Origin of the sequence: Ensifer sp. NM-2 (assembly GCF_003024455.1) — a bacterium.
Lineage (GTDB): Bacteria > Pseudomonadota > Alphaproteobacteria > Rhizobiales > Rhizobiaceae > Ensifer > Ensifer canadensis.
Window position 1 is genome coordinate 563,559 of sequence record NZ_PVZR01000001.1, and the last position, 55,918, is coordinate 619,476.

At 61.0% G+C, this 55,918-nt stretch carries 59 protein-coding genes (1 of these 59 running past the window's edge); 48 read left to right on the forward strand and 11 right to left on the reverse strand.

Going from position 1 to position 55,918, the window contains the following annotated elements; genetic code table 11:
* The first annotated feature begins 637 nt into the window (after positions 1-637).
* Together visN and visR are read left to right on the forward strand one after the other, a co-directional pair.
* Positions 638-1,378 (forward strand): transcriptional regulator VisN, encoded by a 741-nt coding sequence (visN, locus tag C6558_RS02790; RefSeq protein ID WP_025425906.1) that lies wholly within the window; start codon positions 638-640, stop codon positions 1,376-1,378.
* A gap of 12 nt (positions 1,379-1,390) precedes the next feature.
* On the forward strand, positions 1,391-2,134 hold the full coding sequence (gene visR, locus C6558_RS02795; RefSeq protein WP_025425907.1) for a transcriptional regulator VisR: 744 nt from the start codon (positions 1,391-1,393) through the stop codon (positions 2,132-2,134).
* Positions 2,135-2,248: 114 nt separating this feature from the next.
* Here the strand turns inward: visR and C6558_RS02800 are convergent, their stop codons facing one another.
* From C6558_RS02800 to motA, 6 genes are all read right to left on the reverse strand, one after another.
* Positions 2,249-2,689, reverse strand: coding sequence for a hypothetical protein (locus tag C6558_RS02800; protein ID WP_025425908.1), 441 nt, complete (start codon positions 2,687-2,689; stop codon positions 2,249-2,251).
* A 5-nt stretch (positions 2,690-2,694) separates the two neighbouring features.
* A complete protein-coding gene (flhB, locus tag C6558_RS02805) occupies positions 2,695-3,774 on the reverse strand; it encodes a flagellar biosynthesis protein FlhB (protein WP_025425909.1) in 1,080 nt (359 codons plus the stop codon).
* A gap of 235 nt (positions 3,775-4,009) precedes the next feature.
* Positions 4,010-5,041 (reverse strand): flagellar motor switch protein FliG, encoded by a 1,032-nt coding sequence (gene fliG, locus C6558_RS02810; RefSeq protein ID WP_025425910.1) that lies wholly within the window; start codon positions 5,039-5,041, stop codon positions 4,010-4,012.
* A gap of 29 nt (positions 5,042-5,070) precedes the next feature.
* The gene (fliN, locus tag C6558_RS02815; protein ID WP_025425911.1) at positions 5,071-5,697 is read right to left on the reverse strand and encodes a flagellar motor switch protein FliN; all 627 of its coding nucleotides are present in this window, start codon (positions 5,695-5,697) and stop codon (positions 5,071-5,073) included.
* 60 nt (positions 5,698-5,757) lie between these two features.
* Positions 5,758-6,705: a FliM/FliN family flagellar motor switch protein gene (locus C6558_RS02820; protein ID WP_025425912.1), complete on the reverse strand. Its 948-nt coding sequence runs from the start codon at positions 6,703-6,705 to the stop codon at positions 5,758-5,760.
* Between the two features lie 4 nt (positions 6,706-6,709).
* Positions 6,710-7,588, reverse strand: coding sequence for a flagellar motor stator protein MotA (gene motA, locus C6558_RS02825; protein ID WP_025425913.1), 879 nt, complete (start codon positions 7,586-7,588; stop codon positions 6,710-6,712).
* 184 nt (positions 7,589-7,772) lie between these two features.
* On the opposite strand from motA, the gene C6558_RS02830 reads away from it, so the two are divergent.
* From C6558_RS02830 to fliP, 14 genes are all read left to right on the forward strand, one after another.
* The gene (locus C6558_RS02830; RefSeq protein WP_107026824.1) at positions 7,773-8,552 is read left to right on the forward strand and encodes a DUF1217 domain-containing protein; all 780 of its coding nucleotides are present in this window, start codon (positions 7,773-7,775) and stop codon (positions 8,550-8,552) included.
* A 2-nt stretch (positions 8,553-8,554) separates the two neighbouring features.
* A complete protein-coding gene (gene flgF, locus C6558_RS02835; protein ID WP_025425915.1) occupies positions 8,555-9,280 on the forward strand; it encodes a flagellar basal-body rod protein FlgF in 726 nt (241 codons plus the stop codon).
* Positions 9,281-9,298: 18 nt separating this feature from the next.
* Positions 9,299-10,699, forward strand: coding sequence for a flagellar protein export ATPase FliI (gene fliI / locus C6558_RS02840; RefSeq protein WP_025425916.1), 1,401 nt, complete (start codon positions 9,299-9,301; stop codon positions 10,697-10,699).
* On the forward strand, positions 10,699-11,256 hold the full coding sequence (locus C6558_RS02845; RefSeq protein WP_025425917.1) for a hypothetical protein: 558 nt from the start codon (positions 10,699-10,701) through the stop codon (positions 11,254-11,256). The genes fliI and C6558_RS02845 overlap by 1 nt, the downstream gene beginning before the upstream one ends.
* A 173-nt stretch (positions 11,257-11,429) precedes the next feature.
* Positions 11,430-11,810, forward strand: coding sequence for a flagellar basal body rod protein FlgB (gene flgB, locus C6558_RS02850; protein WP_025425918.1), 381 nt, complete (start codon positions 11,430-11,432; stop codon positions 11,808-11,810).
* Between the two features lie 5 nt (positions 11,811-11,815).
* Positions 11,816-12,235 (forward strand): flagellar basal body rod protein FlgC, encoded by a 420-nt coding sequence (gene flgC, locus C6558_RS02855; protein ID WP_025425919.1) that lies wholly within the window; start codon positions 11,816-11,818, stop codon positions 12,233-12,235.
* Positions 12,235-12,576 carry a flagellar hook-basal body complex protein FliE gene (locus C6558_RS02860; protein ID WP_025425920.1) on the forward strand — a complete coding sequence of 114 codons (342 nt, stop codon included), beginning with the start codon at positions 12,235-12,237 and terminating at the stop codon, positions 12,574-12,576. The genes flgC and C6558_RS02860 overlap by 1 nt, the downstream gene beginning before the upstream one ends.
* A gap of 11 nt (positions 12,577-12,587) precedes the next feature.
* Positions 12,588-13,376: a flagellar basal-body rod protein FlgG gene (flgG, locus tag C6558_RS02865; RefSeq protein ID WP_025425921.1), complete on the forward strand. Its 789-nt coding sequence runs from the start codon at positions 12,588-12,590 to the stop codon at positions 13,374-13,376.
* Between the two features lie 17 nt (positions 13,377-13,393).
* On the forward strand, positions 13,394-13,906 hold the full coding sequence (gene flgA, locus C6558_RS02870; protein WP_025425922.1) for a flagellar basal body P-ring formation chaperone FlgA: 513 nt from the start codon (positions 13,394-13,396) through the stop codon (positions 13,904-13,906).
* The gene (locus tag C6558_RS02875; RefSeq protein ID WP_025425923.1) at positions 13,903-15,018 is read left to right on the forward strand and encodes a flagellar basal body P-ring protein FlgI; all 1,116 of its coding nucleotides are present in this window, start codon (positions 13,903-13,905) and stop codon (positions 15,016-15,018) included. The genes flgA and C6558_RS02875 overlap by 4 nt, the downstream gene beginning before the upstream one ends.
* On the forward strand, positions 15,015-15,551 hold the full coding sequence (locus tag C6558_RS02880; protein WP_025425924.1) for a MotE family protein: 537 nt from the start codon (positions 15,015-15,017) through the stop codon (positions 15,549-15,551). Before C6558_RS02875 ends, C6558_RS02880 begins: the two co-directional genes overlap by 4 nt.
* Positions 15,548-16,258, forward strand: coding sequence for a flagellar basal body L-ring protein FlgH (flgH, locus tag C6558_RS02885; RefSeq protein WP_025425925.1), 711 nt, complete (start codon positions 15,548-15,550; stop codon positions 16,256-16,258). The genes C6558_RS02880 and flgH overlap by 4 nt, the downstream gene beginning before the upstream one ends.
* 18 nt (positions 16,259-16,276) lie before the next feature.
* Positions 16,277-16,774: a flagellar basal body-associated protein FliL gene (gene fliL, locus C6558_RS02890; protein ID WP_107026825.1), complete on the forward strand. Its 498-nt coding sequence runs from the start codon at positions 16,277-16,279 to the stop codon at positions 16,772-16,774.
* Between the two features lie 8 nt (positions 16,775-16,782).
* Positions 16,783-17,520 (forward strand): flagellar type III secretion system pore protein FliP, encoded by a 738-nt coding sequence (gene fliP / locus C6558_RS02895; RefSeq protein ID WP_025425927.1) that lies wholly within the window; start codon positions 16,783-16,785, stop codon positions 17,518-17,520.
* A 285-nt stretch (positions 17,521-17,805) separates the two neighbouring features.
* Here fliP and C6558_RS02900 read toward each other — a convergent pair whose 3' ends face one another.
* Both C6558_RS02900 and C6558_RS02905 read right to left on the reverse strand, forming a co-directional pair.
* Complete coding sequence (locus C6558_RS02900) at positions 17,806-19,731, reverse strand: glycosyl transferase (protein ID WP_051509153.1); 1,926 nt, start codon at positions 19,729-19,731, stop codon at positions 17,806-17,808.
* A 42-nt stretch (positions 19,732-19,773) separates the two neighbouring features.
* Entirely contained in the window at positions 19,774-20,040 is a 267-nt protein-coding gene (locus C6558_RS02905; protein WP_128090457.1) for a hypothetical protein, read from the reverse strand.
* Positions 20,041-20,124: 84 nt separating this feature from the next.
* On the opposite strand from C6558_RS02905, the gene C6558_RS02910 reads away from it, so the two are divergent.
* The 22 genes from C6558_RS02910 to C6558_RS03015 all read left to right on the forward strand — a co-directional run bounded on the left by C6558_RS02910 (position 20,125) and on the right by C6558_RS03015 (position 40,474).
* Positions 20,125-21,045: a flagellin gene (locus C6558_RS02910; protein WP_107026826.1), complete on the forward strand. Its 921-nt coding sequence runs from the start codon at positions 20,125-20,127 to the stop codon at positions 21,043-21,045.
* Between the two features lie 262 nt (positions 21,046-21,307).
* Positions 21,308-22,228, forward strand: coding sequence for a flagellin (locus C6558_RS02915; protein WP_107026827.1), 921 nt, complete (start codon positions 21,308-21,310; stop codon positions 22,226-22,228).
* 332 nt (positions 22,229-22,560) lie between these two features.
* Positions 22,561-23,529 carry a flagellin gene (locus tag C6558_RS02920; protein ID WP_025425932.1) on the forward strand — a complete coding sequence of 323 codons (969 nt, stop codon included), beginning with the start codon at positions 22,561-22,563 and terminating at the stop codon, positions 23,527-23,529.
* A 454-nt stretch (positions 23,530-23,983) separates the two neighbouring features.
* The gene (locus C6558_RS02925) at positions 23,984-24,637 is read left to right on the forward strand and encodes a hypothetical protein (RefSeq protein ID WP_025425933.1); all 654 of its coding nucleotides are present in this window, start codon (positions 23,984-23,986) and stop codon (positions 24,635-24,637) included.
* Complete coding sequence (locus C6558_RS02930; RefSeq protein ID WP_025425934.1) at positions 24,634-25,842, forward strand: MotB family protein; 1,209 nt, start codon at positions 24,634-24,636, stop codon at positions 25,840-25,842. Before C6558_RS02925 ends, C6558_RS02930 begins: the two co-directional genes overlap by 4 nt.
* Before the next feature lie 5 nt (positions 25,843-25,847).
* Positions 25,848-27,158, forward strand: coding sequence for a chemotaxis protein MotC (motC, locus tag C6558_RS02935; RefSeq protein ID WP_025425935.1), 1,311 nt, complete (start codon positions 25,848-25,850; stop codon positions 27,156-27,158).
* A complete protein-coding gene (locus C6558_RS02940; RefSeq protein WP_025425936.1) occupies positions 27,155-28,612 on the forward strand; it encodes a flagellar hook-length control protein FliK in 1,458 nt (485 codons plus the stop codon). Before motC ends, C6558_RS02940 begins: the two co-directional genes overlap by 4 nt.
* Positions 28,563-29,120 (forward strand): transglycosylase SLT domain-containing protein, encoded by a 558-nt coding sequence (locus C6558_RS02945; protein ID WP_025425937.1) that lies wholly within the window; start codon positions 28,563-28,565, stop codon positions 29,118-29,120. The genes C6558_RS02940 and C6558_RS02945 overlap by 50 nt, the downstream gene beginning before the upstream one ends.
* A 270-nt stretch (positions 29,121-29,390) precedes the next feature.
* On the forward strand, positions 29,391-30,062 hold the full coding sequence (rem, locus tag C6558_RS02950) for a transcriptional activator Rem (protein ID WP_025425938.1): 672 nt from the start codon (positions 29,391-29,393) through the stop codon (positions 30,060-30,062).
* A 91-nt stretch (positions 30,063-30,153) separates the two neighbouring features.
* Complete coding sequence (locus tag C6558_RS02955; RefSeq protein WP_025425939.1) at positions 30,154-31,386, forward strand: flagellar hook protein FlgE; 1,233 nt, start codon at positions 30,154-30,156, stop codon at positions 31,384-31,386.
* Positions 31,387-31,409: 23 nt separating this feature from the next.
* Entirely contained in the window at positions 31,410-32,825 is a 1,416-nt protein-coding gene (flgK, locus tag C6558_RS02960; RefSeq protein ID WP_057212492.1) for a flagellar hook-associated protein FlgK, read from the forward strand.
* A 2-nt stretch (positions 32,826-32,827) separates the two neighbouring features.
* Complete coding sequence (locus tag C6558_RS02965; RefSeq protein WP_025425941.1) at positions 32,828-33,880, forward strand: flagellar hook-associated family protein; 1,053 nt, start codon at positions 32,828-32,830, stop codon at positions 33,878-33,880.
* A 35-nt stretch (positions 33,881-33,915) separates the two neighbouring features.
* Complete coding sequence (gene flaF / locus C6558_RS02970; protein WP_025425942.1) at positions 33,916-34,263, forward strand: flagellar biosynthesis regulator FlaF; 348 nt, start codon at positions 33,916-33,918, stop codon at positions 34,261-34,263.
* A complete protein-coding gene (gene flbT / locus C6558_RS02975; protein WP_025425943.1) occupies positions 34,260-34,709 on the forward strand; it encodes a flagellar biosynthesis repressor FlbT in 450 nt (149 codons plus the stop codon). The genes flaF and flbT overlap by 4 nt, the downstream gene beginning before the upstream one ends.
* A complete protein-coding gene (gene flgD / locus C6558_RS02980) occupies positions 34,700-35,110 on the forward strand; it encodes a flagellar hook assembly protein FlgD (protein WP_025425944.1) in 411 nt (136 codons plus the stop codon). Before flbT ends, flgD begins: the two co-directional genes overlap by 10 nt.
* Positions 35,111-35,117: 7 nt before the next feature.
* A complete protein-coding gene (gene fliQ, locus C6558_RS02985; RefSeq protein WP_025425945.1) occupies positions 35,118-35,384 on the forward strand; it encodes a flagellar biosynthesis protein FliQ in 267 nt (88 codons plus the stop codon).
* A gap of 220 nt (positions 35,385-35,604) precedes the next feature.
* The gene (gene flhA, locus C6558_RS02990) at positions 35,605-37,692 is read left to right on the forward strand and encodes a flagellar biosynthesis protein FlhA (protein WP_025425946.1); all 2,088 of its coding nucleotides are present in this window, start codon (positions 35,605-35,607) and stop codon (positions 37,690-37,692) included.
* On the forward strand, positions 37,689-38,441 hold the full coding sequence (gene fliR, locus C6558_RS02995) for a flagellar biosynthetic protein FliR (protein WP_025425947.1): 753 nt from the start codon (positions 37,689-37,691) through the stop codon (positions 38,439-38,441). The genes flhA and fliR overlap by 4 nt, the downstream gene beginning before the upstream one ends.
* A 4-nt stretch (positions 38,442-38,445) precedes the next feature.
* Positions 38,446-38,859 carry a hypothetical protein gene (locus C6558_RS03000; protein WP_025425948.1) on the forward strand — a complete coding sequence of 138 codons (414 nt, stop codon included), beginning with the start codon at positions 38,446-38,448 and terminating at the stop codon, positions 38,857-38,859.
* Between the two features lie 116 nt (positions 38,860-38,975).
* A complete protein-coding gene (locus tag C6558_RS03005; RefSeq protein ID WP_025425949.1) occupies positions 38,976-39,527 on the forward strand; it encodes a rod-binding protein in 552 nt (183 codons plus the stop codon).
* Positions 39,528-39,541: 14 nt separating this feature from the next.
* Positions 39,542-39,910, forward strand: a complete 369-nt coding sequence (locus C6558_RS03010) for a hypothetical protein (RefSeq protein ID WP_025425950.1) — start codon at positions 39,542-39,544, stop codon at positions 39,908-39,910.
* Positions 39,911-40,474, forward strand: coding sequence for a hypothetical protein (locus C6558_RS03015; RefSeq protein ID WP_025425951.1), 564 nt, complete (start codon positions 39,911-39,913; stop codon positions 40,472-40,474).
* Positions 40,475-40,491: 17 nt separating this feature from the next.
* Here C6558_RS03015 and C6558_RS03020 read toward each other — a convergent pair whose 3' ends face one another.
* Positions 40,492-41,481: a glycosyltransferase family 2 protein gene (locus C6558_RS03020; protein WP_025425952.1), complete on the reverse strand. Its 990-nt coding sequence runs from the start codon at positions 41,479-41,481 to the stop codon at positions 40,492-40,494.
* A 159-nt stretch (positions 41,482-41,640) separates the two neighbouring features.
* Here C6558_RS03020 and C6558_RS03025 point away from each other — a divergent pair, with 159 nt between their 5' ends.
* From C6558_RS03025 to C6558_RS03035, 3 genes are read left to right on the forward strand one after another with little or no spacing between them, the layout of a single operon-like run.
* Positions 41,641-42,861 (forward strand): glycosyltransferase family 4 protein, encoded by a 1,221-nt coding sequence (locus C6558_RS03025; protein WP_025425953.1) that lies wholly within the window; start codon positions 41,641-41,643, stop codon positions 42,859-42,861.
* On the forward strand, positions 42,858-43,673 hold the full coding sequence (locus C6558_RS03030) for a WecB/TagA/CpsF family glycosyltransferase (RefSeq protein ID WP_239637564.1): 816 nt from the start codon (positions 42,858-42,860) through the stop codon (positions 43,671-43,673). Before C6558_RS03025 ends, C6558_RS03030 begins: the two co-directional genes overlap by 4 nt.
* On the forward strand, positions 43,667-44,614 hold the full coding sequence (locus C6558_RS03035) for a DUF6492 family protein (RefSeq protein WP_025425955.1): 948 nt from the start codon (positions 43,667-43,669) through the stop codon (positions 44,612-44,614). Before C6558_RS03030 ends, C6558_RS03035 begins: the two co-directional genes overlap by 7 nt.
* Here C6558_RS03035 and C6558_RS03040 read toward each other — a convergent pair.
* Entirely contained in the window at positions 44,558-45,760 is a 1,203-nt protein-coding gene (locus C6558_RS03040; RefSeq protein ID WP_225906256.1) for a lipopolysaccharide biosynthesis protein, read from the reverse strand. The two genes, C6558_RS03035 and C6558_RS03040, sit on opposite strands and share 57 nt — an antisense overlap.
* Before the next feature lie 234 nt (positions 45,761-45,994).
* Here C6558_RS03040 and C6558_RS03045 point away from each other — a divergent pair, with 234 nt between their 5' ends.
* Complete coding sequence (locus tag C6558_RS03045; protein ID WP_025425957.1) at positions 45,995-48,016, forward strand: GumC family protein; 2,022 nt, start codon at positions 45,995-45,997, stop codon at positions 48,014-48,016.
* Positions 48,017-48,213: 197 nt separating this feature from the next.
* Positions 48,214-49,113 carry a bifunctional methylenetetrahydrofolate dehydrogenase/methenyltetrahydrofolate cyclohydrolase FolD gene (folD, locus tag C6558_RS03050; protein ID WP_025425958.1) on the forward strand — a complete coding sequence of 300 codons (900 nt, stop codon included), beginning with the start codon at positions 48,214-48,216 and terminating at the stop codon, positions 49,111-49,113.
* A 54-nt stretch (positions 49,114-49,167) separates the two neighbouring features.
* On the opposite strand, the gene C6558_RS03055 is transcribed toward folD, so the two are convergent.
* Complete coding sequence (locus C6558_RS03055; RefSeq protein WP_025425959.1) at positions 49,168-50,199, reverse strand: substrate-binding domain-containing protein; 1,032 nt, start codon at positions 50,197-50,199, stop codon at positions 49,168-49,170.
* Between the two features lie 290 nt (positions 50,200-50,489).
* On the opposite strand from C6558_RS03055, the gene C6558_RS03060 reads away from it, so the two are divergent.
* The 5 genes from C6558_RS03060 to C6558_RS03080 form a co-directional block, all read left to right on the forward strand.
* The gene (locus tag C6558_RS03060; RefSeq protein ID WP_025425960.1) at positions 50,490-51,848 is read left to right on the forward strand and encodes an ABC transporter substrate-binding protein; all 1,359 of its coding nucleotides are present in this window, start codon (positions 50,490-50,492) and stop codon (positions 51,846-51,848) included.
* A 139-nt stretch (positions 51,849-51,987) separates the two neighbouring features.
* On the forward strand, positions 51,988-52,998 hold the full coding sequence (locus tag C6558_RS03065; protein WP_025425961.1) for a carbohydrate ABC transporter permease: 1,011 nt from the start codon (positions 51,988-51,990) through the stop codon (positions 52,996-52,998).
* A gap of 1 nt (position 52,999) precedes the next feature.
* Positions 53,000-54,148: a carbohydrate ABC transporter permease gene (locus C6558_RS03070; protein WP_025425962.1), complete on the forward strand. Its 1,149-nt coding sequence runs from the start codon at positions 53,000-53,002 to the stop codon at positions 54,146-54,148.
* A gap of 29 nt (positions 54,149-54,177) precedes the next feature.
* On the forward strand, positions 54,178-55,830 hold the full coding sequence (locus C6558_RS03075; protein WP_025425963.1) for an alpha-glucosidase family protein: 1,653 nt from the start codon (positions 54,178-54,180) through the stop codon (positions 55,828-55,830).
* Between the two features lie 37 nt (positions 55,831-55,867).
* Positions 55,868-55,918: the 5' end (the start) of an ABC transporter ATP-binding protein gene (locus C6558_RS03080; RefSeq protein ID WP_025425964.1), read on the forward strand. 1,038 nt of this gene lie beyond the right edge of the window; 51 of the gene's 1,089 nt are visible here — the first part of the coding sequence; it begins with the start codon at positions 55,868-55,870; the stop codon falls past the right edge of the window.

Below are 55,918 nucleotides of genomic sequence, written 5' to 3' on the forward strand. Positions count from 1 at the left end.
GTAATACTTTAACGAGATCTTAATTTTTAGATTCCGCCGTTGCTGCCCGGGTGCGGAAGGTGGGCCGGTTTACTGCGTCTGCCATCGTCAATACACAGATAAATTGGAATATAAATTGGGTTATTCGATAATAATTCTCGACGTATTCGAGTTTTATATATTGATAGACTGCGGTTGTTCGAGTGAATAATTGATGCATTTTCGCAACAGGCGTCAGTCGAAAGTAAAATTCGCCCCTGTTCGAAGCTTCTTCTGACTCTGGTGAATGACGAGATTTGGGCTGAATTTGTGCTCAGCGAGCCGCCCAGCGCTGCGCGAAATCGGTGCGTCAGCGGAGCAGGGGCAATTCGAACGGCAAAACTCTTTTAAATATCAACGCTATGTCAAAACATGTGCTGCGTGGTGCCCGGGATCGGACAATGCTGAAGCAGCATCTCGGCGAATCGTTTCATGAAAGGGTGGTGAAGTAAATAGCGAGAAGATGACGATGGTTTTTTTTGAGGACGGATGTACATTTTTAACATTGATTCGCGTCCTGAATTGCGACTGGTGGTGATATTCGGCTTGGGCCGGCTGTTGGCGGCGACAGTGCAAGCGCAGGTTCCAGGGCGGTGAATCCGGCACGGGGGCTGACATCATGGACATTTCGCAAGCAGACATAACTGTCTGGCCTTTGCCGACAGCGTCGACACGCCTACGCGGTGGTGGGCTTACGCGTGATCAGTTGTTTCGGCGGCTGGGCGACATGGCGGGGCGCGCCAACCTGGGAAGCGGGCTTGCGGCGCTGACCGAATATGTTGGCGCGAGCCATTATCTCCTGGCGCGATACGATCTCTCGCAGGATAACGGGCTCGACTTCGTCGTCTGCTCGGATTGGCCGTTCGACATCGTCAGACGGCTTTCGGGCATCATCATCGGACTTCATGCCAAGACGACCGAGCTTGAAAAATGCCTCTCGGTGCTGCAGCCAGTGTTCTATTCGCTGCCCGACGACATCGACCTGCCACGGGGCATCAGCCGCGAATATTGCGCGGTCACCTTCAATGTCGGACGGCTGCGCTTCTCGTTGATGCTGCTCGTTCCCGAGGATGTGATCCTGTCGCAGGAGAGCCTGCGCGATGTGACCCTGCTTGCTGGATACCTCGCAAGCTTCACCACACGCGCCGAAGTGCGGCACGATCGCGACTTCGACTTGACCGACCGTGAACTGGAGTGCCTGTCCTGGATCGCCGAGGGCAAGACGAGCGAAGAGATCGCCGTCATTCTCGGGATCTCCCGCAACACAATCAACAACTACATCACCAGCGTCATGCGAAAGACAGCCACGCGAACCCGCTCCGAGGCGATCGCCTATGCCGTCCGCAACAACCTGGTCTGAGGGGCGAGACTGATGACCCATTTCCTCGCCAGTGGACGCAACGACGACGACCAGCGGCACAGCCGTAGCGGCAGGGCGGCGCGCGCGGCCACTCTGATCACACGATTGCAGGCGATGCAGCGTCAGATCAACGCCAAGCATTTCGCCGTCCTGCGGCTCAACGGCAAGGGTATGGGCGCGGTGCGCAAGCTGACCTGCGTGCTCGACAACTGGGGAGTTTCCTCGGAAGCGAACGCGCATGATCTCATAACTCTTTACGGCGACGAGTTGACGGCCCATCTCGACACATCGCTGCTGCCGGTGCTTTGGAATGGCTCGGGCGAACATCAGGCGGCGGAGATGTTCGAGTTCGGGCACTTCGGCCACCGTCTGAAAGCGCGCAAGCTACCCTATTCCGGCATTGCCTTTCCCGTGCGGCTCGGTGCGCAGGGCAATGGATATGTGGTCTTCGCCGGCAGCTATGTCGAAGCGACGACCGAGCAGGTGGTTGATCTGCATGGCCGTAGCTGCACGATCATGACAGACCTTCTGGCGGCTGACGAGAAGCGCATGGTGCGGCCGGAGACGCTGAGTGATCGTGAGATCGCCTGCCTGCAGATGGCCGGCGACGGCCATATCAGCGAAGAGATCGCCGAACGGATGGGGCTCTCCGTCCACACGGTGAACGCCTATCTCGGCGCCGCCACGACCAAGCTCGATTCGGTCAACCGTATTCAGGCGATCGCCAAGGCTATTCGCCTCGGCTACATCAGCTGAAGATCGGGCGACCCGGAGCATTTCCAGGAAAAGTGCGTAGCGGTTTTCCGTCAGGAAATGCGTAAAAACAATAATATAGATCGTTTCTACGGCTCCGTTTAAACCGGAAGCGCTCTAACACGCCAGAGGCAGTTCATAGGATTTGATGAACTTCGCTTCGGTCAGGCTCTTTGCAAGGAAGGCCGTGTTCTCGTCTGGATCCGCCGACGGGTTCTGGAAGGTGATGTGGCTGATCTCGATGCCGGCGGTGTCGTTGCCGAGCGAGAGGCGTACGTAGATGGTGACGCCGCGCGGCTTGAGCTCGAGATCGAGCACGATTTCTGGCTCGCTGTCCCAATCCAGATTGTAATTTCCGCCGAGACCGAAATTGACCGTTCCGGGCAGGAAATAGAGCTCGGCGGCCGATTCAACGAGGTCAGCGAGGCTGGCATAGGATTCGAACCGCAGGAGAGCGATGAAATCCGCGGCGTCGATGAGACGCAACTCGGTCGCCACTGGGCGGATCGCTTCGGCTACTATCTGTTCCCGTCTCTCGGAGAATTCGCACTTTTTCATCGGCGTTACGTCATCCGTTTTGGTTGCGATTGCGCATGCACCCTGTGAATGAGTTCGGCAACTGCCTTGTAAAACACGGGTGGAATCACACTATCGACCGAGACTTGTGCAAACATGGAGCGTGCAAGCGGTGGATCCTCGAAGACGGGAATGCCGTTCTTCTCTGCGATCTCGCGGATTTTGAGGGCAACGAGGTCCTGACCAAGGGCAACGACCACCGGTGCGTCGCTTTCTTCGCGGACATAACGCAGGGCAACGGCATAGTGGGTAGGGTTGGCGATCACCAGGGTTGCCCGTGGCACCGATGAAATCATGCGCTTGCGCGCCCGATCGCGCTGCATTGAGCGCAGGCGCGACTTGACGATCGGGTCGCCCTGCGCCTGCTTCATCTCCTCTTTTACTTCCTGCTTGGTCATCATCAGTTCGGTGTACCAATGGTGACGGGACCAGAAGAGATCGGCGATCGCCAAAACGGCGGTGGCCAGCATGATGACGATCATCACCTGGTTGAGATCGGACGTCATCGTCGAGAAGATCATAACCGGATCGGAGAACATCAGATCGAGCGTCGCGAAGTAGTCGTTCCAGAGAACCAGCACGACGAAGATCGACACGACGATGATCTTGAACAGCGACTTTCCGAACTCCACCAACCCTTGAACGCCGAAGATGCGCTTCAGGCCCGCCATCGGCGAAATCCGGTTCATCTTCGGCTGGATGCGATCGAGCACCGGACGCGGCAGGTTCTGAAAGATCGACGAGCCGACGCCGAAGACGATGAGCAGCACGAAGACGGGAACGAGCAGTGCTGTCGACTTCCACGCGAGGTGCGTCATCAACGCGACGACATCCGTGGCGTTGTTCAGTCGCCAGGCTTCCGGCTGCTCGAAAATGTCCTTGAGCGCCGCGGCAACCGTGCTGGCGCCGTCGGTCAGGAAGAACACGAAGAAGATGTAGATCGCCACAGTCGAGGCAAAGGTGGTCGCTTCGCGGGAGAAGGGCACGTTGCCCTTGTCGGCGGCGTCGGAGATCTTCTTCTCCGACGGGGATTCTGTTTTGCTGTCCTTATCCTGATCGTCCGACATGCGACAGGAAATCTCCCGACCGGTTTCCACAAGACAGCGCTGATCTTGCGCTGTTTGTAGTGAACCCGGAAACTAGGGCAGACAAGGGCTTCGCGGGGGCAATCATGCCGGGTCAACAGGAAATGCGGGGGCCGTCGATCTCTCCAAAACAGGAACGCGGGCCAAGGGCCCGCGTTGTGGTTCTACGATCAGGCTTAGCGCCGGTCCTTGAAAGGATACCCGGCGACCGGATGGATCAGGCGGCCTGCGCTTCCTTTTCCTTCAGCTCCAGCTGGCCGCTTGCGGCAAGGCGGATCGCCTCCTGGGTGATCGAGCGGCGGGCGATGGCGATGTCGCGCGGGTTGATGCCGGCATCGCCCATGGCAAGATCGGATTCGATCATGCGGCGCTGGCGTGCGCCGATGGAGGCGAGCACCGATTCGCGCAGGTCCGAGGTCGAACCGCGCAGCGCCATGGTGATGATGTCGGTCGAGACATCGTTGAACAGCTGAACGCGGCTGCGCTGCGGCATGTAAAGAACGTCGTCGAAGAGGAAGATCTTCGGGCGAACCTTCTTGGCCGATTCGGTGCTGAGAGATTCGAGCGAAGCGAGCAGCGTGTCGACCTGCGGCTTGTCGAGCTCGTTCATCACCTCGGCGATCTTGGTCGGACCGGCGGAATTGCGCTCGGCTTCCATCTCGCCGATCATTTCCATGACGCGGTTCTCGATGATCGACGCAGCCTTCGGGCTGACGTCCTTCATGTTGACGGCGCGCTTCAGGATATCCGGCCTCTGCTCTTCGGAGAGCTGCAGCAGGACCTTCGCGCCGAAGCTCGACGGCATCATCGACAAGACATAGGCAATGGTCTGCGGATGTTCCTTGGCCAGCTGCAGCGCAACCGCGACCGGGTCGCATTCCTGCAGTCGGTCCCAGATGTTGGCTTCGTAGGACTGGAAGGTGGCGCGGCGCCCGAGCAGGCCGTCGACTTCGTCCGGGGTCAGGCCTTCCTCGAGAATGCTCTCGATCGCCTTGGCATTGTCCATGAGGCCGGCGCCCTCGGTGAACAGGTCTTCGAATTCGTTGACCAGCGCTTCCAGTTCGTGGGGAGGGATGGCCCGCAGCGACTGCGCCGAAGCGATGATCGCCTGCAGCTCGCTCTGGGTGAAGAACTTCAGCAGCTTTCCGGCGACGGTCTTGCCCATCGCGAGCAGAACGGCTGCTGCCTTGTCGGTCTGGTTGAGAGGTCTGGAGAGTGCCTGAGCCTCAAAACTTTCGAAATCCATCATGGATTCATCCCTCGCCCAATGATTGGGTTCTATGACTTCTTGCTGCCCTTGATCTCGATGAGCTTGACGCCGAACCGGGTGTCGTCGCCTTCGAGAACGGTAATTTCACCACGGCCGATGATCCGGCCGTTGACCATGATTTCGACCGGTTCGCCGATCCGCCGGTCGAGCGAGATCGTCGCGCCTTCGGTCAGGTTCATGAGACCCGATACCTGCATTCGGCTGGTGCCGAGAACGATCTGAACATCGATCGGAATATCCATGATCAGGTCGAGATTGGCGGTCATGCCGCTGCCGGGCGGCGTGTCGGTGACGGTTTCACCGGCATCGAAGTCCGATGCGCCGAAATCGCTGGCGCCGAAGCTGCCGCCGCCGAAATCCGTGGTGGCCGGGGTCTCCGACAGATCGTTGCCAAAGGTGTCCGAACCGAAGTCGCCGCCAAAGGCGCCAAGACCATCGGCCGGAGCGGCGAATTCGCCGCCGAATTCGCCTGCGCCACTGAGCGTGTCTACGCTGCCGAACTCGGCGCCGAAGCCAGCCGGCGCGTCCGTGTCTTTCTTGAGAACACCGCGCAGATCGTCGATCGCCTGGTCGAGTTCCATGTCTCCGACAGCGAGTGCGGCCTGTTCGTTGATTGGTGCTTTCTTGGGTGCCATGTGCGAACTATTCCAGTTGAAGCTTGCCTCAGGCCTACTGCCTGGCGACGGCGAGCCGAATTAACTCATGATGTGGCGAAGGATGTCCTGTTCGGAGCCGTGGGTATCCTTGACCCGCACGGTGTATTTCGCACCCGATCGGCCGAACTCGCAGACGTAGAGATCGCGGCCGTTGGCGTTCACGTCGACGCGAACGTCCTGGGCATCGTGGAAGGGAATGACGTCGCCGGCCCGGAGGCGGCTGATCGTCTCGAGTGTCAGGCTTTCAAGCCGGATGCGTGCCTCGATGGTGACGGCGGAGCGGCGAACCTGCTCCTCCATCTGTTCGGTCCATTCGGACTTCTGCTTGCGGTTCTGGCCGGCACCCTTCGGAAAGACGATCTGCGTCTTCAACAGCACGCTTTGCGGCACGATGATCGAGAAGGTCGACAAAACAGGGCCGAAACCGATCGTCATGTCGATCGCTGCCGCATGAACGTCCTCGACCGCAGGGTCGGGCTTGCCGCGGGAAGCACTGTTGTGGGCGCGGGCAACGATCGGCTCGAAGCCGCCCGACGCGTTGACGGCGGTGCGAAGCACGTCGGCGATCTTCTCGAAGATCGGTTGGGCGACGTCGATTTCGATCGGGGAAAGTGTGCGCGGTTGCGGCTCTTCGATATCGGTCGGCTCCGCGCCCAACAGCGCCTCGACCATGGTGATGATGATCGGGCTGTCGCAGCTGATCAGAAAGTCGGGGCACCAGTTGCGCAAGCAGATGTCGCTGATCAGCACGCCGTTGCCGAGCTCGGCGATCAGGCTGTTGCGCAGGCCCGTGCGGAAGCCCGCATAGCCGATGGCGATGTCGAGGCCGGTTTCCGCCTTGCAGATGTCGGGAAGGAATTCGCCGAACACCTGGCCGAGATCGAGCGCCACCCGGCCGATCGCGCGGTCGTCGCCGAGCGCGCCGGTCATGCGCGCCAGCAGTTTCCTGTCGAAGGGATGAACGTTTGTCGGTGTTCCTGATGTCATGGGATCAAGCCGCCTTGCTTTCGCTGCCGCCGCCGGGGTTCATCATCTCCTGCTCGACGGCGTCGATCGAAGGACGCTCATAGGCCGAAATCGTCTTGCGGCCGTATTCAAGCGCGACCTGCGGAACCGAGCCGTTCATGTAGGCAAGCAGCGTCTGCTTGACGATGATGTAGAGCCGGTTCTGTTTTTCGCGGACGGATTTGATGTTCGCGACCAGCGGAGCGACGATCGAGTAGGAGAGGAACACGCCGAGCAGGGTGCCGACGAGTGCGGCGGCGATCTTGGCGCCGAGAACCTCAGGCGCTTCGCTGATCGCGCCCATCGCCTTGATGACGCCGAGAACCGCCGCGACGATGCCGATCGCCGGGAAGGCGTCGCCCATGATCGTCAGCGCGTGGTAGGACTTCATCTTGTCGTGGGTGATCGTCTGGATTTCTTCATCCATCAGCGCCTCGATCTCATGCGAGCGGGCGTTGCCGATGATGATCAGGCGGACGTAGTCGCAGATGAAGGCCGTCAGTTCCTTGTTTTTCAGCACGGTCGGCGCCGACAGGAAGATCGAGGATTCTTCGGGGTTGTCGATGTGGCTTTCGATCTCGTTGCGCGACTTGGTTCTCAGATCGCGCATCAGCGAGTAGAGAACGCCGAGCGTGTCGAGATACTCCCGCTCCTTGGGAACCTTATGGCGAAACGCTTCGCCGAGAGCCTTTCCGGTATCCTTCACCACCTTCATGGAGTTGGCCATGATGAAGCCGCCGATACCGGCGCCGCCGATGATCAGCAGTTCGAAAGGCTGGTTGAGGACTTCCATGTGGCCGCCCATGGCCACGTAGCCGCCGAGAATACAGCCGAAAGTCACAAGAAGCCCGATGATGATGTTCATTTTCGATACCTGACACGATCCCATTTTCGTCTAACGGGATAAGGTTTCTTCCTTGCGTGAGGCTGGCCGTCGAAGCGGCGGAAATCATTGCGGTGGAACAGGTTCGCGCAAGCCAATCCGGTCAGGATTTGCTATGGCCGGCTCTCCAGTCGCGCCCGTCTCACTCCGCTAAGGGCGACCGATCGTGACCACGACCTATACGAGCTACAAGCTGATTACGGCCGACTTGGGCAAGTCGCTGGAGCGCGTCGCCGAGGAACCGGACGTCGCCCGCGAGACCGAATATTATCTTTCGAAGATCGGCGACATAAAAACGATCGACCAGTTTTTCGCTGACACGCGCCTCTACAACTATGCGATCAAGGCGCACGGTCTCGAAGACATGGGCTACGCCAAGGCCTTCATGCGCAAGGTCTTGACCGAGGGCGTCGACAACGAGGATGCCTTCGCCAACAAGTTGACCGACAGCCGCTACAAGCAGCTGGCCGAATCGCTGAATTTCGCCCTTCACGGCGAGGCGGCCACCTCCTTCGATCGCGCCCAGAAGGGCGTCGTCGACAAATACGCCCGCCAGACGCTCGAGCAGAGTGCCGGCGAGGAGAACGCCGGCGTGCGGCTCGCGCTCTATTTCGCCCGCATGGCGCCGTCGATATCAAGCGGTTACGCCATCATTGCCGACGAGGCGCTGGCGCAGGTGGTGCGCACCACGCTGCAGCTGCCCGACGAATTCGCCGGCACCGAGGTCGACTGTCAGGCGGCCGCCTATGAGGACGCAATCGACCTCAAGGACTTCCAGGATCCGGCCAAGCTGACGGACTTTCTCGATCGCTTTACGGCGCTTTGGGAAATCAACAATTCAACGGACGGTTACGACCCGCTTGCGGTTTTCGGCGCGTCGAGCGGCTACGGCATCTCTTCCGACCTGCTCCTGTCCATCAACAGCCTGAAACTCGGGGGACGCTGAACGTGCAGACCGGTCTTTACGTTGCGATTTCGTCGCAGATGGCGCTTGAAAAGCGTCTCAATACACTTGCCGACAATATCGCAAACTCGGGCACCGTCGGTTTCCGCGGCACGGAAGTGAAGTTCAACCAGATGCTCGGCGATACCAAGCCGACCAAGGTTTCCTACGTCAGCAAGGGCGAAGAGTTCCTCAATAGCAGCAACGGTTCGCTGACGCGCACCGGAGGCATGTTCGATTTTGCCGTCAAAGGCGATGCCTGGTTTCAGATCGACACGCCCTCGGGTCCGGCGCTGACGCGCGACGGTCGCTTCACGCTGACCGAAACCGGCGAACTGGTCACCATTCGCGGCTATCCGGTTCTCGACGCCGGCGGCGCGCCGATCCAGATCAATGGCTCGGGCGGCGACGTGACCGTCGGCGCCGACGGTGCCCTGCACCAGAACGGTGTCGCGGTCGCCTCGCTCGGCCTCTACCAGGCCGACTTCAGCAAGGGCTTCATGCGCCTCGACAACAGTGCGGTGCTTCCGGCGGTACAGCCGGAACCGGTCGTCGATCGCTTCGATGTCGGCGTCATGCAGGGGTTCCTCGAAGAATCCAACGTCAACGCCATCGCGGAAATGTCGCAGCTGATCATGGTCACCCGCGCGTTCGACAACATCACCGCGCTGATGCGTGACAGCGAAGGGTCGCTCGACGAAGCGATCAAGACGCTCGGTGGCAGCCGCTAAGGCGTGACGGGAAACGGTATGGAACGCGAAGGCCTGAAGACGAGCGCCGCATCGACATCGCTGGCTGCCCTTGCCGGCCTGGTCGAACGCTACGCCAAACCTGAACATTCGATTGCGCCGGGCGGCCACGTCCAGACGATCTCTCCGGGCCACTATACGGTGACCGGCCTGTCGCGACATGTCCGGCTCGGCGATTTCGTCGCGCACAAGAGTTCGACTGGAACGCATCTCGGCGAAGTGGTGCGCGTCGAGCCTGAACGCGTGGTCGTCTGCCCGATCGAGCCGGGCGATCCGATCGGCATCCACGATACAGTCATCCGCAAGGGCGCCTTCCGCATCGCGCCGACCGACCAATGGTGCGGCCGGGCGATCAACGCGCTTGCGGAGCCGATCGACGGCCTCGGTCCGCTGCTGCAGGGCGACGTCCGCCGCTCGATTTCCAACACGGCACCGCCGTCGATGACCCGCAAGCGTGTGGAGCAGGGGTTCCGCACCGGTGTGCGGGCGATCGATATCTTTTCGCCGCTCTGCCTCGGACAGCGCCTCGGCATTTTTGCCGGTTCCGGTGTCGGCAAATCGACGCTGCTGTCGATGCTTGCGCGCGCCGATGCCTTCGACAAGGTGGTCATCGCGCTGGTCGGCGAACGCGGCCGCGAAGTGCGCGAATTCATCGAGGACACGCTCGGCGACAATCTTTCCAAATCGGTTGCCGTTGTCGCGACCAGCGACGAAAGCCCGATGCTGCGCAAGATGGCGCCGCTGACCGCCGTCACCATTGCCGAGCACTATCGTGACAACGGCGACAACGTGCTGTTGATCGTCGACAGTGTCACCCGTTTCGCCCATGCGATCCGCGAAGTGGCGACCGCATCAGGCGAGCCGCCGATCGCCCGCGGCTATCCGGCCTCGGTCTTTACCGAATTGCCGCGCCTGCTTGAGCGTGCTGGTCCCGGCGCTGAGGGCGCCGGCACCATCACTGCGATCATCTCGATCCTGGTGGACGGCGACAACCACAACGATCCCATCGCCGACTCGACGCGCGGCATTCTCGATGGGCACATCGTGCTCGAACGCAGCCTGGCGGAAGAAGGCCGCTATCCGCCGATCAATCCGCTGGCGTCGATCTCCCGTCTGGCACGCAAGGCTTGGACGCCGGACCAGGAAAAGCTGGTGTCGCGGCTGAAGGCGCTGATCCACCGCTTCGAGGAAACGCGCGACCTGCGCCTGATCGGCGGCTATCGCCCGGGTGGCGATCCCGATCTCGACATGGCGATCAAGCAGGTGCCGGTGATCTACGACGTGCTGACACAGACGGCGAGCGAGCCGCCGACGCAGGATGCTTTTTCCGATCTTGCCGGTGCGCTGAAGGCCGCGGCAATGGGCAATCAGCCGGGTGCTGCAGGGATGAGGCCGAGGTGATGGGTGTGACCGACTACGACGCCGACGAAACGATCCGCCAGCGCAAGCGCGAATCCGGCATGCCGATGATCGACAAGGCGCTGGCCGCAACCGGCATCATGCTGGCGGCCCTTGCGACCTTCTTTCCCTGGTACGCCTTTTTCAATCAGGACAAGTTCACGATGCCGCCGTTGTGGCAGGGCTCGACGCGTGATCTGCCGGAGAAGCCAGCGCGTAGCGTCCTGTCAGTATCGCCGTTGGCAATGTCCGATATGGACGGAGAAACCGTCGCGGCAATCGACCAACTGACGACGGCGACCGTTCCAAGCCTTGGCGGCGGCCCGGCCGTCGAGGGGACCGCTCCGAAGGAGGGGCTCGAGCAGCCATTCCCAGGCAAATCCGGCTTCAAGCTGATGCATGTCGCCAACGGTCGGGCTCTGATCGAGGATACGACCGGCATGTATATCGTGCGCATCGGTTCGATCCTGCCGGACAACAGCCGGCTGGCGACGCTTGAAGAGCGCGATGGCCGCTGGGTGATGATCACGTCGGGCGGCGAGGTCTACCAGGCCGACTGACCGGCCCCCATTTTCCGATCGTTCTTCTCCGTTGCGGGTTCGTCACTGTCCGCAACGGATAATGTCCTGCGTGTTTTGGATGCGTTCCGGCATCAGCACCAAGCTCGTTTCCGACGACAAGTCCCACGCAAGATTACCGACCTAGGTTCGCATCACCAAGCATGGAGCTTTTGATGCAACCGATTCAGCTTTTCGAACTCGCGTCCCGGCAGGCCCAGTGGCTGACCGTCCGCCAGAACGTGGTGGCCGGCAACATCGCCAACGCGAATACGCCGCACTACAAGGCCAAGGACGTCAAGCCGTTCGAAAGCGTGTTGGAAAGCACCGGCATCCAGATGGCCGCGACCCACAAGGCGCACTTCACCGAGAGCCTCGAAGCCTCGCAGGTGGCTGAGGTCGGCATGCTTGACGGCGTTCAGATCCAGCAATCCGGCAACAGCGTCGCGATCGAGCAGGAAATGATGAAGACCGGTGAGATCAAGCGCGACTACGAGCTCAGTGCCGGGCTCGTCAAAGCGTTTCACCGTATGATGCTCATGACGGTACGGAAGTAACAACCATGGATCCTTTGACTTCGGCCATGAAGGTCTCGGCCTCCGGTCTGCAAGCAGAATCGACCCGCCTGCGCATCGTTTCCGAAAACATCGCCAATGCACGCTCCTCCGGCGACGCACCCGGCGCCGACCCGTACCGGCGCAAGACCATCAGCTTTGCAGCCGAGGTCGACAGGGCCAGCGGCGCATCGCTCGTCGAGATCGAGCGGCTCGGCACCGATGATTCTGACTTCACCATCGAGTTCGACCCGGGCAATCCGGCCGCCGACGAGAAGGGCATGGTCAAGATGCCGAACGTCAACATCCTGGTTGAAATGGCCGACATGCGCGAAGCCAACCGCGCCTATGAGGCCAACCTGCAGACGATCAAGCAGTCGCGCGACCTGGTTTCCCAAACAATCGACCTGTTGAGAGCATCACAATAATGATCGACGCAATTAATTCTGTCGGCGCATTTTCGGTCATGAAAGAGGCCGAAGGTACCCGCCTTACGTCCTCTTCGTCGTCGGTCTTCGGTGCGGCCAGCGCCACCCCGGCGGCCCCGCAATCCCAGAGCTTTGCCTCGGTTCTCGGCGACATGGCGACCGACGCTATCGGCGCGATGAAGAAAGCCGAAGGCGCATCGCTCGACGGCATCCGCGGCCAGGCCAACACCCGTGAAGTCGTCGATGCGGTGATGAACGCCGAACAGTCACTCCAGACCGCAATCGCGATCCGCGACAAGGTGGTGACCGCCTACCTCGAAATCGCGCGCATGCAGATCTGAAGGAACGAGACATGAAGGCCCTTTCCATTGCCGCAACCGGCATGAACGCCCAGCAGCTGAACCTCGAAGTGATCGCGAACAACATCGCGAACATCAACACCACCGGCTACAAGCGTGCCCGCGCAGAGTTTTCCGACCTGCTTTATCAAACCGAGCGCGCCCAGGGCGTGCCGAACCGCTCCAACCAGGCGATCGTTCCGGAAGGTGCGATCATCGGTCTCGGCGTCCAGACGGCCGCCGTGCGCAACCTGCATATCCAGGGCAGCCTGGTCAGCACCGGCAACGACTACGACCTCGCGCTGGTCGGCCGTGGCTGGTTCCAGGTCGAAACGCCCGATGGCGAGACGGTCTATACCCGTGCGGGCGCCTTCAACAAGAATGCCCAGGGCCAGCTGGTGACGATCGACGGCTACACCGTCGTGCCGGGCGTCACCGTTCCGCAGGACGCCACCGAAATAGCCTTCACCAGCTCCGGCCAGGTAATGGTGCGCATCGGTAACGATCCGGCGATGCAGGAAATCGGCCAGCTGACGGTTGCCAACTTCGTCAATGAAGCGGGTCTCGAGCCGCAGGGCGAAAACCTGTTCAAGCAGACGCCGGCCTCCGGCGAGCCGATCGTCGGCACGCCGGCTGATCCGGGTTTTGCGCTGATCAAGCAGAAGTATCTCGAAGCGTCGAACGTCGATCCGGTCAAGGAAATCACCGACCTGATCTCGGCCCAGCGCGCCTATGAGATGAACTCCAAGATTATCCAGGCCGCCGACGAGATGGCGGCTACGGTGAGCAAGAACCTCAGATAACGGAAGAGGGGGCAAACATGACGTTTCGCCGAGCCGCAGGAATGACAGCTCAGAAGGACGGTTCCGCGCCAAGGGCGCGGCACGTGGTGGCGGGCATTTTGCTCGCCGCCGCTTTCCTGTCGCCTTCGGCAGGCTTTGCGGAACGGCTGACGGCAGTCATCCCCAAGCAGACGATTTACCCAGGCGAAGCGATCGACGCGAGCCGGGTCGAGATCGTTGATGTGACCAATCCCGATCTGACGGATGGTTATGTCAGGACGTTGAGCGAGATCGACGGCAAGGTAAGCAAGCGCACGCTGCTCCCCGGCCGCGTCATCCTGGCCTCCGCGCTGCGCGAGCAATATGCGGTCGAGCGCGGCTCCACCGTCCGTCTGATCTTCAGCAATGGTGGTCTCACCATCAGCGCGGCCGGTTCGCCCCTTCAGGACGCCGCGGTCGGCGATCTGATCCGGGCTCGCAACATTGATACTGGCGTTATCGTTTCCGGAACGGTGATGGCCGACGGCACGATACATGTGGTGGCGAAATGAAAATGCTTGCCTGCAAATGGTTCCTGACGCTGGCCGTCGCGCTGTCCACAGCGATGACGCCCGCCTTTGGCGCGTCGCGAATCAAGGACGTTGCCTCGCTGCAGGCCGGCCGCGACAACCAGCTCATCGGCTACGGCCTCGTCGTCGGCCTTCAGGGAACGGGTGACAGCCTGCGCGCGTCGCCGTTTACCGATCAATCGATGCGCGCCATGCTGCAGAACCTCGGCATTTCGACCCAGGGCGGAGAATCGCGCACGCGCAATGTCGCCGCCGTTCTCGTCACGGCGAACCTGCCGCCCTTTGCCAGCCCCGGCAGCCGCGTCGACGTGACCGTCGGATCGCTTGGCGATTCCACCTCCCTGCGCGGTGGTACCCTGGTGATGACCTCGCTCTCGGGCGCCGACGGCCAGATTTATGCGGTCGCGCAAGGGTCGGTCGTCGTCACCGGTTTCAATGCGCAAGGCGACGCGGCAACGCTCAACCAGGGCGTCACGACGTCAGGGCGCGTGCCGAACGGCGCCATCATCGAGCGCGAGCTACCGTCGAAATTCAAGGACGGCTTCAACCTCGTGCTGCAGCTGCGCAACCCCGACTTCTCCACCGCGGTCGGCATGGCCGCGGCGATCAACAAATATGCCGCGGCGCGATATGGCGGCCGCATCGCCGAAGCCCGGGATTCGCAGGCCGTTCTCGTCGAAAAGCCGAAGATGGCCGACCTTGCGCGGCTGATGGCGGAGATCGAGAACATCGTCATCGAAACGGACGTCCCTGCAAGGGTCGTCATCAACGAACGCACGGGCACGATTGTCATCGGTCAGGACGTGCGCGTCAACGAGGTGGCCGTCAGCTATGGCACCTTGACAGTGGAGGTCAGCGAGACGCCGACGGTGGTTCAGCCGCTGCCGTTCGCGCGCGGCCAGACGGCGATGGAGCCGAACACCACCATCGATGCTCAATCCGACGGCGGCACGGTCGCCATTCTCAATGGGTCCAGTTTGCGGTCGCTCGTTGCCGGTCTCAATAACATCGGCGTCAAGCCGGACGGCATCATCGCCATCCTGCAGAGCATCAAGACGGCCGGGGCCCTTCAGGCGGAGCTTGTCCTGCAATGATGAACATCGACCGCCTTCTCGGAAGATCCCGCAACATCCTGCTCGCATCGGTTGCCGTCGCGTCGATGCTGGCGATGCCCGGCGCCTTCGCCCAGGACGTCACCGCGCCGCCCGCCAGCAACGCCACAGCCAACGAAATCCAGCAGTTCTGCACCAACATCGCCGATGCTGCCCGCGACCAGCGCTACGTGCTGCAGCGCAAGGAACTCGAGGCTCTTCAGGCGAATGTCGACGACCGGATCGCGACGCTCGAAAAGCGGCGCGAGGAGTATGAAGACTGGCTGAAGCGCCGCAACGACTTCCTCAAGCAGGCCGAGATTGGCCTCGTCGGCATCTACAAGACGATGAAGCCGGATGCTGCCGCGGGCAAACTTGAATTGGTCCGTCCGGAGATTGCCGCCGCGATCGTCATGCAGCTGCCGGCGCGGCAGTCGTCGCTGATCCTCAGCGAGATGAGCGACGAGAAGGCCGCCATCCTGACCAACATCATCTCGAGTGCCAGCGATCCGAACACCTCGAAGGAACCATCATGAAAATGCGTCTAACGGCCATATTGGCCGCGGGCCTCCTCGCAGGATGTCAGAACCAGGCCATCAACGAGATCGGCCGTGCCCCCGCCATGAGCCCGATCGGCAGCGGTCTGCAATATACCCAGACACCGCAGCTGGCGATGTATCCCAAGGAGCCGCGCCATGTCGCCAACGGTTTCTCGCTCTGGAACGACCAGCAGTCGGCGCTCTTCAAGGATGCACGCGCGCTTAACGTCGGCGACATCCTGACGGTCGAGATCGCCATCAACGACAAGGCGTCGTTCGACAACAAGACCGATCGCAGCCGCAAGAACACCAGCGGCTTCAACATCGGCGCGAGCGGGCAGTCGGAAGCCAGCAGCTTTGGCTGGTCGGGTGACCTGAAATACGGCTCGAACACCAAGACCGAAGGCGACGGCTCGACCGAGCGGGCCGAAAAGCTCCAGCTGCTTGTCGCGGCAGTCGTCACCGGCGTGCTCGAAAACGGCAACCTTCTGATCAGCGGTTCGCAGGAAGTTCGCGTCAACCAAGAGCTTCGCATCCTCAATGTCGCTGGTATCGTGCGCACGCAGGACGTCGACTCCGAGAACGTGATCTCCTACGACCGGATTGCCGAGGCACGCATTTCCTATGGTGGTCGCGGCCGCCTGACCGAAGTGCAGCAGCCGCCTTACGGCCAGCAGATCATGGACCTGATTTCGCCGATCTGATCGGCAGGGAATGGCAAGATGGAAGAATTCGATACCGCCGCGCCCGTGAAATCACCGTCGAAGGTGATGACGATCGCCATCGTTGCCGTCCTGACGCTCGTCGCCGGCGGCGGCGGCTGGCTGGTCGGCGCCATGCTGGCGCCGCCGCCGCCCAAGGAGCAGGTGGAGGCGACCAAGGACACAGCTCCGAACGCAACCGGCGAGGAGGGCGTTCCGAAGATCGCGACGGAAGCCAACGGCGTCGTCCAGCTTGACCCGATCACCACGAACCTTGCCTACCCCTCGGAAAACTGGATCCGGCTCGAGGTGGCGTTGCAGTTCGACGGTGTCCCGGACCCGGCGATGGCCGAGCAGCTACACCAGGATATCGCCGCCTATCTGAAAACCGTGTCGCTGCAGCAGATCCAGGGGCCGCGCGGCTTTCAATATCTCCGGGATGACATTCAGGAGCGGGTTGACCTGCGCTCGGATGGGCGCGTAACCAATGTTATGTTCAGAACCTTCGTCATTCAATGATTCGCTAAATGATCCGGCTCATCGCCTTCATAGTCGCCATGATGGCGATGTCCGGAATTGCCGGCGCCCAGAGTTTTCCCTCTGACATCCTGAACACGCCCATCGACGGATCGGCCGCCTCCTGGATCATCCGGACGTTCGGCCTTCTGACCGTTCTTTCGGTGGCGCCCGGCATCCTGATCATGGTCACCAGCTTTCCGCGCTTCGTGATCGCCTTTGCCATCCTGCGCACCGGCATGGGCCTGGCGACGACACCGTCGAACATGATCATGGTTTCGCTGGCGCTGTTCATGACCTTCTACGTCATGGCTCCGACCTTCGACCGCGCTTGGCGCGACGGCATCGACCCGCTGATGAAGAATCAGATTACGGAAACGGAAGCGCTGCCGCGCATCGCCGAGCCGTTCCGCGAATTCATGCTCGCCAATACCCGCGACAAGGATCTGCAGCTCTTCATCGATATAGCCAAGGAAAAGGGCCAGACCGTCGTCGTCAACGACAAGGTCGACCTGCGCGCCGTCGTTCCCGCCTTCATGATCTCGGAAATCCGCCGCGGCTTCGAGATCGGCTTCCTCATCATGCTGCCATTCCTGGTGATCGACCTGATCGTTGCCACCATCACCATGGCGATGGGCATGATGATGCTGCCACCAACGGCGATCTCCCTGCCGTTCAAGATCCTCTTCTTCGTGCTGATCGACGGCTGGAACCTGCTCGTCGGCAGCCTGGTACGCTCGTTCAGCTGACCAGCGAACCCGCTCCTCTTCGTTCTTTCAGCCTTGGCTTGTCGCCACGCGCCGTCTCCTGTGCGTGGCCGCGGCTGCTGCAGAAATATCCTCAAGTGTCATCGACCCAGGCACCAGCCGGTGAGTTTGAAACGTTGTCTTGCCCTTGTCGCGCTGTGTTTGATGCGCTGAGCTAAGCTGTAAGCAACGCGCCGGTTCTTGCGTAAAGCCGAACGAAAAACCCCGCCGGATGGGCGGGGTTCAGGAGGGTTATGATGTGCCGGCGGTTGAGCCCGCCTTCTGACTTTACTGTGCGAACGATCCTGTACGTACCGGCAGTGCCGGCACGTCGATGAGAGCAGGCTCCAATCCCTTCTTCGCGCGGTCGGCCATCGCCTCATAGGCCTGCTCGAGGTGGCGGCAGAAGCGTTCCGCATCAAAGAGCGGCATCTGCAGCCGGTTGTCGGCGAGCTTCTGCTTGTATTCGGCTACCTTGCCGCGGGTCTCGTAAAGGGCGATCGCCTGCCCGACATAGTCGTCGACATCGGCGGCAACGAGTTCCGGCACGCCGATTGCGCGCAGCAGGCTTTCGCTGACGCGCGAGGCGAAGTGCGTGCCCTTTGGCGTCAGCACCGGCAAGCCCATCCACAACTGCTCCGACGTCGTGGTGTGTCCGTTACAGGGGAAAGTGTCGAGGCCGAGGTCGGCGACTGGGATACGCGCCAAGTGTTGTTCGTACTCGACCTTCGCGCAGAAGATAATGCGTTTTGTGGCGATGCCGTAGCTCTGGAAACGCCGAAGAATATGAGCCTGGGCTTCCGGCTTGGGGCACATCAGCCAGAGAACGCTGTCAGGCGTCCTGCGCAGGATCCCAGCCCATGCCTTCATGGTTTCGACGGTGATCTTGCGGTTGGCGTTGAACGATGCGTAGACGAAAGCATCTTCCGGCAGGCCCGCTTGCGTGCGTGTCATCGCTGCCGGCCGTGGCCGGCCGGCAGGGTCGTTCGGCTGGTAGGTCTCGGGCAACCGGCAGAACCGCTCGTAGTAGTGGTCCTCGCTGCCATCGGGAAGGACGTGACGGTCGCCGATGATGTAGTCGAGATCGACGTTGACGGTGGTGCCGGGGAAACCGAGCCATGTCGCCTGCACAGGTGCGGTCTTGTGGTTGAGTATGGCAACGCGACTGTTCATCGTATGGCCCTTGAGATCGACGAGGATATCGATCTGCTCGTCGCGGATCGTCTGGGCGGCCTGCTCGTCGGAAAGGTTTTCGATGCGGACGATTTTGCCCCAGGTCTGACGCCCTTCGCCAGCAACGGCGAGGTGTTTCTCCGGCGTGTAGCAGAAGAGCGTCACGTCGAATTTCTCGCGATCATGCAAGGTCAGCACGGCTTGCAGGAGCTTCATCGTCGCGTGCGGTCCCCAGAAGTCGTTCGAAAGGTAACCCAGCCGTATCTTTTTGCCCCACACGTGCTGCATCTTGCGGCGTTCCTCGGGCAATGTTGGTGGGAACGGCTGATCAAGCGCAGCGGCCAGGCGGTTCAACTTTTCATCGCGGCACCAGTGCACATTGTAGAAAGGCGTTTCCGCGCGCAGAAATTTGCGGTTGGTCGCCTGGATCGCACGCTCCAGCGCCTGCGCATAGTTTTCGATTTCGTTGAAGTTGTTCACTTCCTGCATGAAAACGAGATAAGCCGACAGCAGGACCGGGTTCGATGGCGTCCGCCGGAACAGGTTGGTGACGATCTCGCGATCATCGTTGTTTCCGACATCCGACGTCAGCAGCTTTGCCGCCAGCACCTGGTGTTCCTGCCGCGCGCTCGCCGAGAGTGTCGATTTGAAAGGGCTGAGAATGTCGGCCTGGTCGCGCTTCAGGAACAAGGTCACGATGATGTAGGCAAGTTCGGGATCGGTCTTTGCCTGCTCGAGCAAGGGCCGGCCGAGGCTTAAGGCCTGATCATCATTGCCGCAGGCGAAATGCAGCTTCATGGCCTCGGCCAGGAAATGCTCCGAACGCAATCCGCCTTCTTCGCCGGCCAGCTGATAGGCTTGTGCAGCATCGCTCCGGAAGCCGAGCTTCAGCAGTACCTTTGCCAGAAGCGCATAGGTCTTGGCATCACGGGTAAGATCGAGCAGCTGATTGAGGGTATCGAGCGCCTCGGTGTACTGGCCTTTTTGATACTGCCGCGAAGCGGAAGAGAAGATGGTGTGGGCGTTCAAGGGAAGCTCCATGGGATAAGCGCAACCGTTGTCACCGCGCGAGCCTGTGCAACGTCAATGTTCCAGGGTGTTGTTTTGAAGCAGAAACCTTGCCCCAAGCGGGATTGCTGAGCGATTTGCGTATTGTTTGCCAATAAACGCGATGTCGATGAAGTCATTCGCGGGCGACGGGGTGGCGGCAAAGTAACGTGCCGTTAACCATAGGATTTTGCTTAGAAAATATCCTTCCGCCTTAATGAAATCGCAAGCTTTGGGAGGGATATTCACCTTCACATGACGGGTTTGGTTTCCTTCACTTGAGTGAGCGGAGCCGAGTGGCATGAAGCCGGTCCGTCATTGCCGGTAGACGTATTCAGTCCGGCATGTCCCCAACCGTGTAACCTTGTAAATTTGAGGGACAGTCTCATGACTTCTATTATGACCAACAACTCGGCAATGGCCGCACTCTCCACGCTGCGTTCGATCAATTCCTCGATGGAAACGACGCAGGACCGTATTTCGTCCGGCTACCGCGTTGGTAACGCTTCCGACAACGCCGCTTACTGGTCGATCGCAACGACCATGCGTTCGGACAACAAGGCCCTCGGCACAGTTCAGGACGCACTCGGCCTCGGCGCTGCCAAGACCGACGTTGCTTACACCGGCATGAAAGCCGCGATCTCGGTCGTCGACGAAATCAAGGCAAAGCTGGTTGCTGCCAGCGAGCCGGGTGTTGACAAGTCCAAGGTCCAGAAGGAAATCACGCAGCTGCAGGATCAGCTGAAGAGCGTGGTCAAGTCCGCTGGCTTCTCCGGCGAAAACTGGCTCTACACCGCTTCCGGCGCAACTGCTCCGGGCACGAAGTCGATCGTCGGTTCGTTCAACCGTGACGCTTCTGGCAACGTCAGCCTGACGACGCTCGACGTCGACACGACCAAGACCATGCTGATCGACGAAGCAGCAACAGCAAACGGCCTGCTCACAGACGCACTCAAGGACTCCACTGGCACGGCCATCGCCGGCGTCAGCGTTCTGACCCTCGACATCAGCACTGGGGTAACGGCAACGACACTGGCCAACTACCTCAGCGGTGTCGACACTGTCCTGAAGAGCATGACCGATGCCGCTTCGGACCTCGGCGCCGTCAACAAGCGCGTCGATCTCCAGAAGGACTTCGTCGACAACCTGATGGACTCGATCGAATCGGGCGTCGGCAAGCTGGTTGACGCCGACATGAACGAAGAGTCGACCCGCCTGAAGGCTCTGCAGACGCAGCAGCAGCTCGGCATCCAGGCTCTCTCGATCGCCAACAGCAGCTCGCAGAACATCCTGTCGTTGTTCCGCTAAGCGGTCCAGACACCGGCGACTTCGGTCCCGGACTGCAAAACGAAAAACCGCGTCTCCATCGAGGCGCGGTTTTTCTTTTGTCGGTATGTTTTTTTCGTCTGCGGCTTCAAGCTTCGTTAACCATCTTGGTGTTTTCTGTGGCTATCGAAACGGCGGGTTAACCAACAAGATTAACGCGTTAGCAGGCATGAAGCTGGCCGCCGGTTCCCGGTAATCCCGGAATGTCCCTTTCAATCCAGTTTTCCCAAGGGGCACTCAGCCAATGACGTCTATCATGACCAACAACGCGGCAATGGCCGCACTCTCCACGCTGCGTTCGATCAATTCCTCGATGGAAACGACGCAGGACCGTATTTCGTCCGGCTACCGCGTTGGTAACGCTTCCGACAACGCCGCTTACTGGTCGATCGCAACGACCATGCGTTCGGACAACAAGGCCCTCGGCACGGTTCAGGACGCACTCGGCCTCGGCGCAGCCAAGACCGACGTTGCTTACACCGGCATGAAAGCCGCGATCTCGGTCGTCGACGAAATCAAGGCAAAGCTGGTTGCTGCCAGCGAGCCGGGCGTTGACAAGTCCAAGGTCCAGAAGGAAATCACGCAGCTTCAGGAACAGCTTAAGAGCGTCGTCAAGTCCGCTTCGTTCTCCGGCGAAAACTGGCTCTACACCGCTTCCGGCGCAACTGCTCCGGGCACGAAGTCGATCGTCGGTTCGTTCAACCGTGACTCCAACGGCAATGTCAGCCTGACGACGCTCGACGTCGACACGACCAAGACCATGCTGATCGACGAAGCAGCAACAGCAAACGGCCTGCTCACAGACGCACTCAAGGACTCCACTGGCACGGCCATCGCCGGCGTCAGCGTTCTGACCCTCGACATCAGCACTGGCGTAACGGCAACGACACTGGCCAATTACCTCAGCGGCGTTGACACCGTCCTGAAGAGCATGACTGACTCTGCTGCAGACCTCGGTGCGGTCAACAAGCGCGTCGACCTCCAGAAGGACTTCGTCGACAACCTGATGGACTCGATCGAATCGGGCGTCGGCAAGCTGGTTGACGCCGACATGAACGAAGAGTCGACCCGCCTGAAGGCTCTGCAGACGCAGCAGCAGCTCGGCATCCAGGCCCTGACGATTGCCAACACCAACTCGCAGAACATCCTGTCGCTGTTCCGTTAATCAGCGCATAGGTATGACGGACGCATCTGCGCCCGTCATGATCATGACCTCCAGGAAGCCGCGCCGCCCGAAAGGACGGCGCGGTTTTTGCGTTACCGGGGCGTTGTCTTTTGCCGTTAACGCCTGCTTCATATTCCCTTATTTTTGTTCACCTTCGTTACTGACTTATGAATGGCGTTAACCGTTTGTTAACCAAACAATCGTTACACATTCGTTAAGAGCGAAGGGTCGCCCCCAGGGCAAAACAGGGGCGGTTCGCATGACGCTGGTCCCGTCGCTGCCGGTCAATCACTCCGGAATGTTCTCAGAAAATCTTTCGGGGCAAGTGACCAATGACCAGCATCATGACCAACACGGCCGCCATGGCCGCACTTCAGACGTTGCGTTCGATCAACACCAATATGGCCGAAGTGCAGGAGCGAATCTCGTCCGGCTACCGCGTGCAGACAGCAGCCGACAACGCCGCCTATTGGTCGATCGCGACCACCATGCGCTCGGACAACGCCGCACTCTCCACCGTTCAGGATGCGCTTGGTCTCGGTGCGGCGAAGGTCGACACTGCCTATGCGGCGATGAAGGCGTCGATCGACGTCGTCACCGAAATCAAGACCAAGCTCGTCGCCGCGCGCGAGCCCGGCGTCGACAAGCTCAAGATCAACAAGGAAATCACCGAGCTGAAGAACCAGCTCATGTCCGCCGCACAATCGGCGTCGTTCTCGAGCGAGAACTGGCTCTACAATACCAATACAGCCGCCGTCGGCACGAAGTCGGTCGTCGCTTCCTTCAACCGCGACGGAAACGGCAATGTTTCCATCACGACGCTCGATTTCGACACGGCGCAATCGATGCTGATCGACACGGGCAGCGCGGCGCGCGGCCTGCTGACCAGGGCCTATGATGCCGACCAGCTGCAGCAGACGCCGACCGGCACCGCCGCACCGTACTATCTGATCGTCGCCCCGCCGGCTGCGCCGCCGACCGGCACCGAAATCAAGCTGACTGCGACGACCGCGCCCACGGAAATGGACGCGATGATCCGCGTCGTCGACAAGATCCTCGGGCAGCTGACGGACGCCGGTTCGACACTCGGCGCGATCACCAAGCGTATCGACATGCAGGAAAGCTTTGTCGCCAACCTGATGGATACGATCGACAAGGGCGTCGGTCGTCTGGTCGATGCCGACATGAATGAGGAATCGACGCGCTTGAAGGCGCTGCAGACGCAGCAGCAGCTCGGCATTCAGGCGCTGTCGATCGCCAATACCAACTCCGAAAACATCCTGCGCCTCTTCCAGCAGTAAGGTTTTCCAGCCGGTGGCGCCTTGGTTCCGCCGGTTTGGGACCGCCCGTCCGTGCCCGCCGAGAAGGCGGATATCGAATCGAGTTGAGTTCTGCCACGTCGTCGGTCACGGCACCCGGTGGAAACGGTTGGACCGCGCTAATTGCCCTGGCGCGGTCCAACACATTCATTTTCGCACAAGTTTGACCGAATAGCGTTCCCTCGCAGTCCTGTCGGATGACTGCCGGCCAATATGAGATTTGCGCCGCCGCCTGCATCGGTCTGCCGCCGGAATGAAAATTCCCGTGCCCGGCCGCTGTAAGTCAAAGAATGCAGGGTTCGCCGCTATCGGTGACCGGACCCGAGGGAGACATTTCAGCAGTGTCAGGATCATGGGAATTCTGCGCCGTAGGGCGGCGCCTGTCGGGCAGACGGGGATCGCCTTCTATCGTGCTGCGCGCATCGAGGTTCCAGCCATGAGCGCGATGCTGTCCCGCTATCTCAAGGATTTCAGTGCGCCGAAAGTCGAATTGTCGATGATGCCGCAGAAATACTTCCCCGATCTGGATACAGACTACTCCGATGGCGACCGGCACACGTCGCGAGCGGCTGCGCCGCAGATCGATGTCGAAGCCGAACGGCGCGAGGCTTTCGAGCAGGGCCGCGCCGAAGCGTCGGCGGAGCTTGCCTTCGAACACGGCAATCAGATCGCCGATCTCCAGGCGGCCCACGCGGCCGAAATCGAGGCCCTGACCAGGCGCCTCGAGGACGAGGCCGCAAGTCGCATGGCCGGACGGTTTCAGGAGATGACCGAGCATCTGGCGGTTTCGCTGGGTGACCAGACCGCCCGGGTGCTTGCACCTGTCATGGAGGAGGCGCTCGCGCAGCGCGCCGTTGCCGATATGGCGCAGATGATCCGGCAGGGAATTATCGCTGGCGAAGGCTGTGCGATCACCATCAAGGGTCCGCTTCCCCTGTTCGAAGCATTGAAGAGCAGCCTCGGCGACGACATGCCGGTGTTCCGCCACGTTGAAACCAACGACATCGACCTCGCCATCGAAATGGATGAGACGATCCTCGTTACAAGAATGGCGGCTTGGGCCGACACTGTCCGGAAGGTCCTCGCATGAGCGACGAAAGCCATCACAACGGCAAGAACGAAATCATCATCGTCAAACGAGTGAGTGGCGGTCATGGCGAGCATCACGGCGGCGGCTGGAAGATTGCCTACGCCGACTTCATGACGGCGATGATGGCCTTCTTCCTCGTCATGTGGCTGATCAATGCCGCCAACGAGGAGACGAAGGCGGCCATCGCCTCCTATTTCAACCCGGTGCAGCTGACCGACCAGAAGCCCGCTGAGCGTGGCTTGAAGGATCCTGCCAAGGATGCGCAGGGCGAAGAGACACAGCAGCGATCGAAGGTCGACGGCGAGCAGGAAAAATCGGGCGGCTCGGCCAAGACCGGCGACCAGCTGACCGCAACCTCGGGCGAGGAAACGAAATACTCCGACGCCGATTTCTTCGAGAATCCCTATTCGGTGCTTTCGGAAATCGCGCAGGAAGTCGGCCAGCAGGCAAACATCAGCGTCAAGGGTGACGGCGGTGCGGCGCAGTCCGGGCCGTCGACCGGGGCGGAAGGCGGCGAGGCCTTTCGCGATCCATTCGACCCGGACTTCTGGACCAAACAGGTCGAAGTCAAGGATGCCGGCAACACCACCGAGAAGGACGTCGCCTTGGCGTCCAAGGCGGCGATGGCGAGCGGCGCAGCGCCATTGCAGAAGACCGCCGAAGAACAAAAGGCCGAAGGGAAGCCGGCCGACGCCGGTAAGACTGATGCCGAAGAGGCAGAACTTGCCAAACCGGATGCCGCAGCGCAGGCCGAGGAATTGAAGGCCGAGATCAAGAGGGAGCTCGGAGGCGATGCCGGCAAACTGGCAGAGGGCCTCGTCGTGACGCCGGCTGAAGGCGGTCTGCTGTTGACGATCAGCGAACAGACGGATTCCCAGATGTTTGCCGTCGGCTCGGCCGTGCCGCAGAAGGAACTTGTCATGGCCATGGAGAAGATCGGCCGGCTGCTGTCTGAGCGCCAGGGCGTTGTCGCCATCCGTGGCCACACCGATGGTCGTCCGTTCAAGGACGGCACCTATGACAACTGGCGCCTGTCGGCTGCGCGCGCCCAGAGCGCCTACTACATGCTCGTTCGCGGTGGTCTCAAGGAAGATCGCGTCAGCCAGATCAGCGGCTTTGCCGACCGGCGGCTACAGATCCCTGGCGATCCCTATGCGCCCGGCAACCGCCGTATCGAAATCCTGCTGCAGTCGGCTAAGGGTTAGAACCGATGCTGCGACGCTTGCGATCCGCCTTGATGATGTCGGCACTGGCCATCCCGCTTTCGGCGGGAATGGCGGATGCCAACGACCTCGAGGAGCTTGCACCCTTCAAGATGATCCGGTCGCTGCAATACGTGCAGGACTCGGTGGTGCTCGGCGATCATTCTGCCATCGAGATGCAGCGCTTCATGCTGGGTGCGATCGACAAGCGGCTCAGGGCTGCGGATGCGTCCGTGTTCCGCGATCCGCGCAATGTCGATGCGGCACTTGTCTACGCCATGAGCGGCGGTAATCCGGAAACACTCAACTATCTCGCCGACCATGATGTCGATGGCAATTTCGATTCGCGCGTTACTGACGCGCTTAGGCAATATCTCGGCGGCAAGGGTGGCCTGATCGTCGAGAGCCTGTCGAAGGCGGCGCCCGAGTACCGCAATTCCCGTGTTGGTCCCTACCTGTTCCTGATCCTCGGCAATGCCACATCTCAGCAGGACCCGGTCGGGGCGATGAAGTTCTACGACTGGGCGCGATTGACTGCTCCGGGAACGATTATCGAGGAGGCGGCGCTTCGTCGCTCGGTCTTCCTTGCTGTGCAGGCGAACATGCCTGACAAGGGATTTCGTTATGCCCTGAACTACGCCCGCCGATACCTGACGTCGCCCTATGCCAGCCAATTCGCCGACGTCTTCGTCGAGCTGGCCGTCGGGCATTTCGACGAGGCGGCGCACGAACGGATTTCCGAAATCCTGACTTTCATGGATGCGCCGCGCCAGCGCGAGGTCTATCTTCGCGTCGCACGACGTGCGGCTATCAGCGGAAAGCAATCCTTGGCAAAGCTTGCCTCGGAACGGGCCGAGCAGCTCGCAGCCGACGGTGCGTCCGAGCCGCGTGTGCTCGCCAATTTTTACGCCGGGCTGGCGTCGGTACCGTCGTCTGACGTCTTTGCCGCAACACAGAGCATCGCCGCGATCCCGGACGCTGAGCTTTCTCCGCGTGACCGAGCCCTGCGTGACGCGGCAAAGGCAGTTGCAGAGGCCGTTGTCAGACCACCGGACGATGAAAGCCTCACGCAAGCGTTCTCCGCTAGACCGGTTAGACCAGCCACGCCAGTCGAGCAGATCGAAGGTGCGGAAACGGGAAGCGGCATGAGCCCGTTCGGTAGCCCGGCGGCTGATGCCAGCGCCCCAGAAGCTGGCGAGACGACACAGGCCAGCGCTGAGACTGCCGACGCCTCCGATCCTGCTCACGACGGTTTCGTGGCCAAGGGGCGGTCCAAGTTGGAGGAGATCGATGCGCTGCTAAGGGGGGAAGGCAAATGAGAGCTCTCGACGAAAGCCTGCGCGCACCACCTCAGTCCCAGACGGGCAAGCCGGGCGCACGTGCGGGCGGCAAGGAGCAAGCCCCCGGCGCCTTCGAGGACGCCGTCGCAACCGCTGGGCGCCAGAAGGCGAACGGTCAGGGCGGACAAGGTTCGTCCGCCGGCAACGGCGAGGCGGCCGAAGGCGAAAACTCTGGAGCTGCGACCTTGATTGGCAATGGCGGCATTAAAGGCGGCGACGCCAAGATCTCGATCTCCAAGCAGGCGCACAATCGTGCACCTGGGGATCCGGAAGATCCGTTGCTCGACAATCACAATGCTCAGAACGAGCGGTTCTCGCTCGCGGAGCGTGGACGAGACGCCAAGCGTGTTGCTGCCAAGGCGGCGCGGGCGCGCGAACAGGCGAATGAGACGGTTGCCGCCGACGCCGACGAATTGGCCGCCGGCATAGCGGGTTTGTCGCGCGGCTTGGGTAGGGGCCAGGCAAACGGCGCGCAGGGTGCAGACGGCGAGCCAACTGATGCGGCCGCGGCTTCAGATGCCAAGACTTCCCCAAGCGCCAGCGTAGACGACCTGCTGACGCTGCTCGGCGGCAACGCCATGCCGTCGACGCGTGCTGATGCCCAAGGTGGCTCGGCCGGCGCCGCTGGCGTCCATGCCCTCGGTGAACGCGGCGCCAAGGGCGCTGGGCATGGCGAGATGATCGATGCCCATGGTGCGAGTGCCGAAGGTGCCGATGGCGAACAGGGCACCGACCGGTTGTTCCGCTTCGCCCGCGCCGATGGCAAGGGGCAGGCGATTTCGATGAGCATATCGAAGGACGGCGAACGGGCGACGGTTGACGCCGCGCGGTCAAATGCCAAGGCTGAGAACGTCACCGTGCTCGAAGCTCGCCGTTATCTCGGCATTTCGATGAACAGCAATTCCACCAATGTCGCCAACGCGATCGCCGGCGACGCGGGCTTTGCCCAGTCGTTGCAGCCGAGTGCTGCCCTCGGCCAGCCGGGTGCCTGGACGCAGGCCGGCAAGACCTTGAACACGCTCAAGATCCAGATGCATCCGATCGAGCTTGGCCTCGTCACCGCAACGTTGCGGTTGAAGGACGACGAGCTGCAGGTCGAGCTGAAGGTGGAGAACGGCGAAGCCTTCCGCCAGCTGCGCGACGACCAGAGCGAAATGGTCAAGGCGCTGCGAGCCCAGGGCTTCGCGGTCGATCAGATCAACGTCGTGTTCAATTCGGGCAGCGATACATCGACGGGCGGCGGCAGCTCGCAGCCGCAGGCCCAGGCGGGCCAGCAGGGCCGCGATCGCGCCGAGGACGGTAGCGGGCAGGGGCGGCAGCGACAGGATGGCGACAGCCAGGGTTCAGTGGCGGAAAGGCGGGTTGGCAATGGCGGTACGGATGATGCGGTTGCCGGCACTGAGCGTTCTCGCACTGGTCACGTCTACATGTAGCGCATTCGCCGGTGCCGACACTGGAATCTGCGAACGTGAAATCATCTCGGCAGCATCCAAATACGGCATTCCGGCCGGCATACTCTACTCCGTCGGATTGACGGAAACCGGCCGCAAGGGGTCGCTGCAACCCTACGCAATGAATATCGAAGGTAAGGCCTATTTCGGCACCAGCACGCAGGATGTTCTCGTTCGATTTGCCAACGCTCAGGCGCAGGGTGCCAAGCTCATCGATCTCGGTTGCATGCAGATAAATTACCACTTCCATGGCGATCAGTTCGCATCGCCGACGGAGATGCTTGACCCTCGCAAGAATGTCGAATATGCCGCGCGCTTCCTGTCCAACCTTCGAGCGAAGCATGAGAGCTGGACAATGGCCGTCGCACGGTATCATGCCGGCCCGAACAACGACCCGGCGCAGAAGAAATATGTCTGCCGGGTGATCGCGAATCTGGTCGCGACGGGCTACGGCAAGTGGACGCCGAATGCCACGCAGTTCTGTCAATAAGCAACCAATGATTGTTTGATTACGGGTCATTCTGCATTGTGGCGACAATGCGTGGAGAATGTGACGGCAAGTGGTTTTGTCGCAAGCCGTTAACTTTTCCACATTATTTTAGTGTGACCGTTAACGCTTAGCCACTAGATGTAGATCAAATCGGCGCGATATGGTTAATCAATTATTAATTCCACCCATTAACTTCCTCTAGTTGTTCATGAATCCCTCGATTCGTACCTCTCAATCAGTGCGGTGCCATACTGATTCGGAGGCGGACGAATGATCGTAGTGGTTGACGATAGAGAACTCGTGAAAGACGGCTACACGTCGCTTTTCGGGCGTGAAGGAATTCCCTCGACGGGCTTTGATCCCAAGGAGTTCGGCGAGTGGGTGAATGCGGCGGCAGATTCGGATATCGACGCGGTCGAAGCGTTTCTGATCGGCCAGGGTGACAGCACCTTTGCCTTGCCGCGCGCGATCCGCGACCGGTCGATGGCGCCCGTCATTGCGGTCAGCGATACGCCTTCGCTCGAAAACACCCTGGCGTTGTTCGACTGCGGCGTCGACGACGTCGTTCGCAAGCCGGTTCACCCCCGCGAGATCCTGGCACGCGTTGCGGCGATCCGTCGCCGCCTGAAAGCCATCAACAACTACACCGACATCGGCCCGATCCGCGTCTTTGCAGATGGCCGCGATCCGGAGATCAACGGCGACGTGTTCGCATTGCCACGCCGCGAGCGCCGCATTCTCGAATATCTGGTCTCCAACCGCGGGCGCCGAGTCTCCAAGTCTCAGATTTTCAACGCGATTTACGGAATCTTCGATGAAGACGTCGAGGAGAACGTCGTCGAAAGCCACATCAGCAAGCTGCGCAAGAAACTGCGCAAGAAGTTGGGCTTCGACCCGATCGATTCCAAGCGGTTCCTTGGCTACTGCATCGACTGGAACTAAGGCGCGGCTAGGCGGGTCAGGGCGTACCTAAGACAGGTTCACGCAAGGCCCGCTTCCTAGTGTCGCTGCAACGTGGAAATGAGGATCCGATATGAGTCTCTATGGCAGCATGAGAACGGGCGTCTCCGGTATGAACGCTCAGTCGAACCGTCTCGGCACTGTCGCCGAAAACATCGCGAATGCGAACACGACGGGCTACAAGCGCGCCTCGACAGAGTTCTCATCGATGATCCTGCCTTCGGGCGGCGGCAACTACAATTCCGGCGGCGTCGAGACCCAGGTGCGCTACAGCATTTCGCAGCAGGGCGGCACAAGCTACACGACGTCCTCGAGCGACCTCGCGATCAACGGCGGCGGCTTCTTCATCGTGCAGGGCAACGGCGGCGAGAATTTCCTGACCCGTGCCGGCTCCTTCGTTCCCGATAAGGACGGCAACCTCGTCAACACCGCCGGCTTCAAGCTGATGGGCTACGAATACAAGGCTGGCGCCGACCCGACGGTCGTGGTCAACGGCTTCGACGGCCTGACGGAAGTCAAGCTCAAGGACGAAGGCCTGGTGGCGTCGGGCTCGACCAAGGGCACGATGGAAGCGAACCTGCCGTCAGGTGCTGCCGTCGGCGACGAAAAGCCGACGTCGCTTGTCGTCTACGACAGCCAGGGTAACACCCGCATCCTCGACTTCGTCTACAAGAAAACCGGCGTGAACCAGTGGTCGCTTGAGATACGGGACCGTTCGACATACACGGCAGGCCCGCCGGCAACGGGCGTGATCGGCTCGCAGAGCATGACGTTTGACGCGGCCGGCAAGCGCATTTCGGCCACGCCCGCCACGCTGACGACGACGCCTATCAACAACCTGCCGGGCACAGGCGCCAATCTCGGCGCCCTGACGATCGACACGACAAAGACGTCGCAGCTCGGTGGCGATTTCACCAGCACCGGCGGCGGCATCGACGGCAGCAAGCCGAGCAAGATGTCGGGCTTCGAGATCGACAAGGAAGGCGTGGTCTACGTCAAGTACGGCGACGGTAACCTCATTCCGAAGTTCCGCATCGCGCTTGCCACCGTCCAGAGCCCGGACAGGCTCTTGCCGCAGTCTGGCAACGTCTACTCGCAGGGCACCGATTCCGGCGTCATCGTCACCGGTTTTGCCGGCTCCGGTGCGTTCGGCAACATCCAGTCCAAGGCGCTCGAGAACTCCAACGTCGATATCGCCAACGAGCTGACCTCGATGATCGAGGCGCAACGCAACTACACGGCAAACTCCAAGGTGTTCCAGACCGCATCGGACCTGCTTGAAGTTCTGGTCAACCTGAAACGGTAATTGAAAGAGATACGGTCCGCGTTATGTCGCTGTCCTCCGCAATATCCATCGCACAACAGGCTTTCAGCAACACGGCGCAGCAAACCGCGATCGTGTCGAAGAACATCGCGAACGCGGGCAACGCGGACTACTCGCGTCGGCTTGCTTTGCTCGGAAGCACGGCGAATGGCGCGCAGGTCGTATCCATCTACCGTGCCCAGAACGAGGCGCTGCTCAAACAGAGCATCGCCGGCATGGGCGAGGCCTCGGGCCAGGCAAGGCTGCGGGAAGGGCTGGAACTGATGAAGTCGGCGCTCGGTGGCAACAGCTACGAGACGGCGCCTTCCAAGCTGCTGGCCGATTTCCGCAACAGCCTTCAGACCTTTGCCGCGACCCCTGGCAACAAGACGATCGCCGCAACGGCGGTTTCTGATGCCGGGGACCTGGCGGATTCGCTCAACAAGGCCTCCAAGTCCGTCCAGGACATGCGCGAGAATGCCGACAAGGAAATCGCGCTGGAGGTCGACAAGCTGAATGGCCTGTTGGCGGAATTCGAAAAGGCCAACAACGCCGTCAAGGCGGCAACGGCGCAAGGGTCGGACCCGAACGACGCGCTCGATCAGCGCGACAAGATTTTGAAGCAGGTCTCCGAGATCGTCGGCATTTCGACGACGACGCGCGCCAACAACGACACTGTGATCTTCACCACCGACGGGACCGTGCTGTTCGAGACGATTCCGCGCTCGGTCACCTTCGCCTCGCAAAACGTTTACGACGCGACGACAGTCGGCAACAAGATCTATGTCGACGGCGTGCCGATTGCCGCGGGAACCGGCGCCGATACGACGGCGAAGGGCAAGCTAGCAGCACTCGTACAGCTGCGCGACGACGTCGGGCCGAGATTCCAGTCGCAGCTCGACGAAATCGCCCGCGGCCTGGTGACGATGTTCCAGGAAGGCGGCCAGCCCGGCCTGTTTACCTGGGGAACGGCGGGTATTCCGCCAGTCGGCATCGTGCCTGGCATGGCATCGAAGATCACGGTCAACGCGCTTGCCAAGGCAGACCCGCTGATGCTGCGCGACGGTGGTTTCGACGGTACGTCGAACAACCCCACCGGCAATGCAGGCTATACCGCCCTGCTGGACGGCTTCATCAACGCAATGGGTGAGAACATGGCGTTCGACCCAGCGTCCGGCCTCGACAGCAACAGCAACATTCTGAATTTCGCCACCAGCTCCGTCGGCTGGTTGGAGCAGTTCCGCAAGACGGCATCGACAGCCGACGACAACAAGTCGGCTCTGCTGTCGCGCACGGCGGAAGCGCTGAGCAAGCAGACTGGCGTCAGCATCGACGAAGAACTGTCGCTGCTGCTCGATCTCGAACAATCCTACAAAGCATCGGCCAAGCTGGTCAGCACCGTGGACGCCATGATGGCGGCCCTTATGGAAGCTGTGAGGTAATCATGAAGACATCCTTCGTTTCGAACCTGGCGATTCAGACCGCCATGCGCCTGACGATCCAGCAGACTCAGGCCGAGTTGCTGCGACGCACCCAGGAAAGCACGAGCGGCATTCACTACGACATCGGCCTAACGCTTGGGGCGTCGACGTCGCGATCGCTCAATCTGCAGCGCGAGCTGGACAGGATGGGCTCCCTGAAGGGCACCAACGCCGTGGTCACGCAGAGGCTTTCCGCCTCCCAGGGCGCGCTTGAGACGATGCAGAAGGCCGCCGAGAAGGTGCGCGACACGCTTGTGACCTACAAGGGCAACGACAGCGTCGACGCGATGAAGATCCTGAAGTCCGAAGTGAATGGCGCGCTTCAGATCTTCACATCGGCGGCGAACACCTCTTTCAACGGTGAGTTCCTGTTTTCGGGCATCAACTCAGACGTCAAGCCGCTCGCGGACTACAACTCCGTGCCTCCGTCTGCGGCCAAGGCCGCATTCGATACGGCGCTCAGCAGCTACATGTCGACAAACAGCCTGACCGACATGAGCCAGTTCACGCCGGCACAGATGCAGGACTTCATCACGACCAAGCTCGAACCGATGTTCATGGGCACGGATTGGGATGCCAACTGGTCTGATGCCTCGAGCCAGAACATGACGAGCCGGATCAGCGCCAGCGAGGTCATCGAGAGCTCGACCAACGCCAATACCAAGAGCTTCCGGATGTTCGCGCTTGCCAGCGTGATCTCGTCGGAACTGATGGACAAGAACGTCAATTCGCAGGTCCGCAACACGCTCAACAACGCCGCATTCGGCTACATGGAGCAGGCTATTGCCGGCCTGAACGGGGAACGCAGCTCGCTCGGTATCTCGGAGTCGCGCGTCAAGAAGGCGACGACTTCGATCGAGGCGCAGGAGAAGCTCATCAAGACCCACATCATCGACGTCAACGGCATCGATCAGGAAGAAAACGCAACGCGCGTGAATATGTTGAAGACCCAGCTCGATACATCCTACGCGCTGACGTCGAGACTGCAGCAGATGAGCTTGCTCAACTACCTCTGAGAAGAGGCGACCGGACAAACATGAAGGATGTCTGAATGTACCAATTTTCCTATGCCGAGATCATGGAGGATGGCGTTGCCGACTCCAAGAATCGAGAGCGGCAGGTACTCGATCGCTCGATTGCGCTCCTTGAAGCCGCAAGACAGCAGAACGGGTATTCGAGAGAAGCCATCGAGGCGATCTATTTCACCCGGCGCGTCTGGATCCGCTTCATCGAGGATCTTCGCGCTCCGGAAAACCAGCTCAACGAAGAGCTGCGCGCCAATCTGATTTCGATCGCCATCTGGATACTCAACGAGACGGAAAAGATCCGCAAACGCGAATCCTCCAACTTCCAGGGCATAATTGACATTACCACCATCATCAGGGATGGACTGAAATGAAGAGCACACTGCGTATCTCGCTGAAGTCGGGCGAAAGAATTTTTGTAAACGGCGCGGTGCTTCGCGTTGACCGCAAGGTCGCCGTCGAATTCCTGAATGACGTGACCTTCCTTCTGGAAAACCACGTGCTTCAGCCGGAAGACGCGACGACGCCGTTGAAGCAGCTCTACTTCATCGCCCAGATGATCCTGATCAACCCGGAAGGCGCCGAGCAATCGACCGCAATGTTCCGCAAGTCGGTCGTCATGCTGCTTAACTGCTTCAAGAACGAAGAGATCCTGGCCGAACTGAAGCGGGTCGACGGCCTGGTCACCAACGGCCGCGCCTTCGAAGCGCTGAAGGCGATCCGTGGGCTCTACGCCATCGAAGACCGCATCCTCAACACGCAGGAAATCACGCCGGCCACGGTCGAGCAGATTCGCAAGGAGATCGCACCATGGCGGTAAGCGGCGTCAGCAACAATGACTACACCCCGATCGTCTCGGGTGCCGACTCTGGCAACGACGCCAGCAAGGCGTCGCTGAACTACGAGAGCTTCCTCAAGCTGCTCGTGGCCCAGATGAAGAATCAGGACCCGACGCAGCCGATGGACGCCACGCAGCAGATCGCGCAGCTCGCGACCTTCTCGCAGGTCGAACAGACGATCAAGACCAACAAGAATCTCGAAAGCCTGCTGCAGCGCACGTCGCTCAGCGAGGCGGACGCGGTGATCGGCAAGACTGTCACCAATGCCGACGGCACAGTCACTGGCGTTGTCAAGGAAGTCAAACTATACTCTGACGGAATCATTGCAGTGCTGGATAACGGCAAGGAGCTCGTTATCGGCCCAGGCGTCAAGGTAAAGTGATACCCCTATGAATGAGGCGGATGCCCTCGATATCGTGCAGGCTGCGATCTGGACCGTGATCGTTGCCTCGGGGCCCGCCGTTCTCGCCGCGATGATCGTCGGCGTCGTCATCGCCTTCATTCAGGCGCTGACCCAGGTTCAGGAAATGACCCTGACCTTCGTACCGAAGATCCTTGCCGTGATGATCACGGTCGCTGTTTCCGCGCCTTTCATCGGCGCCCAGATCTCGATCTTCACCGACATCGTCTTCTCCCGAATCCAGTCCGGATTCTGAGCGCGCCTTACGGCATAATTTCATTCTTAAATCGGATCCGATTTAAGAATGAAATTATGCAGCAAGTTTAAAGCGATACAGCGTCCTTTGCGCGTCATATTTGACGCGCGGCGCTGTCGCGCTACCACCTTCGCGCAAGCTTGGGCCTCTATCTCCAGTCTTAAGATTGGGGCAGCGCGTGTGAATGCTGCCCGACCTCTCATGAAGAGACGGAAGAGACATGGCACAGCAAGCGGCGTTGATCATCCCGAAAGTAGCACCAAAGGGCCGGGACATCGGCTTTGCGCTCGGGATCGTCATGATCCTGGCAATTCTCTTCCTGCCGATCCCGCCGTTCCTGATCGACATGGGGCTGGCTTTCTCGATCGCCTTCTCGGTCCTGATCCTGATGGTGGCGCTGTGGATCCAGCGGCCGCTCGAATTCTCGTCCTTTCCGACGATCCTTTTGATTTCGACCATGGTTCGCCTGGCGTTGAATATCGCAACGACGCGCGTCATCCTTTCCCACGGTCACGAAGGCCACGGCGCCGCCGGCGGCGTCATTTCCGGTTTCGCCAGCCTCGTCATGTCCGGCGATTTCGTCATCGGTCTGATCGTCTTCCTGATCCTGATCACGGTGAACTTCATCGTCATCACCAAGGGTGCGACGCGTATCGCCGAAGTCGGCGCGCGCTTCACCCTCGATGCCATTCCCGGCAAGCAGATGGCGATCGACGCCGACCTTTCGGCCGGTCTGATCGACGAAAAGGAAGCGCAGCATCGTCGTCGCGAACTGGAGCAGGAAAGCTCGTTCTTCGGCGCAATGGACGGCGCGTCGAAGTTCGTGCGCGGCGATGCGATCGCCGGCCTGATCATCACCGCGATCAATATTTTTGGCGGCATCATCATCGGCTATCTGCGCCATGACATGCCGATCGGCGAAGCGGCCGACGTCTTCGTCAAGCTTTCCGTCGGTGACGGTCTGGTCTCACAGATCCCCGCGCTGATCGTCTCGCTCGCCGCCGGCCTCCTCGTGTCGCGTGGCGGAACCGCCGGCTCGACCGACCAGGCCGTTGTCGGGCAGCTCGGTGGTTATCCCCGCGCTTTGATGGTTGCCTCCGGTCTGATCATCCTGCTTGCGCTGGTTCCGGGACTGCCGTTTCTGCCGTTTGCGTTCCTTGGCGGCGGCATGGCGTTCCTGAGCTGGGTCATTCCGCGGCAGATCGAGGCGGAAAATGCGGCGCGCCGGATGGAGGAAGCCGCGACGGCCCAGCAGGCTAAGGACGGTGAGGCGGACTCGGTCAAATCGGTGCTGAAGACGGCGGAGATCGAATTGCTGCTCGGCAAGCAGGTGTCGACCCGACTGCTCGGCGCGCACCAGGAACTGGCCTTCCGCGTCGGCAAGATGCGCCGCAAGTTCGCCGGTCAATACGGTCTCGTCATTCCGGAGATCAAGGTTTCCGACGACATCAGCATCCCGGACAAGGCCTATCACGTGCGCATCCACGGCACGACGATCGCCTCCAACACGGTGCGTGTCGGTGAAGTTCTGGTGGTCACAGGCGGCGGCCGCCGTCCGAGCGTGCCGGGAGACGAGATCCGTGAGCCCGCCTTCGGCATGCCGGCGGTCTCGATCCTCGAGACATTCACCGAAGACCTGAAGCGCGAAGGCTTCCACCCGATCGACAACGTCTCGGTGGTGCTGACGCATCTGTCCGAAGTGATCCGCAACAACCTGCCGCATCTCTTGTCCTACAAGGATGTGAAGGTACTGATCGATCGGCTGGACCCGGAATACCGCAAGCTGGCCGACGAAATCTGCACTTCGCACATGTCCTATTCCGGCCTGCAGGCAGTCTTGAAGCTGCTCTTGGCGGAGCGGGTATCGATCCGCAACCTGCACCTGATCCTCGAAGCGGTGGCCGAACTCGCGCCGCATGTCCGCAAGACGGAGCAGATCGTCGAGCACGTGCGTGTGCGCATGTCGCAGCAGCTGTGCGGCGACCTTGCCGACAACGGCGTCCTGCGCGTCCTGCGCCTCGGCAACAAATGGGATATGGTGTTCCACCAGGCGCTGAAGCGCGACGCAAAGGGTGAAGTCGTCGAGTTCGACATCGATCCGCGCCATCTCGAAGAGTTCAGCGAGCAGGCGACGAAAGTTATCCGTGAACATCTCGATCGCGGCATGCCCTTCGTACTGGTAAGTTCGCCCGAATCCCGTTCTTATGTCCGCATGATCATCGAGCGTCTTTTTGCCACTTTGCCCGTGCTCTCGCATGTCGAGCTTGCCAAGGGCCTCGAGATCAAGATCATCGGCTCTATTTCATGATAACCGACCCCGAGGGCACGGTGCTCGCACTGTTTGCGGCATTCTGCCGGATCGGGGCGTGTATCATGATCATGCCGGGGTTCTCGACCGCGCGCATTCCCATGCAGATCCGGCTGTTCATCGCGGTCGCCATCTCCATGGCGATCCTACCCGTCATGTGGACCGATATCTATCCGCAGGTGACCGGCAAGGGACACACCTATATCTACCTGATCGCTGCCGAAACCGCCGTCGGCGCGGTCATCGGCCTGGTTGCCCGCTACTATGTGCTCGGCCTTCAGTTCGCTGGCACGACGATAACGATGCTGATGGGCTTCAGCCCGCCGCCGTCGTCGGACGTGATCGAAGACACGGCGGAAAACCAGCTCACCAGCATGATCAGTTTTGCCGGCTTGATGATCCTGTTCATGCTCGATTTCCACCACGTGATGTTCGAGGCGATCGCCCAGTCCTATCGGGTCATGCCGGTCGGCAGCGTCTTCGATCCGCAGGGCGTGCTCATCACCCTGACGGATTCGCTCGAGCAGACCTTCATGATCATGCTGAGGCTCGCGAGCCCCTTCCTGATCTATGGCCTTTTGTTCAACGTCGCCATCGGCATGGTCAACAAGCTGGCGCCGCAGATCCCGATCTACTTCATCTCGCAGCCCTATCTGATCATGGGCGGCATGTTCCTGCTCTATCTCGGTATCGCCGCCATGCTGCGCCTGTTCGGCGACGGCTTTGCGCCGGTCATGCAAGGGGGATAGCCACATGAAGACGCGGTCGCAGAAGCTCAAGCGCCTGGTCGCAGTCCAACGGCATCTCGAGCAGATGGCCGAGGCTGACTTTGTCGAGATGGTGCGGCAGCGCGAGGCCCTGGCCGAGACGATTGATGTCGTCGTCGATGCCATGGGCTCGGCCCATCCGATGCATCGCATGTTTTCCGGCCACTATTCCTCGCAGGTCGGGCGCCTCGTGCAGAAGGACCAGATGCTGTTCGGCATCCAGCAGACGCACGAAGCGCGCATGCTGAAGGAGCGGGCCAAGGCCGACCGGCTCGAGGAAAACATGAAGGATGCCCGGCAATCGGAAGACCGGGAAGAGGCCGACAATTCGATCTATGACCTGATCGATCAACACGTTGCCCGCCAAGCGCCAGCTTCCGGTAAGGTTGACGGGCGATAGTGCGACATCCGGAACGCTCCACCCCCGTGTGGTGGGACGTTCGGTCGAGATGTTGAACGCGCGATTGCGTCGGCCCGGTCGGGGTCGCTGCGATGCCGTTGTCGAGAGGATTTGTCATGGCTATCTCTCCGCCCAGCGATCTGGTGATGGACGTCGTGCGCGCGGCCGATCCGGCCGAGGTGCAGGAAGCGCAGGCCCGGCTGAAGGCCAATCGCGCCGCCTTCCAGGCGACGAGCCTCGCCGAAAACGGCAACGGTTTCGCCGCCGCCGTCAACGTCCTCAACTCTTCGGAGGGATCGAGCGGCCTCGGCGATATCAACAACCGGGTCGAGCAGAAGAAGGTTCCCGAGACCTATCGCAAGTTCGAAGCGATGATCCTGCAGAATTTCGTGAAATCCATGCTTCCGAACGACAGCGAGAATGTTTTCGGAAAGGGCACGTCCGGCGACATCTGGAAAAGCATGATGGCCGAGCAGATCGGCGATGTCATTTCCAAGAGCGGCGGCATCGGCATTGCCGACCAGTTGGCTGCCGGCGATGCGCGCGAACGTGTCAATGCCTCGCTCGATGGCAACAGCCGAAACCTGGCCGCAAGCCTCGTGCAGGAATACGAGCGCAAGACGCTCACTGGCTACACGACTGAAGACGATAAAAACAAACAAGCTTAATTGGGAGTTCATTTATGGAAGCTGTGGCATCCAACGACGTCCGGATCCAGAACGTGCTCGGCCGGCTGGAAATGATCATCGACAATGAGAACAGCCGTATCGGCGTCGATCCGGAGTTCGATATCAAGACGTCGAACGCGCACAAGAGCCGTTGCCTCTACGAACTGACGATGCTGCACCGCGATACGCTGCCGGGCGAGTTTTCGCCGGCCTTCGCGTCGCAGACCCGTCACCTGCGCGACAAGCTCGAGATCAACTCGCAAAAGGTCGAAGCCCACCTCGACGCAGTGCGATCCGTCGTCGATCTGCTGAAGACCGCCGCCCAGGATGCAGATGCCGACGGCATCTATTCCGAAGCGCAGTTCCGCTATAGCGATTTCTGAATGCTCAAGCTCGTTCTCACCGGGGTTTGGGTCTGCGCCGTCACGCTCGGATCCGTCTATTATTCGATGCAGAGCGCCTCGGCGCCCGTCGTCTCGGATGCGGAAGCAACGCGGCGTGCATCGGAGCAATATGTTCCGGGAGAAATGATCACGGTTCCCGTCATCAAGGACGGCGCCGTACAGGGCTATTTCCTGACCAAGCTTTCCTTCTCGGCGACGAAGGAAGGCATCAACAATCTGCGCGCGCCGCTTCGCCAGATGGTCACCGACGAACTCTACGACATGCTGGTCGGTTCGAGGTTCATCGATGTCGGCGACACAGGCACGTTCGACCTGCCGACCTTCAAGTCGACGGTCAAGGATGGGCTCAACAAGAAGCTTGGCGGCGAGGTGATCACCGAGGTCCTCGTCGAACAGCTCGAATATCTGACCAAGGACGACGTCAAGCGCGTGGCCAACGGCCAGAACGTCCCGCGTCAGAAGCCGGTCGCCATCGTCGACAAGAACGGCAACGTCGCCAACGACAAGTTGCCGGAAGGCAGCATCAACGCCAGCACCCACTGATCGCCACTCAGCGGCGCTCAGTTCTTTTCGGGGTTGCGGTATTGTTCGTTGACCAGGCCGAACTCCGCCATCAGCCGCCCGACAGCCACATAGAAGTGGTAGAGACCGGCGGCGGCAAGACCGGTTTTTCTCCATAGTTTGATGCCGCGCGGGATAGCGGCGCCAAGCAGCGCAAGCGATTTGCCGAAGGTCTTCACCCGTCCGCCAAAGCTCGGATCCCGGCGGTGCTCGAGCATCGTCGAAATTGCCCCGTTTCTGAGGCTTCGCGCACGGATCCATGATGCGTTGGTGCGCCGTGCCGGCACCGTTTCCGCCACCCAGGCCTCCTTGGTCCAGGCGAACGAAAACCCCTTCTCCTTGCTGCGGCTGTAGAAGTCGGCGTCGCCGCCACCGATGAAGTTGAAAGCCGGGTCCAGAAACGGGCGCGGCATGGCGTCGAGAACCCGGCGCGTCACCAGCACGTTACCCGAAGAAAACAGGATAGGCACAGGTCCTGTCGTCTCATAATGGGGCGTAAACACCGGGTGCCGCTTCCACTTCTGCCCGCTCATATCCTCGAAAACCGGCAGCTGTGGACCGCCGACCATGTCCGCCTGGGTCGCTTGCTGTGCCGTGACGAGGCAATCGAGCCATTCGGGTGAGGCGATCTCGTCGTCGTCGATGATGGCAATGGCGCGCAGGTTGGGATAGGTTTCGAGCGCCATCGCCCAGCCGGCGTTGTAGGCGTAGCAGTTTCCACGCTGGTGGGCGATGATGACGATGGAGTCGGACGGGTGCCCGAGGAAGAAGTCCTTCGCCGCCGCAGCACCTGCCAGACCTTCATCGTCGTTCTCGATGACGACCGTGGCAAAGGCAACGTCAGGCCGTTGGGAAACAATGGTTTTCAGCGTCTTGATGACATGTTCCGGGCGCCGAAAGGTCGGTAGCACCACGACGAGTTCGATGTCACCGGCGTCTTCCAACTCGGTCCGGAAATAGACGGAAATATCCTGGCCGATAGACGTCATCGTGAAACCTGTGCAAGCGGATTGCTGGCAAGCACTAAAGCAAATCTTCCTAAACAGATGCTGAACCGGCAAAACGACTTTTGAATGAATGCTTTAAGCGGTCCTTCACCCCGCGCTGCTAAAGAAAGGCGCAATGCTCCATCCATGACGTGTGGCAAAATGCATCTGGTCCTGGTTTCCTCACTCGTTCCCGTAGACAATCCCGCCTCCGGTTTCGATATCGCCAATCGTGCGGTGCTTGACGGTCTGCTCGCGCTTGGCCATCGGGTCAGTGTCATCGGATTTCTGCAGCCCGGGCGGCGCCCGGCGCCCGACTGCGAGATGCACCTGCTTGGCGAACTGGAAGTGACCAATGCCAAGGCTGGCCGCCTGCAAAAGCTGAGCTGGCTTGCGACCGCTTTTCTCAATCGCACCTCGGTGTCGTCAGCCAAGATGCTTGGCGTATCGGCGGGCCGGATCCAGTCGATCCTCGACGGGCTTGCACCCTTCGACGGTCTGGTCCTCAATTCCGTGCAACTGCCCGCGGCGTTCGCTCAAGTTTTCAGGTCCTATCCGTCGATCTATGTCGCTCACAATGTCGAGGCCGATTCCGCCCTGGAAAATGCCGAGCGTGCCAAGGGCCTTTTGGAGCGCTTCCTCTTTCGGCGCGAGGCGTTGTATCTCGAACGCTACGAACAGCAACTGGCGCAGAATGCCGTCGGATTGTGGACCTTCGCCGAGGCGGATCGTCTCGGTTTCGGTCGTGCTGTTTACGACCGGGCATTCGTGCTGCCGCTGGTTACCGGCTGGGACGCGCCGATTGTGCCTGATGTGCAGCGCCAGCACGACCTCGGCTTGATCGGCACCTGGAGCTGGCGGCCGAACCGGCTCGGCCTGGACTGGTTCCTGGATCAGGTCGTGCCCCATCTTCCCCAGGACATGTCGATCGCGATCGCCGGGCAACTGGATGGAGCGCCTGTCGTTTCGCATCCGGGCATTCGTTTCGTTGGTCGCGTGCCGGACGCCCGCGCCTTCGTTGCGGCCAGTGCCGTCGTGCCGCTGATCAGCCGTGGCGGCACGGGGGTACAGCTGAAAAGTATCGAGACGTTCGAGCTCGGCATGCCGTCGGTTGCCACGCAGGCTTCGTTGCGTGGCATCGAGACGATCCCGGAAAATTGCACGCCGACCGACGATCCCCGGGAGTTTGCCCGCCTGCTGGTGGAAAAGGTCGCCCACGCGCGCGCCGGCCTTTCGCAGCGCCTGGACGGCGCAGCGTTCCACCGGACTCAAAAGGCCAGGATGATGCAGGTCATGCTGGATGTGTTGCCCGGCCTTGCCGCAAATGACGCAAGCGCCCAGGTTCGACCACGATTGAAGGTCCACGACGGAGGCCGGTCGTGACCATATCTGTCGCCGCCTCGAACGTTGCGGTATCGCAGCGCATGATCCTGGGCATGCCGGTCGCCGATCTCGGCTGGGCGAGCGCTTTCGCCTTTGCCAACGACGCGGTTTCTCGCAGCAGTGGACAGGTGAGTCTTGCCTTTCTCAATGCGAACAACGCCAACCTGATGTTGAAGGACACCGAATATCGGGATGTGCTGCGCCGCCAGATCGTATTTCCCGATGGCCACGGCGTCGATATCGCTTCCTATTTGTTCCATGGAGGCATGTTCCCGGCCAATCTCAACGGCACCGATTTCGTTCCGGCCTTGCTGACCTACCTCGATCGGCCGATGCGGATCGCGATGATCGGCGCGCGGCCGGACGTATTGGCGCGCGCGGCCGAGAACTTTCGCAAACACGCGCCTTGGCACGAATTCCTGCCTGTTTCGGACGGTTTCTTCGATCGCAGCCGGTCGCGCGAACTGCTCGCCGACGTGCGGGCTCTGAGAGCCGATATTCTTCTCGTGGCAATGGGCAGCCCGATGCAGGAGAAATGGGTCGATACCTATGTCGGCCCGCAGGATGCACGGCTGGTGATCACCGTCGGCGCATTGTTCGATTTCGTCGCTCAGGAGTTCCCGCGTGCGCCGAAGCTTCTGCGCAAGCTGCGGCTCGAATGGTTCTACCGGCTGGCTCTTGAGCCGAAGCGCATGTGGCGCCGCTATGTCCTCGGCAACCCGCTGTTCCTGCTGCGTGTATTCCTGCACAAGCTGACGGGCCGCGCTCGAAAAAGCGTCGGCAACTCCAGCCTCGGAGCGCGAAAATGCTGACCGAGCCCTCCAGGCGAACCGCTGTTGTCACTGCGTCCTACGCCAATGATTTCGAGCGCTGCCGCCTGATGTGCGAAAGCATGGATCGGCGGCTGCAGGGCGATTGGGTGCACTATCTGCTCGTCGCCGATTTCGACGTCACGCTTTTCCGGCAGCTCGAAGGATCGCGGCGGCAGGTCATCGACGAGCGCGATCTTCTGCCCTGGTGGCTGCGTCCCGTCACCGACCCGCTCTCGGGCGGGCGCCGCAAGATCTGGCTGAGCCCCTTTGGCCTACCACTGCGCGGCTGGCACGTTCAGCAGCTTCGACGTCTGGCGCTTGCCCGCCATATCGATGAGGCGGCGATGTTCGCGGTCGATTCCGATGTCGTCTTCCTTCGCGACTTCGACCCCGCCACACTCTGGCGGGACGGCCGACTGACGCTTTACCGCAAGGATGCGGCGATTGACGCAAATATGCGCTCCAATCATCTGGCATGGCTTGCGCATTCCGATCGGCTTCTCGGTATCGGCCCCTATGCGCTGCCGGCCAACGATTACATCAATACGTTGATCGCCTGGCGCAACGACACATGCCGCAAGCTCGTCGACCATGTCGAAGCGCTGCATGGCCGCAACTGGGTTCGAGCGGTGACAAAAACACGCGCCTTTTCCGAATGCACGATCTATGGCCGCTTCGTCGACGAGGTTATGGGCGGGCAGGGGCACAAGCCCTCATCCGATGCACTTTGCCACGTGCTCTGGTTCGACGACAGTTATCGGCAGGGCATTGCCGGCCTCAGGGATTTCCTAAGGGATATGGCCCCGCACCAGATCGGCATCGGCGTCCAGTCGTTCGTCGGCCACGATCTCGACGATATCCGCAAGGCCGTGGTCGAACTCGCGTCAGATGACCCGGTTGGCCGGCTTGCTCAGCGCGGTATAGGTCAGGCCGAAGGATAGCAAATACAAAACCAGGAAGATCAGGTTGAGCGATGGCGCCCACTCGGCAACATCCGTGGTCGTCGTCAGCAGCATCGCAAGCAACCCCACTTTCACCACGCCCGCGACCAGCAGGTTGGCCATGCGCCGCACGGTGCGGCCGGTCGCATAGAGCAGTTCCGAATGATACTCGATCAGATTGCGGAACGATGGTACCAGCAGGATCATCGCCACGATCGGTGCTGCAGCCGAAACGTTATGGCCCAGACCGTTCGGGAAAACGTAAAGATAAACGGCCATTGCAGCGATGGCGACAAACGAGGCGGCAGCCACGGCAAACTCGATCGATAGGCGAACGGGCCAGCGGGCGATCGCATCGGGTGTGCGCATGATCCGCTGGACGAGCAGCGTGTTGAACGAGCGCACCGGCAGGGCGGTCAGATCGGCAAGCCGCATCAGGATCGCATAGATGCCGGATACGGCCGGGCCGCCGATCGCCAGCACGGCGATCTTGTCAAACTCCGACTGAATGTAGAAGAGGATTTCGGCGCCTGCGACCGAGACCGAATCGCCCCAGCGGCGGAAGTAGAGCCGGGGCTGCCAGCGAAGACGCACCCTTGGGTAAAACAGTACGAGAGCGATGACGAGGCTGATGGCGTTGGCGGCGAGATAGAACTGCGACCAGGCGCCAAGCGTGTTGACCTGAAGCAGCGCAAACAGCAGCGCCGCCGCCGTGCGGATTGCCGTGGCGATGACCACGAGCAGAGCGCCGCGGCCGAAGCGGCCGAGGCCGTTGAGAACGATGACCGCCGTTTCGAGCCCGCGCCAACAGATGATCTCGGCCGCCATGAAGGCCGCAAAGGTGCCGGCCGACATGTCGCGTGAAAAAAGCGCGATGAAGGTGCCGACGCAGATCAGTGCGATCACCGGCAGGGAAAGCAGCGCGCCGACGAGAAACCCGGCGCTATAGGTACCCACCAGCAGCGGTTTCACCGTCGCCACGCGGTAGAGCGGCGACATGAAGCCGAAGGCAAGTGCGCGCGAGATCATGATGCCGGCGGCGGACGCCGTGGCAAAGAGACCGAAATCGGCGATGGAAAGCGTGTTGGCAACAGCGATAAAATACGCAAGCGACAACACGAGCCGCCCCGCCGAACCCCCCGTCATCGAGAGATAGGCGTGAACAAGCGCCCTGTGGCGAAGATAAAGCGCTTTGATGCGGTGGTGCACGATCGAACTTCCAGGAGTCTCTCCCGTCATAGGCGGGAAAGCTTAATAAGGCGTGAGATCGCCCGTTTCTGGGGTTGGTTCTTTCTCCAAAATTAACCATTTGTTTTCCCTGTTTCCTTAGGTTGAATTCACTATTCGGAATTCGCCATCTCGGCAGCCGCGGGATAAGTCATGTTCAACGTCGACGACGAAAAACGCCCGGTTCCGCGTGCATCGTTGCTCGATATCGCAGCAGGGGGCCCGCGGGTCTCGGCGCGCGCGCAAAAGCCCGACGCCAAAGGCCGAGGATCCGCCGGCTCGTCGTTGCTCGACCGCTTTGTCGAGGCCGATCAAGCGGCTACACAGCCGGGCTATGCCGCGTCGCGGCATGCAGCTCGCGCGACACCCCAACCCAAGATACCGTCGGCACTGAGCGGTCCGGCTACTCGGCCGCAGCGTGGCCTTGGCGGTGCGGACGGCAAGATTGCCCGGTGGCTGGCCGGTCGGGATGCGGACGACGCCTCCGACGGTTCGGGTGGAGATGCATTGCTGCCACCCGGTGACAGACCGCTCGTCGACATCAAGGCCGTGCTTCGCTCCGTCTGGCAGGTTCGTTTCGTCATTGCCGCCACGACGATACTCGGCGCCGTCGCCGGCGTCGCGATCGCCCTGTCGACACCCAGCATCTATCTCTCGGAGAGCAGGCTCTATATCGACCCGCGCGAGGTGCGGCTGACGGATTCCGATCTCTCCAAGCAGTCGCTGGCGACGGAAGCCATTCTTGCGCTTGTCGACAGCCAGCTCGAGGTTCTGCGCTCGCGCACCGTGATGGAGAAGGTCGCACGTGATCTCGATCTGCAGAACGATGCCGAGTTTTCAGGAACTGGCGCGGCGGAAGGCGAAGTCTCGCCGCGCACCCTGCAGAAACTGAGCGACGCCATCCGCGTCTGGCGCGATCCCAAGACCTTCATCGTCATCGTCGAAGCGCAGAGCCGAAGCCCGGAGAGATCGGCGCTGATCGTCAACCGCCTGGTCGAAACCTTTCTGGGCGAGGAGACGGCGGCACAGTCCGGCTTCTTCCAGAAGACCACCGCGGCGCTCGATCAGCGTATCTCCGAACTCAAGGCCGAACTCGATACCGCTGAAAAGGCGATCGAGGAATACAAGGCGCGCAACGATATCGTCGGCGCCGGCGGCGAGCTGATCGCCGACAAACAACTGCTCAGCCTCAGCGATCAGGTCGCTGCTGCGCGCAACCGGATCGCCGAAGCAAAGGCGAAGGCCGACGTGTCCGGCAAGGTCCGGCTCGATGACGTGCTGACCGGCGCCTTTCCGGAGGAAGTCAGCTCGATGGCGCTCGCCGAGCTGCGCAAGCAATATGCGGCGACCAGGGCGCAGTTGAGCTCGCTCGATGCAAGCCTCGGTCCCCGTCACCCGCAGCGCATTGCCGCCGTACAGTCGCTTGAATCCTCCCGCGCCGAGATCGCCAATGAGCTGCGGCGCATTGCGGCCACCGCCCAGACCGAACTCGATCGTGCCGAGAGTGCGGAGCGGGATCTGGTCCGGCAGTTCGCAGCGCAGAAGGCCCGCCAGATCAATTCGTCCGGCGAGATGGTCGAGCTGCGCGAACTGGAGCGAAATGCTGCCGCGACCCGCGAAATCTACGAGTCCTTCCTGAAGCGCGCCAGCGAAACGCGCGAGGAAGAAAAGCTGACGGCCAAGAACATCCGCGTCGTTTCGCGGGCGGAGCCTGCGTTGCAGCCCAAGGGGCCGTCGCGCAAGATCATCGTCATCGGCGCAACGCTTGCGGGCTTTTTCGCCGGTTTCGGTCTCGGTATCCTGCTCGGCATCTATCGCAGCCTGAACGGGTTGTTTGTCGGCCCGAGGGGTGCGCCGCCGGAGACTGTCGACCCGGATCCGCCAGAGCCGGGCACCGACCCGGAACCAGGGCCTGGCGCGCGCAATGAGCAAGAAATGAAGGCGCGCGAACCGGATCTGCCGCCGCCATTCTCGCCAGCAGCCCACCATGCGCAGTCGCTGGCTGCCGCCTATCTCGCTTCGCGCGAGCTGGCAAGCCAGGCTTCCCCGACAAGGCCGTCGCCCCTGGCTATCGAGCCCGAGGACGATCTCGGCATCGCTAAGGTGCAGGACGATCTTCGCGCGCTCAGGTCGCGCGTCGAGAGCTACTCCCGCCAGAAGGTCGCGCGTCGCTGAACCTCAGCATCTGCGAAGAACGAGCAGGCAGCCTTTCAGTGATGAGAGGAAATGTCGCGGCCTGCGCTGCAAACGTGCATCTGGCCATGCCGACCCCTTGCATTTATGCGTTTGGGACAGCATAGGGCGCTTTGAGGCAATCGCCTTTCCCGAGGCGAATTAGAGTGTCCCGCGAACAGGAAGCCAGGAGGAATGCCGTGACGACTGTGATTGATGGCAAGCAGGTTGCCGCTTCGGTTATCGAGGCCGTGAAATCCGCGACACAGGCGCTCGAAACTGATGCGGGCGTGCGCCCCGGTCTCGCGGTCGTGATCGTCGGCAATGATCCGGCAAGCCATGCCTATGTCTCTTCGAAGAGCAAGATGGCCAAGGAATGCGGTTTTCAGTCGGTCCAGCACACCTTGCCTGAAGAAACGACCCAGGAAGATCTGGCGGCGTTGGTTGCCAAGCTCAATGCGGACGCCGCCATCCACGGCATTCTGGTCCAGCTGCCGCTACCGAAGCATCTGAACTCCGAACCGATCATCCAGTCGATCCTGCCGGAAAAGGACGTGGACGGCCTGCACGTCGTCAACGCCGGCAAGCTTGCGACCGGCGATCTCGAAGGCGGTCTGGTTTCCTGCACGCCCGCCGGCGCGATGGTATTCGTGCGCCAGACCCATGGCGAAGACCTTTCGGGCCTGAATGCGGTGGTTATCGGCCGCTCGAACCTTTTCGGCAAACCGATGGCGGCCCTGCTTCTTGCCGCCAATGCGACCGTAACGACGGCCCATTCGCGCACCAGGGATCTGCCGGCAGTCTGCCGCAATGCCGATATTCTCGTGGCGGCTGTCGGTCGTGCGGAAATGGTCAAGGCGGATTGGGTCAAGCCCGGCGCCACCGTCATCGATGTCGGCATCAATCGCGTGTCCGCGCCGGAAAAGGGCGAAGGCAAATCCAAGCTCGTCGGTGACGTTGCATTTTCCGAAGTGGAAAAGGTCGCGGGCGTCATCACGCCGGTACCGGGCGGCGTCGGTCCGATGACCATCGCCATGCTGATGGCAAACACCGTCATCGCTGCCTATCGCAAGGCGGGTCGCAAGCCGCCGCGCTTCTGATCAGCGCAAATTGGTATCCGTCGATATCTGACGCGCCGCCTCTGCGGCGCGTTTTCATTTCTGCGGAGCGGGGCCAGTCGAGGCGCGGACGATCAATTCGGCGCGCCAGAGTTCCTGGTCGGGATAATCGCCGCTCTTGAGGATGCCTGCAATCAGTCGGGTCGCGATGCGCCCGCCGGCTGCCCGGAGCGACGACCGCGTCGTCGTCAGCGGCACGCTGAAATTCTCCGGCTTCAGCATCGGCAGCACATCGTCATGCGCGATCAGCGAGATGTCGCGGCCCATCGCCAGTCCCGCCTGGTTGATCGCCCTGACGGCGCCAAGCGCCAGCACGGTGCTTGAACAGAGCACCGCGGTCGGCGCGTCGGGCTGCTGCAGGAAGCGCTGCATGCTGCGATATCCGTGTTCGTCGGTCATAAGCGAGTGGTGGACGAGGGTTTCGTCGAGGTTGAGCCCATGCTCGGCCAGCGCCCGGGCCATGCCCTTATGGCGGCGGATGGAAAAGGTCAGGTAGTCGGGTCCGTTGATCAGCGCAATCCGCTGATGCCCGAGCTGGATCAGCAGCCGTGTCGCGTCATAGAAGGCGCCGGTGTTGTCGATGTCGAGGAAAGGATAGTCCCGTGCCTCGCCGATCGAGCGCCCATGGACGACAAAGGGCATCGACAGCGATTTGAGCATCGCGATGCGCGGGTCGTTGGCGCGCATATAGGCGAGGAACAGTGCGTCGACGTTGCCGCTGGCGGCCAGGCGCTGGAAGGTCGCCTCCTCGTCTTCCGGCGCGCTCGGATTGAGCACGAAATGGAAGTCGTGCTTGACCGCTTCCTCGCCGAGGCCCGCGAGGAATTCGCCGAAATGCACGTCGGAATCGATGCCGGCCGCTATCGGCATGACCATGCCGATCGAATAGGCCTTGCCGGTAGCGAGGCGCTGGGCGGCCCGGTTCGGCCGATAGCCCGTTTCGCGCACGGCCTGCAGCACGCGTTGGCGGGTTTCCGCATTGACTTCCGGGTAGCCGTTCAGCGCCCGGCTGACTGTCGTCTGCGACAGGCCGAGCAGTTCCGCGAGCTGCTTGAGATTGACCGCCATGGTCAATTTCCCTCCCAAAGCGCTTTGAATATCCGTATGATTTTTATGGTTTGATCCAGCGCCCTCGAATTCTGTAACACTCGTTTTTCATCATACAAAGCGGAATTAGCCGACTTCGCGCTGCAAAAAGTTGCCGCAAAGCAAAATACTGTCGGCAGAAGGCCGGTGAATCGAAAGCTCTTGACTCCTGGAGTGTCGGAATGGTTTGTTAGCAAACTCAAAGCGCTTTGAATTTTGCGCGTTGATGATCTGCCCGGCGGGATCCGGGTTCATCTTGGGAGGAGAACACCGTGAAGAGATCATTTCTGTTGAGCGTGGCTGCGCTGGCGCTGTTTGCGGGCGCTGCCGGCGCTGCGGATCTGAAGTTCAAGCCTGGCGAAGATTCCAAATTCAACTGGGCGAGCTTCGAGGAATTCAAGAAGGGTCACGACCTCAAGGGGCAGACGCTGACGATCTTCGGACCCTGGCGCGGCGAGGACGAAGCGCTCTTCAAGAGCGTCTATGCCTATTTCGTCGAGGCGACCGGCGTCGAGCTCAAATATTCGTCCTCTGAAAACTACGAACAGCAGATCGTCATCGACACCCAGGCCGGCAGCCCGTCCGATATTTCCATCCTGCCGCAGCCGGGCCTGATTGGCGACTTGGCGTCCAAGGGCTACCTGACGCCGCTCGGCGATGATACTCAGAAGTGGCTGCTCGACAATTATGCGGCCGGCCAGTCCTGGGTCGATCTCTCGACCTACAAGGGCAAGGACGGTAACGCCGCCCTCTATGCCTTCCCCTACAAGATCGACGTGAAGTCGCTGGTCTGGTATTCGCCTGAGAACTTCGAGGACGCCGGCTACGAAGTGCCGAAGACCATGGAAGAGCTGAAGGCGCTTACCGAGAAGATCGCCGCTGATGGCCAGAAGCCCTGGTGCATTGGCCTCGGCTCGGGCGGCGCGACCGGTTGGCCGGCCACCGACTGGGTGGAAGACATGATGCTGCGCACGCAGCCGGCCGATGTCTACGACAAGTGGGTCAAGAACGAGATCCCGTTCAACGATCCGGCAGTCGTCGGCGCGATCGACGAATTCGGCTGGTTTGCCAAGAACGACAAGTTCGTCGACGGCGGCGCGGCAGCGGTCGCGTCCTCCGACTTCCGCGACAGCCCGAAGGGGCTCTTCGCGTCGCCGCCGAAGTGCTACCTGCATCACCAGGCTTCGTTCATTCCGTCGTTCTTCCCTGAGGGCACGGTGATCGGCGAGGATGCCGACTTCTTCTACATGCCGCCTTATGACAGCAAGAAGGATCTCGGCAATCCGGTTCTCGGTGCCGGCACGCTGGCGATGATCACCAAGGACACGCCGGCGGCACGCGCCTTCATCGAGTTCCTGAAGACACCGATCGCGCATGAAGTCTGGATGGCGCAGACGAGCTTCCTGACGCCCTACAAGAGCGTCAACGTCGATGCCTACGGCAACCCGCCGCTGAAGAAGCAGGGCGAGATCCTGCTGAATGCGACGACCTTCCGCTTCGACGGCTCCGACCTGATGCCCGGCAAGATCGGCGCGGGCGCCTTCTGGACCGGCATGGTCGATTTCGTCGGCGGCAAGTCCGCTTCCGACGTTGCCGACAGCGTTCAGAAGGCCTGGGACGCCATCAAGTAAAAATGGACGACGGGCGGCGATTGCGCCGCCCGTCCTGTCCTTGGGTCCGTTGAACGCTTGGCGCGGCAGGGCCCCAACGAGAACGGCGACAATCGCCATGCCCTGCACGCAAAGTGCATTTCAGGGGGAGGGACATGTCATGCAACAGCTCGTCTTTGCCGTAGGAACGATGGTGGCCGGGGTTCTCGGCTGCGCCGCCTACTTCTGGGGAACCAGCTTCATTCTCGATCTGATTTTCCCATCGAAGGGGAGATCTGGTGTCGAGGCGTCGCGCAACCTGCGCATCACCAATGCCATCCGGCCATGGCTGTTTCTCGCCCCGGCGCTGTTCGCGTTGACGATCTACCTCATCTACCCCGTGATCATGTCGGTCTGGTTCAGCCTGCATGACCGCGCCGGACAAAACTTCGTCGGTGCCAGTAACTACGTCTGGATGCTGAACGACGGAGAGTTTCGCCAGTCGATCTTCAACAACTTCCTCTGGCTGCTGGTGGTGCCGGCGCTCGCGACCTTCTTCGGGCTGGTCATCGCCGCTTTGACCGACCGCATCTGGTGGGGCAACATCGCCAAGACGCTGATCTTCATGCCGATGGCGATCTCCTTCGTCGGCGCCGCCGTCATCTGGAAGTTTATCTATGATTATCGCGCCGAGGGCACGGAGCAGATCGGCCTCCTGAACGCGATCGTCGTTGCCTTCGGTGGCGATCCTCAGGCCTGGATCACGCTGCCTTTCTGGAACAACTTCTTCCTCATGGCCATCCTGGTCTGGATCCAGACCGGCTTCGCCATGGTGATCCTCTCGGCCGCCCTGCGCGGTATCCCGGAAGAGACGGTCGAGGCCGCCGTGATCGACGGCGCCAACGGCTGGCAGATCTTCTTCAAGATCATGGTGCCGCAGATCTGGGGCACGATCGCCGTCGTCTGGACGACGATCACTATTCTGGTCCTCAAGGTGTTCGATATCGTTCTGGCGATGACCAACGGGCAATGGCAGAGCCAGGTGCTCGCCAATCTCATGTTCGACTGGATGTTCCGCGGCGGCGGCGACTTTGGGCGCGGTGCGGCGATCGCCGTCGTCATCATGGTCCTCGTCATCCCGATCATGATCTGGAACATCCGCAATGCGGCCAAAGAAATGAAGGGGCACTGAGATGAACCCGGCGACACGCTCCCCTCTCACCTGGGCCGTACATCTATCTGTTCTTCTCCTGGTCGCCCTCTGGACGCTGCCGACCGCCGGCCTGTTGATCTCGTCGCTGCGCGACAAGGATCAGCTCGCGGTTTCCGGCTGGTGGACGGCACTGTCGACTTCGACCCAGAATATCGTCGCCCGCGCGCCGGGTGCCGATACCCAGGTCGAACGCGACGGCAAGTTCGTGATCTCGGGCGACGTGCTTGAAGGCACCTCTGCCGGTGAGGTTTCCGCCTTCGGCTTTTCGAGCCAAAAGCCGACCGCCTTCAAGCCTGGCGAAACTGCTGAGCTCAACGACGGCGAGAAGCTGACCGTCCAGGCCGATGGTAGCTTCGAGATCGTCTCGGACACGAAGATGGAAGGCTCGCGCGGCCAGCGCATCTTCTTCACCGCCGCCGTTCCGCCGCGCTTCACCTTCGACAATTACGTCGAAGTGCTGAGCGCCGAAGGCATCGGCGCTTCCTTCATCAACTCGCTGACGGTCGCCATTCCTTCGACGATCATCCCGATCCTGATTGCGGCCTTCGCCGCCTATGCGCTCGCCTGGATGCCGTTTCCGGGGCGCGCGATCCTGATTGCGGTCGTCGTCGGCCTGCTCGTCGTGCCACTGCAGATGTCGCTGATCCCGCTTCTGAAACTCTATAACGGCGTCGGCGCCTTCTTCGGCGTGCCGGCCAAGACCTATGTCGGCATCTGGCTCGCCCATACCGGTTTCGGCCTGCCGCTGGCGATCTATCTCCTGCGCAATTACATGGCCGGCCTGCCGCGCGAGATCATGGAATCCGCACGCGTCGACGGCGCCAGCGACTTCGACATCTTCGTCAAGATCATCCTGCCGCTGTCGTTCCCGGCGCTGGCGTCCTTCGCGATCTTCCAGTTCCTGTGGACCTGGAACGACCTGCTCGTCGCCATCGTCTTCCTCGGCGCCGGCCAGGATGAACTGGTCCTCACCGGCCGGCTGGTCAATCTCTTGGGTTCTCGCGGCGGCAATTGGGAAATCCTGACCGCCTCCGCCTTCATCACCATCGTCGTCCCCCTGATCGTGTTCTTCAGCCTGCAGCGCTACCTCGTGCGCGGCCTGCTGGCGGGATCGGTCAAGGGTGGTTGACCTCACAGGGACTTCTGAACGGAATGAGCATGACTGAAATGAGCGAATCCATTTTGCAGGCCGACAAGGATTGGTGGCGAGGCGCGGTGATCTATCAGATCTATCCGCGCTCCTACCAGGACTCCAACGGCGACGGCATCGGCGATTTGAAGGGCATCACCGCCCGCCTGCCGCATGTCGCCTCGCTCGGCGCCGATGCTATCTGGATATCGCCCTTCTTCACCTCGCCGATGAAGGATTTCGGCTACGACGTTTCGAACTATACCGACGTCGACGGGATCTTCGGCAATCTCGCCGATTTCGATGCGCTGATCGCCGAGGCGCATCGGCTCGGTATCCGGGTGATGATCGACCTCGTTCTGTCCCATACCTCGGACCAGCATCCCTGGTTCGTCGAGAGCCGCGCCAGCCGGGCGAACGCCAAGGCGGACTGGTACGTCTGGGCAGACTCGAAACCCGATGGAACGCCGCCGAACAACTGGCTGTCGATCTTCGGCGGCTCGGCCTGGGCCTGGGATCCGACGCGGCTGCAATATTACTTGCACAACTTCCTGACCTCGCAGCCGGACCTCAACCTGCACAATCCTGATGTGCAGGAGGCGCTTTTGGGCGTCGAGCGCTTCTGGCTGGAGCGCGGCGTCGATGGCTTCCGCCTCGACACCATCAACTTCTATTTCCACGACAAACAGCTGCGCGACAATCCGGCGCTGGCGCCGGAGCGGCGCAACGCCTCCACTGCACCGGCGGTCAACCCGTATAATTATCAGGAACATCTCTACGACAAGAACCAGCCGGAGAACCTTGCGTTCCTGAAGCGGTTCCGTGCTGTCATGGACGAGTTTCCGGCAATCGCGGCGGTCGGCGAAGTCGGCGACAGCCAGCGTGGTCTCGAGATCGCCGGCGAGTACACCTCCGGCGGCGACAAGATGCACATGTGCTACGCCTTCGAGTTCCTGGCGCCCGACGCTCTGACACCGGCGCGTGTCGCCGAGGTTCTGCGCGACTTTCACAAGGCGGCGCCGGAGGGCTGGGCCTGCTGGGCCTTTTCCAACCACGACGTCGTTCGCCATGTCAGTCGCTGGGGCGATGGCGTTGCCGATCGCGACGCGCACGCCAAGCTGCTGGCAAGCCTGCTGATGTCGCTGCGCGGCTCGGTCTGCATCTATCAGGGCGAGGAATTGGCTCTCACCGAAGCCGAGCTTGCCTTCGAGGATCTGAAGGATCCCTACGGCATTCAGTTCTGGCCCGACTTCAAGGGGCGCGACGGCTGCCGCACGCCGATGGTCTGGGATAGCACTGCTGCCAATGGCGGCTTCGGCGATGCCAAACCCTGGCTGCCGGTGCCGGCCGAACACCTGAACCGGGCGGTCTCCGCGCAGAAGGATGACACCGCTTCGGTCATGGAGCACTATCGACGCTTCCTGCAGTTCAGAAAGGCGCATCCGGCCTTTGCCAAAGGCGAGATCGAGTTCCGCAGCACCGATGCGCCCGTGCTTGCCTTCGTGCGCAGCCACGGCAACGAGAAGCTCTTCTGCGCATTCAACATGAGCGGTACGGCCGCTACGGTTGATTTGCCGAAGGAGCCAGTGGAAGCGCTTGACGGCCATGGTTTTACGGCCGAGATCAAGAACGACAAGGTCAATCTTCCAGCCTGGAGCGCATTCTTCGCGCGGCTGGTTTGAGACAACGACAGACAAAAGAGACGAAGGGGAGGGTGCGATGACAGGTCTGACGCTTAAAGATATCCGCAAGTCCTACGGTGCGGTCGAT

Excerpts from the sequence above, each read along its gene's own strand:
- visN (WP_025425906.1), top strand. The coding sequence starts at position 638 with ATGGACATTTCGCAAGCAGACATAACTGTCTGGCCTTTGCCGACAGCG.
- visR (WP_025425907.1), top strand. The coding sequence starts at position 1,391 with ATGACCCATTTCCTCGCCAGTGGACGCAACGACGACGACCAGCGGCAC.
- C6558_RS02800 (WP_025425908.1), bottom strand. The coding sequence starts at position 2,689 with ATGAAAAAGTGCGAATTCTCCGAGAGACGGGAACAGATAGTAGCCGAA.
- flhB (WP_025425909.1), bottom strand. The coding sequence starts at position 3,774 with ATGTCGGACGATCAGGATAAGGACAGCAAAACAGAATCCCCGTCGGAG.
- fliG (WP_025425910.1), bottom strand. The coding sequence starts at position 5,041 with ATGATGGATTTCGAAAGTTTTGAGGCTCAGGCACTCTCCAGACCTCTC.
- fliN (WP_025425911.1), bottom strand. The coding sequence starts at position 5,697 with ATGGCACCCAAGAAAGCACCAATCAACGAACAGGCCGCACTCGCTGTC.
- C6558_RS02820 (WP_025425912.1), bottom strand. The coding sequence starts at position 6,705 with ATGACATCAGGAACACCGACAAACGTTCATCCCTTCGACAGGAAACTG.
- motA (WP_025425913.1), bottom strand. The coding sequence starts at position 7,588 with ATGAACATCATCATCGGGCTTCTTGTGACTTTCGGCTGTATTCTCGGC.
- fliI (WP_025425916.1), top strand. The coding sequence starts at position 9,299 with ATGGAACGCGAAGGCCTGAAGACGAGCGCCGCATCGACATCGCTGGCT.
- C6558_RS02845 (WP_025425917.1), top strand. The coding sequence starts at position 10,699 with ATGGGTGTGACCGACTACGACGCCGACGAAACGATCCGCCAGCGCAAG.
- flgB (WP_025425918.1), top strand. The coding sequence starts at position 11,430 with ATGCAACCGATTCAGCTTTTCGAACTCGCGTCCCGGCAGGCCCAGTGG.
- flgC (WP_025425919.1), top strand. The coding sequence starts at position 11,816 with ATGGATCCTTTGACTTCGGCCATGAAGGTCTCGGCCTCCGGTCTGCAA.
- C6558_RS02860 (WP_025425920.1), top strand. The coding sequence starts at position 12,235 with ATGATCGACGCAATTAATTCTGTCGGCGCATTTTCGGTCATGAAAGAG.
- flgG (WP_025425921.1), top strand. The coding sequence starts at position 12,588 with ATGAAGGCCCTTTCCATTGCCGCAACCGGCATGAACGCCCAGCAGCTG.
- flgA (WP_025425922.1), top strand. The coding sequence starts at position 13,394 with ATGACGTTTCGCCGAGCCGCAGGAATGACAGCTCAGAAGGACGGTTCC.
- C6558_RS02875 (WP_025425923.1), top strand. The coding sequence starts at position 13,903 with ATGAAAATGCTTGCCTGCAAATGGTTCCTGACGCTGGCCGTCGCGCTG.
- C6558_RS02880 (WP_025425924.1), top strand. The coding sequence starts at position 15,015 with ATGATGAACATCGACCGCCTTCTCGGAAGATCCCGCAACATCCTGCTC.
- flgH (WP_025425925.1), top strand. The coding sequence starts at position 15,548 with ATGAAAATGCGTCTAACGGCCATATTGGCCGCGGGCCTCCTCGCAGGA.
- fliL (WP_107026825.1), top strand. The coding sequence starts at position 16,277 with ATGGAAGAATTCGATACCGCCGCGCCCGTGAAATCACCGTCGAAGGTG.
- fliP (WP_025425927.1), top strand. The coding sequence starts at position 16,783 with ATGATCCGGCTCATCGCCTTCATAGTCGCCATGATGGCGATGTCCGGA.
- C6558_RS02900 (WP_051509153.1), bottom strand. The coding sequence starts at position 19,731 with ATGGAGCTTCCCTTGAACGCCCACACCATCTTCTCTTCCGCTTCGCGG.
- C6558_RS02905 (WP_128090457.1), bottom strand. The coding sequence starts at position 20,040 with ATGCCACTCGGCTCCGCTCACTCAAGTGAAGGAAACCAAACCCGTCAT.
- C6558_RS02910 (WP_107026826.1), top strand. The coding sequence starts at position 20,125 with ATGACTTCTATTATGACCAACAACTCGGCAATGGCCGCACTCTCCACG.
- C6558_RS02915 (WP_107026827.1), top strand. The coding sequence starts at position 21,308 with ATGACGTCTATCATGACCAACAACGCGGCAATGGCCGCACTCTCCACG.
- C6558_RS02920 (WP_025425932.1), top strand. The coding sequence starts at position 22,561 with ATGACCAGCATCATGACCAACACGGCCGCCATGGCCGCACTTCAGACG.
- C6558_RS02925 (WP_025425933.1), top strand. The coding sequence starts at position 23,984 with ATGAGCGCGATGCTGTCCCGCTATCTCAAGGATTTCAGTGCGCCGAAA.
- C6558_RS02930 (WP_025425934.1), top strand. The coding sequence starts at position 24,634 with ATGAGCGACGAAAGCCATCACAACGGCAAGAACGAAATCATCATCGTC.
- motC (WP_025425935.1), top strand. The coding sequence starts at position 25,848 with ATGCTGCGACGCTTGCGATCCGCCTTGATGATGTCGGCACTGGCCATC.
- C6558_RS02940 (WP_025425936.1), top strand. The coding sequence starts at position 27,155 with ATGAGAGCTCTCGACGAAAGCCTGCGCGCACCACCTCAGTCCCAGACG.
- C6558_RS02945 (WP_025425937.1), top strand. The coding sequence starts at position 28,563 with ATGCGGTTGCCGGCACTGAGCGTTCTCGCACTGGTCACGTCTACATGT.
- rem (WP_025425938.1), top strand. The coding sequence starts at position 29,391 with ATGATCGTAGTGGTTGACGATAGAGAACTCGTGAAAGACGGCTACACG.
- C6558_RS02955 (WP_025425939.1), top strand. The coding sequence starts at position 30,154 with ATGAGTCTCTATGGCAGCATGAGAACGGGCGTCTCCGGTATGAACGCT.
- flgK (WP_057212492.1), top strand. The coding sequence starts at position 31,410 with ATGTCGCTGTCCTCCGCAATATCCATCGCACAACAGGCTTTCAGCAAC.
- C6558_RS02965 (WP_025425941.1), top strand. The coding sequence starts at position 32,828 with ATGAAGACATCCTTCGTTTCGAACCTGGCGATTCAGACCGCCATGCGC.
- flaF (WP_025425942.1), top strand. The coding sequence starts at position 33,916 with ATGTACCAATTTTCCTATGCCGAGATCATGGAGGATGGCGTTGCCGAC.
- flbT (WP_025425943.1), top strand. The coding sequence starts at position 34,260 with ATGAAGAGCACACTGCGTATCTCGCTGAAGTCGGGCGAAAGAATTTTT.
- flgD (WP_025425944.1), top strand. The coding sequence starts at position 34,700 with ATGGCGGTAAGCGGCGTCAGCAACAATGACTACACCCCGATCGTCTCG.
- fliQ (WP_025425945.1), top strand. The coding sequence starts at position 35,118 with ATGAATGAGGCGGATGCCCTCGATATCGTGCAGGCTGCGATCTGGACC.
- flhA (WP_025425946.1), top strand. The coding sequence starts at position 35,605 with ATGGCACAGCAAGCGGCGTTGATCATCCCGAAAGTAGCACCAAAGGGC.
- fliR (WP_025425947.1), top strand. The coding sequence starts at position 37,689 with ATGATAACCGACCCCGAGGGCACGGTGCTCGCACTGTTTGCGGCATTC.
- C6558_RS03000 (WP_025425948.1), top strand. The coding sequence starts at position 38,446 with ATGAAGACGCGGTCGCAGAAGCTCAAGCGCCTGGTCGCAGTCCAACGG.
- C6558_RS03005 (WP_025425949.1), top strand. The coding sequence starts at position 38,976 with ATGGCTATCTCTCCGCCCAGCGATCTGGTGATGGACGTCGTGCGCGCG.
- C6558_RS03010 (WP_025425950.1), top strand. The coding sequence starts at position 39,542 with ATGGAAGCTGTGGCATCCAACGACGTCCGGATCCAGAACGTGCTCGGC.
- C6558_RS03015 (WP_025425951.1), top strand. The coding sequence starts at position 39,911 with ATGCTCAAGCTCGTTCTCACCGGGGTTTGGGTCTGCGCCGTCACGCTC.
- C6558_RS03020 (WP_025425952.1), bottom strand. The coding sequence starts at position 41,481 with ATGACGTCTATCGGCCAGGATATTTCCGTCTATTTCCGGACCGAGTTG.
- C6558_RS03025 (WP_025425953.1), top strand. The coding sequence starts at position 41,641 with ATGCATCTGGTCCTGGTTTCCTCACTCGTTCCCGTAGACAATCCCGCC.
- C6558_RS03035 (WP_025425955.1), top strand. The coding sequence starts at position 43,667 with ATGCTGACCGAGCCCTCCAGGCGAACCGCTGTTGTCACTGCGTCCTAC.
- C6558_RS03040 (WP_225906256.1), bottom strand. The coding sequence starts at position 45,760 with ATGACGGGGGGTTCGGCGGGGCGGCTCGTGTTGTCGCTTGCGTATTTT.
- C6558_RS03045 (WP_025425957.1), top strand. The coding sequence starts at position 45,995 with ATGTTCAACGTCGACGACGAAAAACGCCCGGTTCCGCGTGCATCGTTG.
- C6558_RS03055 (WP_025425959.1), bottom strand. The coding sequence starts at position 50,199 with ATGGCGGTCAATCTCAAGCAGCTCGCGGAACTGCTCGGCCTGTCGCAG.
- C6558_RS03065 (WP_025425961.1), top strand. The coding sequence starts at position 51,988 with ATGCAACAGCTCGTCTTTGCCGTAGGAACGATGGTGGCCGGGGTTCTC.
- C6558_RS03070 (WP_025425962.1), top strand. The coding sequence starts at position 53,000 with ATGAACCCGGCGACACGCTCCCCTCTCACCTGGGCCGTACATCTATCT.
- C6558_RS03075 (WP_025425963.1), top strand. The coding sequence starts at position 54,178 with ATGACTGAAATGAGCGAATCCATTTTGCAGGCCGACAAGGATTGGTGG.